This is a genomic window from Daejeonella rubra, assembly GCF_900103545.1.
GTDB classification, from domain to species: Bacteria; Bacteroidota; Bacteroidia; order Sphingobacteriales; family Sphingobacteriaceae; genus Daejeonella; species Daejeonella rubra.
The window spans coordinates 173015-230685 of the sequence record NZ_FNHH01000004.1 but is presented as its reverse complement, the minus strand read 5'-3'; the positions used below and the strand labels follow the sequence as shown (position 1 = coordinate 230685).

The following is a 57671-nucleotide window of genomic DNA, read 5'->3' as shown; positions in this document are numbered from 1 at the left end:
AATTAAGAGGTGAAAAATTTAATAAATACCATTCATGGATAATAGATCCCTGATTAAAATAAAATAAATGAATAAAGTAATCGTGTCAAATAAGCGTTTGGTAGGAAAACCTGCTTTGGAAAATTTCAAATTTATAGAAGAATAATAACCTGCAGCCTCAGAGGGGTAGGTCTTATTAAAAATATTTTGTGTTTCCGTTGATCCCTATTTGAGAGGAAGAATGAGCATCGGGAGAGAAGTGGGTTTAAGTGAACATAAAATACTTGAGCGTGCTGAAGTAAAGAAAATTGTTAAAATGAGTTATTAATCTTAAAAAAATTTTATGAAAGTATTAATTGTATTGACATCACACAGTGATTTAGGGGATACCGGACATAAAACCGGGTTCTGGATAGAAGAATTTGCAGCACCTTACTACCTGTTGGCTGATAATGGAGTAGAGCTCACCATCTCTTCTCCCAAAGGTGGTCAGCCACCCATTGACCCTAAAAGTGATAGTCCCGAAAATCAGACCCCTGCCACTAAACGCTTTCATGCCGATGATGCACTGAAAGTAAAGCTTGCTAATTCTTTAAAGTTAAGTGAAGTAAATCAAGGTGATTATGATGCTGTTTTCTATCCGGGTGGTCATGGCCCTCTTTGGGATCTGGCGAAAGATAAAAATTCCATTTTATTAATTGAGAGCTTTCACGAACACAATAAACCGATTGCTTTTGTATGTCATGCTCCCGCTGCCTTAGTCCATGTAAAAACAGCGAATGGTGAACCATTAGTTAAAGGAAAACAAGTGACTGGCTTTTCAAATACTGAAGAAGAGGCGGTTCAACTGACTAAAGTTGTCCCTTTCCTTTTAGAAGATGAACTGAAAAACCTGGGAGCAACTTATAGTAAAGGAGCCGATTGGAGTTCTCATGTGATGAAAGACGGACTTCTGATTACCGGACAAAATCCAGGTTCATCCGAAGAAACGGCTAAAGTATTACTTGAAACATTAAAGGCAGGTAAATAATAGCTCGCCCAAAGCTGTAAAGATTAATCAATTGCGGCAGTTTAGTTGGTTTATTTCAATTTAAAACAAGAAAAAATACAATGGGAAATCATGTTCTGAAAATAGCATCAATAAACAAGGTAACCCACGATGTGTTACGAATTGTTACCAATAAACCTGAGAGGTTTCATTATTTACCCGGACAGGCCACCAACATAGCTATTAATAAACGTGGTTGGCTAAAAGAAGAAAGACCATTTACCTTTACGAGTTTACCAACAAGCAATTTCTTAGAGTTTACAATTAAAACCTATCCCGGGCATGAAGGTGTTACCAACCAGTTGTTAAACTTAAAGCCGAATGAAGAGATTATATTACATGATGTTTTTGGATCCATTACCTATAAAGGCGAAGGTGTTTTTATAGCGGGTGGAGCTGGTATTACTCCATTTATTTCCATTTTCAGAAATCTGAAAGCAAAAAATGAAATAGGTAATAACAAATTATTGTTTGCGAATAAAACAAAAGCTGATATTATTCTTGAAGATGAATTCAAAGAGTTGCTGGGTGATGCATTTGTCAATATATTATCTGATGAGCAAATTGAAGGCTACCATTATGGAAGAATTACAGAAGAATTTCTGAAAGCAAATGTGACCGATTTTAATCAGCAGTTCTATCTATGCGGTCCGCCACCAATGATAAAAGATGTTGAAAAGCAATTAATCAATTTAGGAGTTGACAAAAAACTAATTACGAAAGAAGAAGTTTAAAAAATAAGACTATGAAAACAGAAACTAAGGGACACAATTTAACTATCCCTGTAAATAATTTTTATTTGTCTTATGATGATGTTGGAGAAGGAAGTATTCCGATTATCTTCTTGCACGGTTATCCTTTTGACAAAACAATGTGGCAGGCTCAGCTTGATTTTTTAAAACCCTACTATCGTTTAATCCCTTGTGATATTAGAGGATTTGGAAAATCAAAAGACGAGGATTCACTCCTGAGCATTGATTTGTTTGGAGAAGATCTAATAGCATTTTTGGACAAGTTAAACATTGATAAAGCGATTATTTGTGGATTATCAATGGGTGGTTACATAGCACTAAATGTACTGAAAAGATTCCCTGACCGCTTTTCGGCATTAATTTTATGTGATACACAATGTATTGCGGATACTGCCGAAGTAAAGGCAAAACGCTATAAGATTATTGATGAAATAGCAGTTGATGGAGTAACTAATTTCAATGAAGGATTTATAAAAAGTGTTTTCCATAAAGATTCATTAAGCTATAAAAAGGATTTGGTTGAAAAGTTGCGTAGCGTTGTATTTTCTAATTCTCAGCATATTATCACAATGGGCTTAACCGCTCTGGCAGAACGTTCAGAAACTTGCTCTGCTTTGAATGAGATAACTATCCCAACATTGATTATTTGCGGTAATGAAGATAAGGTAACACCGCTTGCTCAATCTGAATTTTTAAATACAACTATTAAAGGGTCAGTACTTCATGTTATTGATGATGCGGGGCATGTTTCCAATCTTGAACAACCCGATGAATTCAATAAACATCTTCTTGCTTTCTTAACTTCTTTAAGTGTTGATGATGTTGAGAATTTGAATTAACCAATGGAGCATTAAATGATTATTCGTCTAAAAATTTTTCCTGGAGGAATTGTAAAAAAATATTATTAATCACGGTTTTAGGCCTGGCAAGGTTGCGGATTTTCAGCATTAAAGTTCAATAAAATTCCTAATGTTGAATTTAGTACATAATTTCATAGAAGTACAACAGTCGGCATACCTGCTAACCGGCAGGCAGGTTGCAAAACCGAAGTTAGGCGCAGTTTTTATTTTCGCCAAGTTGGTAAATGTCATAATACCTTTTCACGAGTCCATTTATAAATCTTTTCAAATAGTTCTCACTCAAAAAGGAATTCGACCAATTGTCGTATCGTTGACATTGCACACCCAGATAGAAAAAGTATAAGCTTACTCCAAGCATTGGAATGAGCCGTTTTTCTTCCGCGCTTATTAGCGATACCGATTCATACCCTTTAATAAAACTGTCGACTTTGGGTTGATAATCTTTTGACTCATATTTCTCTACATTGTGAAGTTGCATAATGTAGTAGGCAATATCTAAACAAAGCCAGCCATTTCCGCAGAAATCGAAATCGAAAATAGTTACTTTATTGTTGTTTGTGATGTTCAGATTGTCAAACCAAATGTCAAGATGAACAATTCCCTTCCGAATTTGGGAAGTGTTTGCATTTTTAAACTCCTTTAACAAAAATGTTTGAGCCGATCTCATAAAGTTCATTTCTTCAGTGTCACTGTTCAAAAAGGCTGATACTTTCTTTAATGAGTTAATAAGAATTACTTCGGGTGAGTAGTCTGTTCGATTTAATTTTTGATTATTGGTTATCTTATGTATTTGAGCCATAAGTTGTCCAATTTGAAAATGTGTTTCTTCTGAAATTATATGTAGTTTTTCACCACTTGCAAACGTGAAAAGCACTGCAAATCTGTCACCTTCAGGGGCCTTTAATGTTTGTATGTAACTGTTTTCTTTGTCGGATAAGGGATAGGAAATTGAAATGCCATTTTGTTTCAGTAGTGTCAGCAACTTGATTTCTTCTTCAATTTCTACTCTTGAACGCCAGTTTAAACTATAAACCCTGAATACAAATTTGTCTAAGTTGTCGCTTACCAAATACGTGTCGTTGATCCCCGCTTTTATTAATTGGCATTTGGTGTCTTTGCTCAAAGAATATTTTTCCTGTAAAAACAGCCCTATATGTGCAGCTGAAAGGTTAGAATTTGTTACTGGAAAATGTGTCATTCTTCTGTTTTGTTGTCTGTAGTAAAATTGTGCCGAATATTTACCTTTGGTCGGTGTTTTCACCGATCAGGCTTTCTTAGCTTAAAGATTTCCTCTCAATAGCTGTTTTAAATTTCAATCGTTTTTACGGTACGGTGAAACACCGGCAAGAGGAAAATTTTTCTTAATTCCATATTTCATTCATCTCTGTCAGTATAATTGGTTTACCGTCAGTTACAACAATAGTATGTTCGTGTTGTGCCATAAAACCGCCCTTATTTCCAACCATTGTCCAGCCATCTTTTAAAGTTTCAGCATATGTTGAAGTCGTGGAAATAAATGTTTCAATAGCAACGACAGAGTTTTTCTTAAACCTTGTCATATTAAATCTATCTCTGAAATTAGCTATTTCACCTGGTTCTTCGTGAAGACTTCTTCCTATTCCGTGACCTGTCAAATTTTTGATGACTTTGTAACCTCTTTTCTTAGCTTCAGTCTCAATTAAAAATCCAATGTCAGAAATGCGAACCCCACCTTTTATATTATGAATGGCTTTATGTAAAATTTGTTTTGAAGCTTCAATAAGTTTTTGGTGTTGATTTACATCCCTCCCCAGAACAAATGAACCTCCATTGTCCGACCAAAAGCCATCTAATTCTGCAGAAACGTCAATATTTATTAAATCACCTTCAGTAAGTGTTTTTTTGTCTGATGGTATGCCATGACAAAATTCATTATTTATACTTATGCAAGTCCATCCGGGAAAACCATAAGTCAAATATGGTGCTGATTTTGCTCCTAAGTCATTAAGAATTTGTCCGCCATAGTTGTCTAATTCCTTTGTAGTCATACCCGGTTTGGCAAATTTTCTCATTTCTTTCAAAGTACAGGCAACTGCTTCGCTTGCCTTTTGCATTCCGATTAATTCTGACTCATTTGTTATTGACATAGTGCTTTTTGATTTAGAATTTGTTGTGACGTTTTATTGTATGATTGTTAACTTTTTGGAGCTACCCGAAGGGCTGGACTTTTATCACAACTTAATTTGAAAAACTATTGTTTGATTAACCACATCCCGATATTTATCGGGACTGCCTTTGGAGCACGAAAACCTGCCTTTTGGGTAGCTGCTGTTATTGCCGGCGGTTCTGGTCCATCGTACTTGCAAAAGTAAAAGTTCGGTAAGAGATCTACTAGGTTAAAAGAAACCTTTTGTACTGCTTTAGACTCTCGATTTCATTCTCAAATTTAAAAACTATTTTTGAATTTCATTATTCTGCTCCATACTCCTGATTTATATTCCGAGGCCATATTGTCTTCAGTAATTAACCAATAATTTTGTTTCAGAAGAGAATCCCGAAGTACAGGCAGTTCGGCATTAATTAATTTATTTCTTATGACTCTTGTTGAATCATTTTTTTCAAATGCAGGCACTGAGTTTCTGAAAAAGTAAGGATAATTTTTTTCACGCTCCGCTTTGGTCATGTCAAAAGGTGCATCACTTGCTGCTACAAAATTTGCAACTGATGTCACATATTTAAATGCATTGGCGGCGGTATACATCACATCCTTCGATCCTGTAGTGTTCCAATACATGACTCCTTTTTCATTCAGATGATTTTTGGCCATTCTAAGAAATTCAATAGACAATAGATTGGTGCTATGTTCACGCCAATGGAACGTAGTATTCATGACAATAAAATCAAATTTCTCGTTTTGATTACGTCTCATCCACCGTCTTCCATCGTCAATAATTATTTTTACTTTGGGGTTGGATAATAGGGGTGATATTTCACCGTATTTTTTTATCAGATTAATATAAGCCGGCTGAATTTCAACTATGGTAAGACTATCAATGAGTTTGTAATTTGCGAGTACCTGCGCCCATGATCCTGTTGAGAGGCCAATCATTAAAACTTTGGATGGCTTTCGATGCATGGACCCGATCATGTAACATCTGGTAATACCGTTTACGTTGTTTTCAGGATCTGTATTTACATCGCCATCATATGCACCACCGCCAAGAAAAACGTCGGCACCTTTAGGCCTCGGTAATACAGTAATAATACCCTGCCTGCTGTGCTCCTGATATCGAAAGCTTGTCCAATCCGCAAACGAACTAAGAAAATGAAATCGCTCCATCATCGTCGATAGAACCGTCAAATATCCAATGGGGATAAGGAGTATCAAAGTGACTACGAAGATGGAATCCTTTAGTCTTTTCTTAATTCCATCAACGTTTCCGTTAATTATAATTAGAGCCAGGAGCAGAGCTGCGCCGCTCATGATACAAATTGTAATTGCGGGACTTAGATTATCCATCAATACATACCCTGTAAAAAGAGGCCCTGCAGTAGAACCTATGATGTTTCCTGCATAGATCCACGATGTTTCCTGACCTACTGATTCTTCCTTATCGCTCACTGCCAGTTTACACAAGACCGGGAAAATAGCACCAAGATAATAGGAAACCACGACTACCTGAATGAAAAGCAATCCTACAAATGCGTCATGCACTTTAACCCACAACAATATAGCTATTAAGCCAAAAAAATTAATGGTAGCACCCAGGGTCAATAGCTCAGGCAATAAGTTCGCGCTCGAGCTTACCTGATCTTTCGACTTCCTGTATCCGTAACGCGATCCCAGGGCAATGCCTGTCAATACCAGACCAAGTACAGCACCAAAAATTCCGGCATGTCCTTTTGTTATGTATGAGATAATTTCTATCCACATGATTTCCATGCTAACACTAATAAAACTCGTGAGCCCGGCAATTAATATAGCTAAACGCAACCTCATCCGATTCTCTTTTTAAGGTAAACAATGGAAATAGCTGCTACAGCAAAGTTGATGCAAGCCGCAAAAATTAAAACCTGTGTAAGTGTTAAGAAAACAAATAAAAGTCCGATGGTTAGGAAGCAAGCGACGGCTGAACCCATTGTGTTGATGTAATACAATTTACTCACACTTTCTTCCACCGATCGGTTTGACTTAAAAATATAAGCAACCAGTACAGGAAAAGTTGCTCCCATTGCCATAGTTGGAATACATAAGAGCATAAATATAATAAACGGTAAAGCCGCATCATGGTAGTTTAGAAAGGCCTTGCTGACAGTTGAAATAAGAAACTTGCTGCAGATTCCAAATACTCCAATGGCAATTTCAATCGTTACAAAAAGTTGGATCAGGCTGGTATTATATTTACGGGATAAATGGCCGCCAAGAAGAGATCCTAAGCCTAAACCAAACATAAATACAGAAACAATGATGGTGATGGCTTCTATGTTTGTACCGAAACTTGCATATAGCATGCGTTGCCATACAATCTGGTAAATAATAGCTGCGAATCCCGAAAAAAAGAACAACCGGATAATGGGCCTGGAAATAATGGAAGCGTTTGCCAATGAATTAATCTTTGTAAGAATAGTTAATTTTATATTTTTTAAATATATATACTTTTTATATTGTTCCCGAATTCAGATTTGCATCCTGAGTTCAACTTTGATTATGAGGATACATCGAGCCAATTGAAGCATCCTTTTACTTCCTGATCTGCTTGGTTTTCATGGAAGTATTCCAGATCTAAATTCAAATTTTTATGTGAAATTAAATAAACTTTTATTTAAAAATATATTGTTTGTACATTGCATACTAAAATCTAATTATTTACATTTTTTAACACTTTTGTTCGTGAAAAAAACTCAAATTATTTTAGCTGCCCTGGTGGTTTTCGCCGCTGCCGCATTCACAGTTTCCGATAATAGTAAATTAGTGAAAATCAATCACAAAGGAGCTGTTATTGAAGTTGCTCCACAAGCTGTTCCAGCTCACTTATCTCATGGAGATACGGTGTTTGGTAACAACGGGTCATCTGCTGGATCACAGGCGTTTTAATCAGATCGTCTAAGTTCAGCGAAGCTTAAACTTTCTAATGAGCATTTTTTTACCTGCACGAAAAACATCATCTTATTTAAAAGCCCTTGAAATTAATTTTCAAGGGTTTTTTTTTAACTAATTTGAGCATTCTTCATTCAAATTTATTGAGGTAAAAATTGGGGGGGTCATAGATAGACCCGCTGAAAAAAGTTCTTTTGATTTTTTCCTGCTTTGTAAAAAATCCTTCACCATACTTTTGTGTAATCTGGTTTATGTTGTACCCAAGCAAAAACAATGTTCCCGGGAAAATTGAAAAATGCGAAAGCCTGTTTTTATTATTCTCAGCAAATTCAAACAATTCAGGATGATCCTTGCCTGCAAAAACAAGAAAAGGAACCGTCGCACGAACTGGCAGTGGATTTAGTGGCCCCGTATCCTGCACAGGTCTGCCCTTCTCCAGTAATGACACCCCATGGTCTGAAGTATAGATGATGATGGCATCTTTATCTAATGTTGCAGGATAGAGCTTCCTGAAAAAATCATCTACACTCCAGCTAATACAATTGCAATAGGTGTTTTTAAGCGTGGCTGGATCGGTCCATGCTTCGCCGCCCCTGTAACTGGGTTTGAACACCTCTCTTGATTTGGGATAAAAATTATTATACGCAAAATGACAACCGGCTTTGTTAATATAGGTGAACGTATTCTCCTTACTGTCTAATACCTTTTTTATATACTTTATAATGGTTGAATCTACTTCAGGCCATTTTATATCAGGATGATTTTTTTGGATACGTATGTAATGATCGATGTTTTCAAAATCATAGTGGGTCATCCCGTTCGTAGGAATTTCTTCTTTGTTTTGCCCGTCAATAAAATAGGTTGTGTACCCTGCCTGTTTACTGTATTGAAATATATTCGGATTGGTGCCGTAATTCAAATTACTATCTGGCAACTGATCCAGCCTTAACCCGCTTTGAAGGGTCATGTTACTTCCGTAACTAAACTGCGAAGAGGAAGACATGATTCCGTAATTGTAATAATTGCTTTTTATGCTTTCAAGAAATGGGGTAGTTGGTATTGGAGAATTGTTAATGCTCATCAAATCACCGCGAACACTCTCGTCAATAATCCAGATTATGTGTTTATATAAACCTTTATTTTCCGGTTTAATAAAGGGTGGTTTTCTTGGACCGAACCGGGGTATAGAAACGTACGCATCGGCAGCAACAATCGGCACATTAACAACACTCGGAAAAAGTGTATGCCATGAATCAGAAGTTAAATTTATTTTAGCCGCGTATGCAATAAAGAGGATAGGAATCAGGGCATACACATTATCAATTCTTGGCATAAACCGATAAGAAATAAAGGCCACCAGCGCTGTCATGATCAGCGCCAGGCCAATTCCCTGTAAATACTGATAAAAAAACGCGTTCATCGCTTCGCCTGCAAATTGTATTTCAGTGAACAATATGTTAGCTTCCACCATTGAGAAGGAATTGCCGTGGGCAATATCCATTGCGAACGTAATGGATAAGGTTATAAAAAAAAGCAAACAAAATACAATACGTATGAATTTGCTTTTTACTGTAAGAAAAATAAAACAACTCAGGAGCAAGCCAATGTAATTAGCATAAAATACCAGTTGGTATACAATTGGTCTGCCTTCCAGCCTTCGTGGAATATCGAAAAAATGCCTGTGGTCAGCATACATAAAAATGAACAGTAGAAAAAATACAAATAAAATTGCCTTTAATTTGTTGTTCATTTGAAATTGAGCCTGTTTTATAATACCATCCTAAAGTACTGGATATAAAATTAAAAACAATCTTGTAATCATAAATAAGGGGGTTAATACTTGGGCTGAAATTGTAAGTTTCCGTGAAAATGCAGCCTTCCCTTTTTACCCAATCCAAATTGAAAATTTCAGAAGCAATTAACCCGGAACGTTCAATTTTATATTGAAGCAAACTGAAATTGTCAGATAGGCCGCCTGTATAGCTATTTCAGGCTAATACAAATAGTACTGTCGGTATAAGTTAAAGTATAGTTTAAGTATAGTCAAGGTATAGTTAAGGTATATATAAGGTATATTTTTAACAGATATACTTAATCTATATTTAAATTATATATATTGTTTATTACTAATTACTTACAGTATATGGCTATACTAAAAAACGGTCTTGAGTTTTCCGGGGGACTAGGAAACCTTTCTGCTTACAAGCTGCCGGGAATGAACCAAACCATTATTCGGACTAAGGGTGGTGCCGATAAAAAGAAGATTCTGAATTCGCCTTCTTTTAAGCTTACCCGTGATAATTATACCGAGTTCAGTGCTTGTGCAAAAATGGGTGGAATTATTCGCAGGTCTATGCTGGCTTAAGCTCCTTTAGCGGATTATAATTATACACCTATGCTGAACTCTCTGGCAAAAACCATTCAGCTTTTGGATACTGAAAGTCCGCGTGGTGAGCGCAATGTCTTTTTAACCCATCATAAACATTTGCTGACAGGCTTCAGTCTGAACAGGAATACGATTTTTGAAAGTGTGGTCAGGCATCCGCTGCAATTCAGTCTCGACCGCGATCATAAACAGGCCCTTATTCAGTTTCCTGAATTAATGCCAGGCGTAAATTTAATGTTATCCAAACAGTATCCACTGTTTCGTTTCATTGTCAATCTGGGCTGCGTCACTGACATGAGTTTTATAGGTAAGGGATACCATGCAGGCAATATAGTAAACAGCAGTGTGTACACCGACTGGTTTCATGCCAGCCAACTATTTCAGGCAATGGATGTTTCTGTGAAGTTAAAGGATACGATTGTACTTACTGATCAGATGACAATGATCTTATCTCTGGGGATACAGATGGGGATTCCGCTTACAGATACTGTTGTCAATCCGGTTAAATATGGAGGCTGTGCGAAGATTATTGCTGTGGCCTGATTTTTTAAGATACAGGCCATATAGCCTTCCCCTTTTTGTAAGCTTCCCCGAAATACACTTAATATTCATGTCTGTTTGTTCATGTCAGTAATGTCGTTCAGAGCATGGGGTATAACGGTTGGCAGTTACAAGAAGTTGGTGATTTCGAAGCACTAAATTGTCTGCTACCGCTGAATTTGATGCGAAACACGAAGTTTCATATAACCACTTCACTGCCAATTTCTTGTAGCTGCTGTTATAGGCTGTGTTTATTTCTTTGTCTTTTTAATCCCGATAGCTATCGGGATTGAAATTGCTATTTTTCACAAAGTTCCTTCAACTTGTCGAGTGCTTTTGGGTAGGTCTGGTTCATATAATCTAAAAAATCTTCTGTGGTGTCTAAGTCAACAGTAAGGGTTGTTGTCCCATTGTTTTCTTCGAAGGTATAGTTTTCATATCCGTTTGCCCATTTTTCTACTTCTGGTCCTTCTGTAATTTCCTTATCAGCTTTTAAAAGCCCATAATGTTGAATTGAAACAAATCGGTTGAGAATGTTTTCAGCTATCCTGGAAACCATTCCTCCCTTTTCTCCTTTCTCATCTACTCCAATAAATAGAATTTTATTTCCCTTGCCCCAACTTCCTTCATAGGTAGATGTAGGGTTAAATAAAGAAGTCCATTGTTCATAAGTTGATTTACTGTTAATGCCAAGCATAAAATCATATATCTTGGTTACAGGTGCATTGATGCTTACTTTGAATTGCAACTTTTTCATCAGAATATAATTTGTTTTTTAATGGTTATGAAGCTTGCATGAGCTTATTCATTCCGGTTTGTGAGCGGTAAGCTCATGCAGGTTTCATAATATTAATATTTGTTTAAATTTTCCCGATAGCTATCGGGATCGAATTGTTATTTTCGTCATACCTAGCAGTCGTTTAACATAGTTTATAACGTTTCGCGCATAGGCGCCGTTGCGGCGAGAGCGGAAACGAGTATTTTCCGCTAACATAAAAGTTTATTCGTGAAAATAGAGTTGAAGCTACTGAAAACAAGCAATGGTCGCTTATGCGCTGTTAGCAGTAGTTTTTATAATAATTTCCACTTTTCCTCAAAATTTTCCTTGCTAATTTCTATCGCAGCAAATTGTTTTCGGAAATCATCAAGCACTAAATTGTTATCAATCCAATATCCATAATTATACTTGAAAGGCATTTTGAGAATTACTCGGTTAGCCTGTGATCAGTGATTTGCAGGCTTTTAATGGTTTTTGCTAGTGTTTCCAGTAGCTCTACAGGAGATTCTTTGAACATTTATTAGCGTTTTTTGAGACGTTAGAGCCGGTTTTAATTGTCATTGTCGCTAATCGCGAGGCAGCTAATCCTCAGCAACGGTTATTTTTGCTAAAGTCACGTTTAAAAAGTATCTTATTATTTCGCGCAATATAGTCGCCCGATATAATCAAATATGGATGATTAGGCGAATATCCTGTGCTGCGGCTTCTTACAATTATTTTGTCGTTAACTTTCAGGCTATTTAACTGCTGAAAATCCTTAGGAATAAATTGCATCATGTATTCTTCGCCATTAATCCTGACTATAAGCCATTTTGGTCCTGATGATTTCGCGTTTGCGCGCTGAAAAGTAACAGAGGTTACCACGGCCTCCATATTGGTGAAAGCCTTTATGTACGTCTTTATTTTATCAGAACTGGCATGCACTTTTTTACCTTCAGGAGAAACCTCCCATTTTTTATACTTTATACCGTTAGGAGAAGCCTCCCATTTTTTCCTTTCATCCAGGGCGGCTTTCCTGTCAGCAATGGACAACGGCTTTGGGGATGGCTTAGTTTCATTTTTAATTTCATGATTAGCAAATACTAGTCCGCTCACCACAGCCAGCGGTAAGATCAGCATATAGATGGTTTTTTTCATATGTTTCATATCCTTTCAAATTGCTACTGCAAATCTAGTTTGATATTTTTCGGACTTAGTGATTTGGATTGTAAATAAAAATGTAAATTTTGTAAATAAATCGTGAATAGTATTTACTGAAACAATCCCTGTAATTTTACTAATGGGGGAATGGATACGTAAACTTGGCTTCAATATTGAAGAACATGTTATTGTTTCCGAAAAGAAAGGACAGCTAAATATTAATCTTGAAACAGAATAATTATTCTTAAAGAAACTGTCAACGCTTTAAAGGTGCTGGCAGTTTGCATAAAAACCAGGACGGTTTGCGCTATGAGGGATAAGCACCCAGAATTACTGCTAACGTTCTGGTACTACAGCGGGTTTGGGACTAAATTAAGTCCATTATTCGGATTTGCCAAATCATCCCAAATACAAAATCAACTTTCCATTAAGCCAATTGCCCAAATCAGTTGTAGTAGCTGTTATGTGAGGTTCCTTATAGTTTACTTTTTAAATCATAGCTGTCCGGTTAAATTAAATAATAGCAAGAAATCTTCATTTACGCTGTTAAATGTGGTGCATTATTTAAAATTCGAAAAGTAAGCCCCCTGTAACCTTGCCACCCTCTATCGCCGGGTGGGCTCGGCACTTTTGAAGGCCAAAAGTGCCCAAAAGCCTTCTTCAATCCCTAGGTGCCCTTTGCCACAAGTCCACCACACATCAAAAAACAAGGATCGCTGCTTTTGGGGGATACTAAAATATGAAAGCCGTCCGGGTATGATCCCAAAATCTAATGCTCGGAGGTACTATATGAATGAACTGCATCTGTTTTTTGATTTTTCCGGCACAGGGGATTGAATCGTCCTTCGGTTCCGTTTATCTGATATGAATGGTAGCTGAGGGCAGTGCGATGGGTAACAACCGTTCATAAATTACCGGTATTGCTGATTGCAGAGATCGGCCTCCTGGGATTTGGCAGTAAAGGCGTGCTTTATCCTTGCATTAACAATCATAAATCACTGCCTTTAAGTAATCCGGAGAAGTGTTGCAGATCCATTCATATCTTTCACTGTCATTGAAACGGCTTGGATTACACCGATAGGATAAAGGGTGGATTTACAACAAATACCGGGAAGCCGCGGCTCTTTTGCTTACTTTTCCAGCTGAAGGGAAAAGTAAGTGCCCTCTCCCGCGGCAAGAGCGGGATGATTTCAATTTTAATTGATCATTTACATTTTTATCCGGACACTAGTGTTTTTAAATCCATCATTCCATGAAGAATTCTTGCGATTTCTATTTCGTTCTTTGATATAATTGAGTAGAATATAATATGTTCACCTGATTTAAAACCTAATATTCCTTTCGTTACTATATCATAGTTTCTACCAAGTTCTGGATTATTTGCTAAATCATCGCATGATGCCATAAGTAAATCATAATACTTTTCAGCTTGCATTTCAGACCAAGTTTCGATTGTATAATCCCAAATTTCAGATAAGTCATCAACAGCTTTATTTGTTAAATAATATTTAGCCATTTGATTTTTTTCTTGCTTTTAAAACGTCAAGATGTTTTTTAGCATCAAAATTTACTGCACGTCCACTTTCAATTCCATCATTGATCGCTTTTCTTAAAGCTACAATTTTATTTTCCTCATCTTCTAAAAGACGAAGACCGGCTCTGACAACTTCACTTGCGTTATTGAATCTTCCATCATTTACACTGTGTTCGATAAAACTTTCGAAATGATTACCAAGCGATATAGAGGTATTTCGTCCCATATTTTTTTTAGCTAAGTTACCAAAAAATGGTAACTTCTTAAATTATTACGAATTTTTTTTGGAATCTCACATAACGGTTTGTAGACTTGCGATGGGCGGGCTTTTCAGCACAAATGTTGAAGCGGAGCACAAAACTTTCAGCTTCCACAAAACTGTCTGCGGAGCACGAAACCCCGCCTATTGCAAATGTGATGTTAGCGGCTGGTTTTTCAATACAACTCTTTATCAGTTTTAATAATATTTGCATTAACATTCACAGGTGTGCCACGTAGCAAGGTTTGTAATACTATACAACTTCTTTCTGTCGCTTTTATCAGCTTTTCTGCTAACTCCGTTGAAACGGAATTGAATACAGATATTTCGATTTCAAGACCCATGCTTTGAAATCCTACAGGCACTTCTTTATCCACCATTAGAGTGCCGCGAACATCTACATTTGCTGTGGCTATAACCTTTGTTTTAATCAGGGTAACCTGTAGCCGGTTAGCAATCATTCTAAGTGCAGTATCGAAACAAGATGCTAATGCAGCGCATAGTAAGTCACCTGAATTTGGGAAGTCGTGATGGCCTCCCACTGCTCTATGAACTCCTATTGGGAAATCTACTTTAAGTTCTTCATTAATCGCGACAGATGTATGAAGCGGGTCGTCTAGGTTCTTCCCCTCTATAATAGCCATATCAGTAATCCAGGCTGCTTCTGGATTTTCAATATAACTCGCAATTAGAGGTTGTTGAAGTTCTTTTATGATTGAGTTGCTTGTCATGATGGTGAAGAGTTTAATTAAAGGTGAAAATTATTAAGTCTTGACTTGATACTGTCAGCAGAGCAGATATCGTTTGTGTCCTGTCGAAACACAAAGTGGCTACAATTTAAATTTGTTTTTTCATGCTGTTTAGTTTTGTTGGTCCATTATTCGGTTTTTAATAATCTAGTTGGATGCATGTCGCATAAACTTGCCGCTAACGGTTTCGGGCTTGGCGAAGGTGGCGATTTTCACCATCCCGATAGCTATCGGGATGGATGCTGAGAACCAATGTTTGATTAACCACAAAACTGTCTACTAAGTACTGAACCGCCACTTTTGCCAAACCCGTGTTATACAACGTTTATTTTGGATTATACAGCTTTCCATTTTTAATTACCCAAAGTACATCATCTATATTGTTAATGTTTTTAGTCGGATCTGAATTTAAAAAAAATAAGTTCGCTTTTTTGCCAATTTCAATTGAGCCTTCTTGATTTAATATACCTGTTGCCATTGCCGAATATTTAGTTGCGGCTATTATGGCTTCTAATGGAGTAAAACCGCATTCATTAACCAATAACTTCATTTCGTGTTGAACAAATGTTTCTTGGTCAGAATCACTACCGGCACCAATTAGAACACCTGCTTTGTGCGCTTGCTGAATTATTCTTTTTCCAATTTCGTAAACCCAAACTCTTCGAGGGTCATTTTTCTGTATTTTTAATACGGAAATTGTTGCATCTAAAACCACGTTGTATTTGATCATTAATTTATATAATTCGGCAAAGTCTAATTTTTCAAATTCTTTATCCCAAAACTCCTTTTCATCTCCGTCAGGTTTATGGTTACTCCAGAACTTTATTAAATCTTCATTCTGATCATTTTCATATACCAACATATTCGCGTGTGAAATAGCAATCACACCGCTTGCTATTATTACAGAAGGTTTAGTTAATTGCAATGATGCATGAGACCAAACAGGAATATTTTGCCTTTTAGCTTCTTCCACAATTTTCACCACCTCATTATTGGATAAATTTGCATACATTTTTATACCTGATGCACCTGTGCCTATAGCTTGAGCTACTTCTAATGGCATGTTGGATATACTATCAATTGCTTTCATATAAGGCATCTTTCCGCTTACTCCTCCTTGAGCTGTAGCTATGGTTCTTGGATCAGAGAAGAATTTTTTCCCGGCCATTAATGAAGAATAATAAAGGTTTGGAGCCACAATATCACCAATTAAAGCATCTCTTGATAAACTTGATAATGTTCTTGCATCACCAGCCATATCTCTTACCGATGTAATGCCGGTTAACAACATCTCTCTGAGTACTTTTTCTGCATTATCCCTTCTTTCTTCAGTAGGATCTGTTGCAAAATGTACATGAGCGTCTATTAAGCCGGGAACTACAAATTTATTTCTTAAAACTATGGATTGAACACTGTCATTTGGTATGTAATCTTTTGAAGGTAAAATGTTTTGGATTTTACCGTTTTGGATTACAATGGTATAATCCCCTAGTATTCTTTTTGCGTTGACATCTACAATATTCAAATGGCATAAAGCATAATTATCAAAACTGAACTGTGCGAATGCGGATGACACTCCAATTATAAAAATTATAATACATGTTACTATTTTTCTTGATTTCATCTATTGTATTTTTAATGTTGTAAAACGTTTTGGGGCTTTGCGATGGTGGGTCAATCGAAGCACAAATCTTCAATTTTGTACTAAAGTTCAATCGAAGAACTGAACTTGAATTTTGCAGTTTCGCCCCACTATTGCAAAACCCTTGTTGGCGGTAGTAAGATTTCAGTAAGGCATATTTTGCTCGTACTGTTCTTTCATTAACCCTTCATAGTAATTCTCAATTTCGTCAGCGTAGTCAGTATATTTTGCAAAGACGTCAGCGGTGTGAACAAACAAGGTCATACTTTTTTCGAGTAGCTCTGAAACATCAATGATATTTATTCTTTCTCCTTTATTAAAAGAAGGGTTCTGCTCTTTGTCAACAGGATACCTAAAGGCGTCAGAGTTTTTGTCAAGCGCGTGAAAAGTGCTATTTAAATTTTCAACCTCCTTGCATAAGTCTTTAAAAGATTTTTTGTCCTCCTTTTCAACTTCAATACCATACTTTGATTTTAGGTTTTCAAATGTTTTTTCTACGTGCAATTCGAAAGCCCTAAAGAGATTTTCAAGGTCGTGCGTTCCGGCCTTAACATAGTCATCTTTACCAGAATATTTAGCAAAGTATCGGATGTTCGTTTTAAGTCCCAATTCCATACAATGTCTTGCAAGGAATAGTAACGGATAGGTTATGTAGTCAACGTGAGAATTAGTAGCTAAAACATCTTTTATCAATATGTCAAAACTTCTTTTATAACTTCCCAAATAACTTGGGAAACTCAAATAATAGTCAATAAATGCGTTGAACTGATGTTCTGTCTGTTTATTTCTTTCAATCTTGGTCATGTGTCAATTATTAAGGCTAACTTGTATTTATACCTAACAAAATCAGTCATACCTACCCAAATTGGGGAGATAGGTCTGATAAGTGTCATCTGTAATTTTTAAAGTTAAAGTAAAAAAATTAACTTATAGATCATCGAAAAGGCTTTTAATTTGTTGTATGTTTTTTGTGCTTACGTGCGTGTAAATTTCGGTGGTTTTACTGCTATTATGCCCCAATAGCTCCTGGATGTATCTCAAATTGGTCCCATTTTCTAATAAATGTGTCGCGTAGCTATGTCCAGGTCAATGAAGGCTAGAAATAATTAGATTTTCACCATATTATCCCGTTTCACCACCAGATAGATATCCCCATCCAACCTCAATACCCCATAATCATAACAGAAAAAATAGGTGTTCCCATTTTGAGTTTGATGCAGGTGGGTATGGTAATCAGGGTTGAAACCTTTTAGTAATAGATCGTCTTTTTTGATGCGGACTTTATCACCCTTACACATCCTGGAAAGTACGGCATGGTTCTTTCTCAGAATCGAGTTTACCGGTCGTATGCAGCATTGCTGCCCGGCTTTCATACGGTTATTGAAATTGCTGCGGCATTGATCATCGCAGAATTTTTTGTCGGTACGTCCTCTCAACGTATTGCCGCAGTCTAAACATGCTCTTTCCATATTCCTTTGGATCTATTAGAATGAATTTACAATAAGTCCTTTGATTCGGATATAAACGTATGTATCCGTTTATCCTGCGGTTAATTTCTATCCCTATGCTCAACTTCGAATTGTCATTACCGGGTGGTATGACCTAATTTTTTGTTCAATTAATTTTAAGAAGATGAGTAATCTGAGAAACAGTGTACGCCTGATGGGATTTTTAGGAAATGATCCGGAAGTAAAAACCATAGGCGAAAAAAAGAAAGTGGCCAATATCTCAATCGCCACAAATGATTCCTATAAGAACGATAAAGGGGAGAAGGTAGAGGAGACCCAATGGCATAATCTGGTGCTATGGGACCGGTTAGCTGGTCTGGCTGAGAATTATCTTCGCAAAGGATCAGAGATCAGTGTTGAAGGAAAACTGACCAGCCGTTCTTATACTGATAAAGAGGGTGTTAAGCGTTACGTGACAGAAATTCTGGTATCTGACCTTCAGATGCTGGGTAAGAAACCCTAATGTTCCTGGATGGCTGTTTTGAGGATGCGGTCAGCAGTTTATTAGCTATGCCAAAATAATGGTTTAATTAGTCCATTAATACAATGCATTGCTTATTAAGGTACGAATAGTGTCTTAAATATTTAAGACACTATTCGTATTTTTAATAAAAAGAAATAATATTAATCATTGCTGTCCGGTTAAATTAAGGAATAGCAAGAAATCTTCATTTACGCAATAAATGGGGTGCATTATTAAAAATTCGAAAAGCAAGCCCCCCTGTAACCTTGCCACCCTCTATCGCCGGGTGGGCTCGTTACTTTTGAAGGCCAAAAGTAACCAAAAGCCTTTTTCAATCCCTAGGCGCCCTTTGCCACAAGACCACCACACATCAAAAAACAGGGATCGCTGCTTTTGGGGGATACCAAAATATGAAAGCCGTCCGGATATGATCCCAAAATCTAATGCTCGGAAGTGTTATTTGAAAGAAACTGCATCTATTTTTTGATTTTTCCGACACTGGGGATTGAATCGTCCTTCGGAACCGTTTATCTGTTATGAATGGTAGCTGGGATAGTGCGATGGGTAACAACCGTTCATAAATTACCGGTATTGCTGACTGCAGAGATCGGCCTCCTGGGATTTGGCAGTAAAGGCGTACTTTATCCTTGCATTAACAATCATAAATCACTGCCTTCAAGTAATCCAGAGAAGTGTTGCAGATCCATTCATATATTTCACTTCCCTTAACACGGCTTGGATTACACCGATAGGATAAAGGGTGGATTTACAACAAATACCGGGAAGCCGCGGCTCTTTTGCTTACTTTTCCAGCTGAAGGGAAAAGGAAGTGCCCTCTCCCGCGGCAAGAGCGGGATAATTTCATTTTTAATTGATAATTCACATTTTTATCCGGACACTAGTGAACATTAATTTTTAATTAATTATGATCTATCAATTAATCGGTACTATTATGTTATCTGGCAGATAAATTAATTAAAATCCTTAAAGTCGTCACGTGTATAAACTCCCGGACGGGCATGATCGCCTTCAATAAAATTATAATTTACTTCTTTGATACCTTTCAGTTCGGTGAGTGAAAATGTAACCTCGGCTAAATAGGCCTTCGCACCTTCGGTACCTGATCCGCTTGTTAGGTATCTGGCATCTGCTATCTTCACAAATGCTATATCACCTTCTTGTTTAATCCACTCAAGCTTGATCTGGGGATATTTATAGTTTATAGCGTCAATAATATCAGCCGGACCAAGATTGGTCATATCAGCATCCGGATTTTTTTTGATCTCCATCATCTGGGTGCTGTCGTTTAATTCTACTATCCATGGAACAACAAGGGTTTTACCCAGATCTTCCAGAGCAGCGGACTTTGTGCTTGTATTTTCATCAGTTACTTTTGTTGAATCGGTACGACAAGCCCCGATCATGAAAATTGTAAATATGAGTACTAAATAAAGTTCTTTTTTCATGCTTTAATATTATGGTGTAGTATGTGCAACGGGAATTATTTTTCCATTAAAGAATTTATGTCCGTTTAAGGCAAAATCAGCAACATATTTACCCATTTCAAAGGCTAAAACCGGCGACTGATAATCGGGGAATGCTTTTTCCAGCATTTCTGTCTGGGCTGAACCCAATGCCAGACAGTTTACAGCAATCTGCCTTTCAGCAAATTCTATTGCAAGGCATTCCGTAAGGGTATGAAGTGCTGCTTTACTTGCCGAATAAGCTGCAAGTCCCGGGAATTTCACACTTCCCTGAAACCCGCCCATACTACCAATATTTAAAATATGACTCTTTGGAGGCATCAATGGAGCCAGGTGCTGGATCATTTTGATATGCCCTAAAAGATTGTTTTGTAGCATTTCTGCAAAATCAAGCTGTGTACTTTGCATAAATCCTTTGTTGATCAGAGATCCCGCATTATTGATCAGAACATCAACAGTTCCTAAACGGTCTTTTACATAGGGGATGAGCACATTCTCATAATCATCATGTGCGATATCAAATTTAGCGGCATAAAGGGTACAGTCAGGATTTAAGGCAAAGGCAATTTCCTGTAATTTATTTAGTTTTTCTTCTGATCTGGCCAGAGCCACGATCTTATTATGCTGATTTCCTATCAGCTCTATAACAGCCTCGAATCCAACTCCACTGCTTGCTCCGGTTATTATAATATTCATGATAAATTGTTTGTTAATTGTCCCTGCGCACTGCTTATAAGATAAAATCCATTATGGATCAGGTTGCTTAATTCAGGCTGATTGGAAGCTTTCAATTCCAGATCAATCCGGATCTCTCTGGCAAGTGCTGCATTTAAATTCTCTAACTCTAATATCTCTAAAATTTCCATCGCACAGAGCCAGTCTTCACGATAATTTTGTTTTAAGTTTTTCCATACATCCGCCAGCTCTCCGTACCCGGTATGTGTTTCCCTGCAACTTCGTACAGTATCAAACAAGCTATGATAGTATTTTGTTTTTGCATCATATACAGGGTGGCGGGTTTCAGATGTTGCTTTAAGTGCAATTTCTTCAAAAGCATCCTTATCTGCAGCACCGCAATATACGGAAACCACTTCTTCACCGACGGCCATATCGTAAACTCCCCATGAGGGATCAAAAAACAGCTCTCCCCGTTCGTTCTGTAAGCTGCAATCCAAAAAGCTGATGAGTATTATCTTAGCATTTCGTCTTTCGATCGATCTGACCGTTCCCTTCAGTATTAAGCCGCTGCAAAAGTTTAATTGTGCATTATTTCCTGGTATAATTCCCAGCTTTTCAAGCTCCTGATCACTGGCATTTTCAAGTGCTCTGTCCAGGTTTTTTAGTCGCCCTACCGGTGAAGAAAAACCATGAGCATGCTCTTGTTTACCATGTCCCGCTAATTGTTTGTTTTCGTACGATAATGCACTGGCTCCACTGGTTTTAATGAAATGAAGTTCATCTTTACTGCCCATGGCCATATCGCGGAAAATCCCACTGACCTGTAATCCGGAACTGTAGACCGCAGTACATATATTTCTGCATTCAATAGCTTTGAGTATGCTTTCTGATCCGCCGCGCCTGAAAGCCATTGTATCTGCAAACTCTTCCAGTACTTTGATAAGATTCTGAAAGTTGGGCGTTACAAATAGCTGAGGTTGAGTTTGCGTAATATCAAACGGGAAATTTATGGCATCAGCGGTATACCAGCGTTTTTTAACCTTTGGATCCATACAACTTTTACTCTCACCAATAGATGAAAGCAAGCCGGCACCATAAATTTTAGGATCCTCAAGTGTACCGATCAATCCATATTCTACGGTCCACCAATGCAGGCGGCTTAAAAGCGCCATTTCTGAAGGTTCACCGATGTTTTTCTGACAAAAGCTGATCCTTTTTTCGGCCTTTTTCAATTCTGCAGGATCAGGATCATGCATTTCTTTTAGAATTGATAGCTCGCGGATTGCTTCATACAGCTCAAAATCTTTGGACGAATACATGGCTTTTGCTCCTATTGATCCAAAATAACTCAGGTATTGATGATAGTCCTTATCGGCAATGATCGGTGCATGTCCGGCAGATTCATGAATGATATCCGGAGCCGGTGTATATTCAATGTGATGGAGTTGTCGTATGTCTGCCGCGATAACCAATACCCGGTAAGATTGATATTCCATAAATGCGGCAGGCGGAATAAATCCGTCGACCGTAACAGCGCCCCAGCCGATCTTTTTAAGAGCATCATTCATCACCTGCAGATCCGGGATCTTTTCAATTGACAAGCCGGCTGCTTCAAGTCCCGGGATATACGGGTAATAGGCAATATCCTTTAAATAACTATAATTCTGCCGCATTACATACCGCCAAACAGCATGATCAACGGGAGTATAGTGTTCATAATGTTGCTCAACAATAAATTGCTTGAGATGCTCAGGCAGTTTTTTAACCTGTGGATTATTAAAATCGTTAAATGCAGTCATTATTAATTGGTCTTGCAAGAATTGCTAATATAAAGTTAAGGATTTTTTCGGGTGCTGGTTTTTATGATGGTCTATATTTTGTCAAAAGCAAAGAGGTAATTTTGTATTTTTGACCCTGATATGAATAGAAAAAAGCGAATTCTGGTTACCGGTGTAGCTGGGTTTATTGGAAGTAACCTGACTAACAGTTTGTTACAAAGGGGCAATGTTCAGGTTATTGGCCTGGATAATTTCGATGATTTTTATAGCCGGGAGCAGAAAGAAAAGAATATGTCATCTTTCATTTCCAATGAAGATTTCAGCTTTGTTGAAGGAGATATCAGGAATATGGCAGATCTTTCAGCACTTTCTGAGATTGATGTGATCGTTCACCTTGCCGCTAAAGCAGGGGTAAGGCCAAGTATTCAAAATCCTATTCTCTACCAGGATGTCAATGTATCCGGTACCCAGAACCTTCTGGAATTCGCCCGACAAAGAAATATCAAACAGTTTGTTTTCGCATCATCCAGCAGTGTTTATGGGATCAATGAAAATGTGCCATGGCATGAGGAAGAAAAACTGATGCCGATAAGTCCCTATGCTTCAACTAAACTTTCCTGTGAAATGTTGGGGCATGTTTACAGTCATTTATATGGGATCCGTTTTTTAGCACTTCGTTTTTTTACGGTTTACGGACCTGCGCAGCGCCCTGATCTGGCTATTCATAAATTTTTCAATTCTATTTCCAAAGGGCAGGCAATCCCTGTATTTGGTGATGGATCAACCAGCCGAGACTATACTTTTGTGGAAGATACCATTCAGGGTATTGAGGCGGCTATTGATTATGATCAGTCTGATTTTGAGATCATTAACCTCGGTAATCATCAGACAGTTACCCTAAGTGAGTTGATTCATTCGATTGAAAAGATCTGCGGTAAACAAGCCATTATCGACCGTCAGCCTGAGCAGCCGGGAGATGTGCCCCAAACCTATGCAGATATCAGCAAAGCACAGAAATTATTGAACTACCACCCTAAAACTGAACTTGAAACAGGCTTGCTCAGATTTTACGAGTGGTATAATAATCAAAGAAATAACTCTAAATAATTCTTCTGTTAAAGAAAATTATTTTCTTGCAAGTTTAGGGTATGGTGTATTATATCCTTTAACAGAATACCATAAAATAAGGTTTAAAGTATCTTCATTAGCCTGATCAAGCTCACTTAACTCCATTTCCATCGATTTCTTTGCCCAAAATTTCTTCTTTCCTGATAAGGCTGACAGTTTAGGATTCATTTCATCCAGTGGAATCTGGTTTGGCAAAGCTTTATATGGACTGAAGTTAGGTTTACTAGTGAAGCAATCGGTCATGGGATTTGCGATCATATCGAACTGGCTCATTGGTGATAGACCCAGAATCAGTTCTATGGTACGCAGAATACTGTTTTGGTTGTAATGGGTACTTATAACTTCTCCTCTTTTGGTGTAAGGACTAATACAAAGTGCTACTGTACGGCGTCCATCTACATGATCCAGACCAGCCTGAGGATCATCCTCAATGACGAAAATAGCGGTTTCCTTCCAGAATTTACTATTACTGACCGCTTCTACGATTTGACCTAACGCCAGATCATTGTCTGCAACCTGAGCTCTGGGAGTTGGATAACCTTCTCTCGTTCCTGTTGTATGGTCATTAGGCAAAAGCATGATCATAAAATTGGGTAAGGAGTTCGTTTTTTCATACTCCCTGAATTCTTTGAGAAACTCACCGGCACGGTATACATCTGGTATGGAGCTTGGAAAACCAACGAAGGTAGGGCACAAGTAGGGCTCCAGGGTATGCAATTTACTGGTTGCCTTGATCTTTACATTCCTGGTCCCGTTCTTATAGTCATTATATATCTGAGTCCAGCTGGCATTGGCGGGCTCAACTTTTGCCGATACGAATTCCCCATAATTTCGAAAAGTTAGTCCGGCATCTAAAACTTTATCCCATATAAAACCGGAAGAAGCGAATGCTAAGGCATCATCACCCTCGTAAGGATAACTGCGTACAAAGCCGCCAAAGCTTTTTTCAATATAATCTGTAACGTATCCTTCATTGGTCCACTGATGCCCGTCAGCGCTCAATACCCCATTACAATAAGTATTATCCAGAAGTACAAAATTCTCTGCCAGGGCATGATGGTTAGGAGTAACCTTTCTTCCAAAATGAGTTAATGAACTATCTCCTTTACCTTGGGGAAGATCTCCGAATAGCTGATCGTAAGTTCGGTTTTCTTTAATGATGTACAATACATGTTTGAATACTGACTTTTCTCCGGGACGGGTTGGTACTGGAACAATCCGTTCATTTACACGCTCAAGCCTCAAAGACTGAGTGATCTTTGGCAAACGCATGGTTGTAGCTGCCCTGATCGTATATTCCCTTAAGTTTTCAGAGTTGGGAACTGAAATAAATGAAACTGAACCTGAATGATCATGCGAGTTAATGCCATTTTCACGCAGCCCGGTTTGAGGGCTGCCATCTCCCTTGGTATTGGCAACAAACAGTTTATTTCCATCACTGGATAATATAACTGCTCCCGGATACCATCCGGTGGGGATAAGTCCCTTAACCTTGCCGCTGGTAATGTCTATTACTGCGATGTGATTATTTCCTCCATTAGCTACAAATAGTGTTTTTCCATCAGGACTTACCGTAACCGAGTTTGGTGCGCTTCCAAAGGGTAGCTCAGCCATTGGTTTTGAACTCAAATCTTTTAAAACAGCATTTGTTCTGGTATCGATCACAGATATCAGATCGCTATTTGCATTAGCCAGATAGATCTGCGTCTTATCCGGAGAGAAGATCATCCCGCTGGGATGCAAATGAACATCGATCTCTTTGATAACTTTATTACTTTTCAGATCAATGACAGATACTGTCCCTGATGATGCAATACCTGTTTTAGGGTCGACTACAACATTTGAACCACCTGAAGGACCCGTTTTATCACCCGAGAGCGGCTGGCGGCCACCCCAATTTGAAACATAGGCTTTGCTGTTGTGTACCAGTACGGTGTATGGTGCGATTCCAACCGGGATCTGAAATTCAAGCTGTTTGGTCTTAAGGTTAACGATACCAAGGGTATTATTGCGGCTTAAGGCTACATAAGCATAGCCGCTCTGATCATCTATTGTCAAGCCGCCCGGATAGGAACCAGCTTTATCACTTGTATTCGGACCAGGAAGTAAAATGGCATCATCCCAATTATAAGCTCCATTTGTTGATTTTGCTGAACGCAAATATCCTTTGCTATCTGTAGTCCAGACTTTTTGATCGTCAGAACTCCAGGTAATACCGGTAAAGCTATGGCCTCCTGTCGGTAATTTCAGTGTTTGTATTACATTGTGCTTATCAGCGCTCATAAATACAATGGATGTATTGTTTTTGACAGCTAAAATGGTTCCTGAATTATTCAGGGCTAAATCTACCGGTCTGCCGGGAAAGCTTATAGTCTCTCCTGCAGGATCGATTATTTGGGAAGTAGCAACAATCCGGGTATTATCCTCCTGTGCACCAACTACTGAATTACTTTTAAACTTGTCTTTTGACTTTTCAAATAAAGTATTCAGATTCCATTCCTTATTGTTTATGCCGCAGCCGGATAAGGAGATCAGAGAAAGGAAAGCAATTGAATAGGCATAATTCTGCCTGTTTGATTGGATCATGGTTAATGATCTGTTAGGTTTTGACATAAATTCAAAAATCGATGTGATTACAGACTTCATTGCTTTTGTTTTTAATAAATAAGATATATCCCAAATAATATCGCGCTATTCAATGTGATGTAAGTTCTGAATTGGAAAAGAGTCCAACAATCAATTAAAATTAAACATTCAATGTTAAGTATGTTTTAATTTTTTATAATCAAGCCTGATATTTTTTTGAATGGAATTTATGGCTACGATGTACCCACAAATAATTTCCTGGTATTTGGCAGATGCAAAATGAGCTTTGGCTTATGAGTCAGCTACATTCAAGTTACCCCCTCTTCTCATTTCTCCCATCTCATATCTCCCATCTCACTTCTCAGATCTCACTTCTCAATCTCAATATCCTGCTTCAGCTCAATTTTATTGACACCGATCTCTCTGGGATGAAAAACAAAGTAAATGCCGCTGAATGACAAAAGGGCTGATATACAGTAGAATAGAAGGCTGATGATCACAGCCAGATGCTGATCCATTTCGAAATATTGCGCTCCGTAAACAAAAACAAGCTCCCTTGCGCCTAAACCGCCAACAGTGAATGGGAATATCGCAACCAGAGATGATACCAGGAACATGAACAGGTAAGGAGAGAATTTGCCATCAAAGTTTAGGGCAAATAACAACAGTATTACCGAAACAACCTGCATCGATTGAACCAGTAATGCTTTGGTATGCGTTATAATAAAATTATGACTGTAATCTTTAAAAAATTTCCTCATTACCGCATAATAGGCTACAGTACCAAGTGTTACCACTAAAACCGGAATCCAGTTAGGAATTCCTAGATGTGGTATAAAGATAACAAGTGCCGAAATGATCAGTCCCAAGGCCCATAATCCACTCAGACGGTCAAAAAAGATGGCCTGGAATAATCTGCGTCCTTTTATCTCGAACTTTTTGCGCAGTAAAAATATCTTATAGCCATCGCCTCCTATACCTCCTGGTAAAAATAGATTATAGAACATTCCAAGCAGGTAGATCTTGAAATTAAAGACCTCCGATATCTTCAATCCCATGCCTTTGAAAAAGGTATTCAATCGGGAAGATGAAATGATCTGTGAAATCACAAAAGCTATAAAGGCGAAAAACAGAAACAGGGGATTAGACTTACTAAACGCATCTTTAAGATCATTAAACTCGACCTTTTTTGAAACCAGATATAAGGATAATCCTGTAATTGAAATTTTTAACAGGAGTTTAACGATGTTCCAGATCTTCTTTTTTTCCATTAAAAATTCTTCTTACCTGGTATGTTTTTCTGTTAGTTCCTTCAAAATAGGTGCGGACATTTATTTCTGCTAAAATTCCAAAAGTGATCAATTGTATGCCTCCCAAAAGGAAAATAAGGCCTAAGATCAGGATCGGCTTACCCCAGATATCTTGTCCCATTAATTTAAGGATAAGTAAATAGGTATTGATCAATATACCTAATCCGAGTGAAATGAAACCCATGGTTCCAAACAGATGCATTGGTTTCTGGATATATTTCCTGAAAAAAACCATGGTGATCAGATCGGCCATTACTTTGAATGTCCGGTTTAGTCCATATTTAGAGCTTCCATGAATCCGTGCATGGTGTTTTACATCAACCTGGGTGATACTGGCTCCCTGAAGTTTTGCAAGTACCGGGATAAAGCGATGCAACTCGCCATAAATGCCAAGATCTTCTGCGATCTCACGTTTAAAAACTTTTAGGGTACAACCGTAATCCTTGATGTAAACGCCTGTCATTCTTCTGATTATGGCATTGGCTATTTTTGAAGGAATCTTTCTCAAGAACATTCCATCCTGGCGATTTGCCCGGTTTCCGGCTACCACATCCCAGTCTTCATCTTTCATCTTTTGCAGCATGAAAGGGATATCGGATGGGTCGTTTTGAAGATCACCGTCGATCAGTGCAATATAGGTGCCTGTGGCATGGTCAATACCTGCAGTCATAGCAGTACTTTGTCCGTAATTTTTTCGTAGTTCTACCAGCGTAATGCGGTCGTTAGCCTGTTCGCGAATTTGTTTCTGGGTACCATCATCAGAACCATCATCCACAAAGATCACTTCATAATCAATATCTTTCAGAGCATCATGTATGGCTCCGATAAGCGGGATAATATTGTCTCGTTCATTCAGAACGGTTATCACAACAGAAAGTTCTCTCATTTGATATGGAACAGTTTGAGGTTTTGATACGTTTTAACCAATATCGCATCCGGGTTTTTTAAATCCCTGTCAAAGGTAAAATAATAACCTGGCTTAGCATCGTCCTCGGTAAATTTCACCTGTTTCATCCGTGTTTTTTGCAGATAAAATATCATTTTATCATGAAAAGGAATATCGGCCTCTGAGGGATGATATTGATAAAAATAAAGTGGTTCTTCCCGTGTAATAGTACCCATTTCTACGGCAGCTGAGCGGAAATAGTTATCATCCATGTTTTCTAGCCTATGCGGAAGTATAAACCAGCTGAATGCCAATCTGACAAGCAGCAGAAGTGTAATAAAGGCTATTAGTTTACTTGATTTGAGTTTCCAGATCAGAAAAGTGATCACAAGGCTGACAAACAGCAGAAAAATAATCTTGATATTCAGATAGCTAACAATGCTCTGCAGATCAAAAAAGAGTGCGGCGGGTATACATATACTAACTCCTATAGCAAGAATAAGCAGGATTTGGTTGAATATTTTATTCATGACCGGAAGCCGGTCACGGTAAGTATAGTAGGCATGGCTCCACAGAATGAAAAGGAGGGGATACAGCATCATCAGGTACCTCGGCCTTGTTATTGGAGATAGCCAGTACACCCAGATATTTGCTAAGAAAACAACAGAAATAAAGGTCAGGAAAGGATTCTGTTTAATTCCGGATATGAAATCCTTATGGATGCAAAATAAAAGTAGCAGACTTGCCGGGAATAGGTGTCCAGCATGTTCAAACGGGAACTGGATGATGTGAATTAAACTTTGGTACAGTCCAAATTCTGTAGCAGTTCTTTTACTGCTCTGATCCCAGATGGTGCTGAAATAGCCCTCAAGATTGGGGTTAAACTGATAATAATTATAAAAATAGGCGCTAATGATCAGTAAACAGACCAATCCGCTGACAATATGCTGCCAGCTGAATAATTTTTTTAAATTTTTAGTGTATGCCAGTACAGCGATCAGTGTAAAGCCCTGAAATACGATGGATGGAAGTCCTTTTGACAGGAAAGTAATTGCTGTAATCACATAGGAAATCAGGAATAGCAGGAACCAGTTTTTTCGCTGAAGGAAGTAAAAGATCAGCATAAAGGAGCTGAAAGTAAGCCAGGAATAGAAAATATCAATATGCCCTAGCATTGAGTCATAGATCAGCATACGGCCATTGACCAGAAAGAGGAGCCCGCTAAGTGCTGCAATTCGTTTGTCTTTCAGAAAATAATTGACTGACAGATATATGCTTATCGCATATAAAAACATGGGGATGATTGCTGGCAGGCGTGTGGTAAATTCTGAATAGTTACCGCTTAACAGATAAAAACCTGCCAGGATCCAGTTGTAAAGAGGTGGCTTGTTATAATAATATTCTGCCCCAATGGTAGGGACTGAAAAGTTCTTGCTGATGATCATTTCAAGGGCCACATTTGCTCGTGTAGGTTCATCAGCAAACAGTGGCAGAAGTCCTAGATTGATTAAAAAAGGAGGGATTGATAAAATGATCAGCACAAAGAATACCTGGCCCGGGTTCTTGATCAGGAAGTTTTCCAGTTTTTGAATCATTAAGGGCAAAGATATAAAAGCAAAAGAGAGATTTGAATTATCAAACCTCTCTTTTCAATAGTAATTTGAAATGCTAAATACTAGCCTGTACCGTACCTGCCGATGAAATGAAATTTGAAATGGCAAGATCCTGGTCTAAATAATTTGATGTATAGTCAGCCGCAGGTCCATTAATAAATAAGCAGGTTTGCCCTTTAATCGTGTTGATTATTGTTTTCGTTAACTCTACAGGAAGAGCTGGACAACCATGGCTTCTGCCTAAGCGGCCTGTTTGATTAACAAACGACTGGCTTACATATTCGGCACCATGAATAACTACTGCACGATCTCTGGCATTGGTATTGAAACCCTTATCCATGCCTTCAAGCTTCATAGAAAGTCCGTGTTTGCCAAAATAGGTTTCACTGGTAACATAAAATCCAAGGCTGCTCTGATGTGAATTGGGCTTATTTGAGAAATTTGTTGCCAGATCAAGTCCGCTTCCCTGCCCATGGGCCACAAGGGTATTGAACAAGAGTTTGTTTTCCTTTAGATCAACGATCCAAAGTCGTTTCTGACTGCTTTTTTTGCTGAAATCGATTATTGTAATAATGGCTTTTTCTGCTGATAGTAATTGTGTTTTTTTGAGGTTATAATAACCGATCAGCGCTTTTTTAAAGACTGTTTCATCCAATCCGTTTTCGGCAAGCTTTGCCTGAACATAGACTGAAGACATGTACTGAGTGAAAAGTTCTGCATTTACTGTGGCGTTGTTAGCTGCTGGGATAACATTGACTTCTTTAGGTGTGTCAAAAAATTCTAACTGAGAATTGTTTGTTGAAACCCAGCCAATTGCAGGGATAGTTGTGGCTAATAGTAGGACTGTGATTGACCAGATAGATAGTTTCTTCATAAATACTTATTAGATGTATGTGCCTAATTAACGAGTTACCAGGTAAATTATTGCTTTAAATAATTCGTTTTAAAAGCGATAAACTGCTTTTTTTATTTTTACAAAGATACATACTTCTAAAATAGCATGTGTCACAACAAAGTCGAAAGCTTATACCTGACAATGAGGTATTTAGGATTAAATCAAAACCTGAATAGATTATATTATTTAGTAAAAAGACCTGCTGATGCATCTCAGCAGGTCTTTCTTAGTTAAAATCGTAATGAACCCTTCCGTCTCAAGTTAACATTGTCCTCCTGGTGAAAATCATTGTCCTCCTGGTGAAAGTCAGCAACTTTCCAACGAAAACTGATTAAGTCATCCTGACGAAGGTCAGGACGAAAGTCAATGTCATCCTGACGAAAGTCAGGATCAGGACAATAAATTCTTCCAGCTCACCAGTTTACCCAATATCGTATCAAGATCGGCAGCATTCACACGTTCCTGCTCCATACTATCTCTATGTCTGATTGTGACGGTATTATCCTCAAGTGTCTGATGATCAGCGGTTATACAAACAGGTGTTCCTATTGCATCCTGTCTGCGGTATCTTTTTCCGATAGAATCTTTTTCATCATACTGTAAATTGAAATCCAGTTTGAGAAGATCCATGATCTCACGTGCCTTTTCAGGTAATCCATCTTTTTTGGTCAGAGGGAATACCGCAGCCTTAACAGGAGCCAGGCATGGATGCAGGTGTAATACGGTTCTTGAATCTTGCTTTTCTTCGGTGCTCAGATCTTGTTCTTCGTATGCATTACAAAGAGTCAGAAGAAACATTCTGTCTAAACCTATTGAAGTTTCAATGACATATGGGACATAATTCTTGTTTTCAACCGTATCGAAATACTGAAGTTTTTTACCTGAGAATTTCTCATGCTGACTCAGATCAAAATCTGTACGGCTATGAATTCCTTCAACCTCTTTAAATCCAAATGGGAATTCAAATTCTATATCTACAGCGGCATTTGCATAATGTGCCAGCTTTACATGGTCGTGAAAACGATATTTCTCTGCAGGAGTACCTACCGCAAGATGCCATTTAAGTCTTGATTCCTTCCAATGTGCATACCATTCCATTTCTGTACCGGGCTTGACAAAGAATTGCATCTCCATCTGTTCAAACTCGCGCATACGCATGATAAACTGCCTGGCTATAACCTCGTTACGGAAGGCTTTACCTATCTGTGCTATTCCAAATGGGATACGCATTCTTCCTGATTTCTGAACATTCAGGAAGTTAACAAATATACCCTGTGCAGTTTCCGGACGGAGATACACCTCATCAGATCCTTCGGCCATTGCACCCATTTGTGTAGAGAACATCAGGTTGAACTGCCTGACGTCTGTCCAGTTTCTTGTTCCTGAAACCGGACATGCAATTTCATGCAGTTCGATCAGCTCTTTCAATTTAGGTAGATCATCAGCAGCTAATGCAGCATCCATATCGGTCTGTAATTGATCAGCCTTTTCTGATTTGCCATCCTTAATATATCGCGCTATCTTATCTTCGATCAGGTTGTCTGCACGGTAACGTTTTTTGGAATCCTTGTTGTCGATCATCGGATCAGCAAATCCGTCGACATGGCCGCTTGCTTTCCAGATCTTTGGATGCATAAATATGGCTGAATCGATACCTACAATGTTCTCGTTCAGCTGCACCATACTTTTCCACCAGTAGGTCTTGATATTATTCTTTAATTCAGATCCAAGCTGCCCGTAATCATATACTGCACTTAAACCATCATATATTTCACTTGAAGGGAATACAAAACCATATTCCTTGGTGTGAGAAACTACATTCTTAAAAAGTTCGTCGTTGTTTTTGCTCATAACATTGCAAAGATAGTATTGGAAATTAATTTTTCCCTGTTTAGTTATAAAGTAATAAGTGGTAAGTTGTAAGTAATAAGTTATAAATTATAGGTAGTAAGTCATAAGTGGTAAGTTTTGATAGATCTTTATTCAAATTTGAATGGAGTTCTGTCTGATTATAAATCATTTCCTCATTCTCTAATTTCCTCATTTTCTAATTTTCTAATTTCCTCATTCTAATTGTTCTAAATATTAACTTTGAGCCATGAGTATCGTGGTAGAGAACCTCAGTAAAACTTACGGAGAGCAAAAAGCAATAAACGGGATTTCATTTCAGGCTCTTCCTGGCAGCGTTCTTGGTTTTCTAGGTCCCAATGGCGCCGGAAAATCTACTACTATGAAGATTTTGACCTGCTTTATTCCTCAAACATCAGGAACTGCCCGTGTTTGTGGCTTTGATGTGAGTACGGATTCAATGGAAGTCCGCCGTCATATCGGTTACCTTCCTGAACATAACCCGCTTTATCTGGAAATGTATGTTAGGGAAGCTCTCGGTTTTATCGGTGCTATTCACAAAATTGATCAACCTGAAAAACGGATCAATGAGGTGATCGAACTTTGCGGTCTGGGGGATGAACAGAACAAGAAGCTTGGAGCCTTATCAAAAGGGTATCGCCAGAGGGCAGGACTTGCGCAGGCGATCTTTGCTGATCCAAAGGTTCTGATACTGGATGAACCTACCTCCGGACTTGATCCGAATCAGGTAATTGCCATCAGAACCCTGATCAGGGATTTGGCAAAAACAAAAACAGTCATACTTTCAACACACATCATGCAGGAGGTAGAGGCAATCTGTGAACAGGTGATCATCATAAACAAGGGTAAGATTGTCGCTGACGATACATTAAGTGATCTCAGATTGAAGCACAATAACAAAAGTCTTGAGAACATCTTTATAGAACTAACCGGTTCACATGTTCATTAAGCTGAATTTATTTAGTTAAAATTGTCTCCTGAATTAAAAATCAAAATAAGGTAAGTGATCAGTATCCTTTATAAAGAAATAAGTGGCTTTTTTACCTCCCTGGTAGCCTACATGACTATGGCTGCTTTTCTGCTGGTCACAGGTCTATTCCTTTGGGTTTTCCCGGATTCCAGTATTCTGGATTACGGTTATGCCGGTTTGGATAGCTTTTTTAACATCGCTCCCTATCTGTTTATTTTCCTTATTCCTGCAATAACTATGCGCTCTCTGGCTGAGGAGAAGAAGGATGGAACATTTGAATTGCTTGCTACCCGACCGCTCAGCGACTGGGATATTGTTTTAGGTAAATTCCTTGCTTCTTTAGCAATTGTTATACTTACGCTTCTTCCAACACTGATCTATTATTTCAGCGTTTATCAGTTAGGAATAACCAGGGGAAATATAGATACAGGTGCTGTAATTGGCTCTTATATTGGTTTGATTTTGCTGGGTTCAGCATTTACTTCAATCGGCCTGTTTACTTCATCATTAGGCAAAAATCAGATCATCGCATTTACAGTTGCCGTGTTCCTTTGTTTCTTTACATTTAGTGGGTTCGACTCGATCAGCTCAATCATCTCTTTGCAGGGAATTGCCGGCTTTTTAACCGGATTGGGTATTAATCAGCATTATCAATCAATTAGCAGAGGTGTTCTTGATACCCGTGATCTGATCTATTTTCTGAGTTTCACTGCGCTCTTTTTAATGTTAACCAAAACAATACTGGGAGGCATAAAATGGTAAATCGCAGGAAGAATGATTTGACCAGACTGGCTATTTTTCTTGCAGGTATCATCCTGCTTAATTTTGTGGCATCCATATTTTTTACCCGCTTTGACTTTACAGCAGAGAAGCGATACACACTTTCGCCGATCACGAAAAGTATTCTGGCTGATCTGCAGGATCAGGTGCAGATAACGGTTTACCTTGAAGGAGATTTTCCGGCAGGGTTTAAGCGATTGAGAAACTCTACCGATGACCTTTTGCGGGATTTTGATTCTTATGCAGGCGGCAAGCTGGAGTTTGATTTTGTGAATCCGCTTACAGGAGATCAAAAATCGCAGGAAGAAGCCTATCAGCGACTGATCGATTTGGGTATTGAACCTACTAATCTGAGCGTGAAAACTGAAGATGGCATGTCGCAGAAATTAATTTTTCCTGCAGCTCTTATCACTTATAAAGGACTTCAGATTCCCGTTAAACTTTTACAGAACAGGGCAGGTATCAGTCCTGAAGAAGTATTGAATAATTCAATTCAGAATCTGGAATATGCCTTTGCCAGTGCTATAAAAAAAGTGACCACCGGTGGATCTGTTCGGATTGGTTTTACTGAAGGACATGGAGAGCTGAATGACCTGCAGCTCAGTGATGCTATTAAATCTTTGGGTGATTCTTACGAGGTAGGGCGGGTTAACCTGGGAACTATTCCATTTGAAGGGCTTGACCGGTTAAAGGTTCTGATCATTGCAAAGCCTGAAAAGCCCTTTTCTGAAGCAGATAAGTATAAGATCGATTATTTTGTGATGAATGGAGGAAGCCTGATCTGGTCTATTGATCAGGTAAATGCGGAGCTCGATAGTTTGCGCGGTGCCGGGGAGCAGCTGGCATTTCCTAAAAAGCTGGATCTTGATGATATACTTTTTAAATATGGCGTTCGCCTTAACTATGATCTCATTGCTGATATGAATGCAGCCCAAATTCCATTGAATGTTGGGGATGTTGGCGGACAGTCGCAAATTCAGCTTTTGCCATGGTTATTTTATCCTGTTTTTGTTCCTGTTTCCACACATCCTCTGGTTAAAAACCTCGATGGGATCAGATCCGAGTTCCCGGGAACAATAGACCTGATCGCAGTAAAAAATGTTCGTTCGGAGGTGATCTTATCTTCTTCGCCCTATAGCCATAAGCTGGAAGTTCCTACTATGCTATCTCTGCAAATGGTTGAACAGGAACCAGATCCGAAATTGTTTCAGGGTACGCCAATGCCTGCAGGAGTGCTATTGGAGGGAAATTTCCCTTCAAACTTTAGGAACAGACCAGTCCCACAGGGGATTGCCGAAAAGGTTACTATTCCTGAAATAAGTAAGACAGGCAAAATGATCGTTCTTGCAGATGGGGATATTTTCAAGAATCAGATAAATACAACTGACGGGTCTCCTTATCCTTTGGGGTTTGATCGTTATTCCCAACAGCAATATGCCAATAAAAGTTTACTGCTGAATGCTGTGGATTACCTTAGCGATGATTCAGGAATTATAGGTCTTCGTAATAAGGAGATAAAGTTAAGATTGCTTGATCGGGCAAAAATCAGGCAGGAAAAAACATTTTGGCAGCTGATAAATATAGCTTTGCCAATAATATTGTTGATAGTATGTGGTATTTTTCAACATTACTACCGTATTAGAAAGTATACACGTTAAATTGTATATTTTTGATCTTTAAAAATCCGCAGATCTTAAATTAATAAGGGTGGATATTGGCTGATTAGGAACTACCAAAAAGCTTTACTATTATTGTTTTTCAGATATTTGAATATGAGATTTATAGTTTCAACTTCTACATTATTAAAGCAGCTTCAGGCTGTTAACGGTGCTTCGAGTAGCAGCACGGTATTGCCAATTCTTGAAAACTTCTTGTTTGAGATCAAGGCTGGAGTGCTCACTGTTTCTGCTACTGATCTGCAGACCAGTATGACAACCTCTCTGGCTGTTGAATCAAAGGAAGATGGAAAGGTGGCCATTCCATCTAAAATTCTTCTCGAAACATTGAAAACATTGCCTGATCAGCCGATCTCTTTTTCTGTAGATGATAAAACATTTGCTATTGAGATAAATGCGGGTGATGGAAAATATAAACTTAGCGGAGAAAATGGAGAAGATTTCCCAAAGATCCCTGTAGTAGAAAACCCTTCATCTGTTGCAATGCCGGCTTCAGTTTTGGCAGAAGCAATTAATAAAACCTTGTTTGCAGTGAGTGGCGATGAATTGCGTCCTGCTATGACAGGTGTTTATTGCCAGTTAAGTCCGCAGCACATAACATTTGTTGCAACTGATGCGCATAAGCTTGTAAGATATCGTCGTTTGGATACGAAGTCTGATGCTCCGGCAACATTCATTTTGCCGAAAAAGGCCTTGACCTTATTGAAAGCATCACTTCCATCTGATGACGTGAGTGTAGCGGTTGAATATAATAATACAAGTGCTTTCTTCAGGTTCGGTAATATCAATTTGATCTGTAGATTGATTGATGAGCGCTATCCGGATTATGAAGCTGTAATTCCAACTAATAATCCTAATAAACTGATCATCGACAGGGCATTATTCCTGAATTGCCTGCGACGTGTAGTGATATTTGCTAATAAGACCACCCATCAGGTGCGTTTGAAAATTACCGGTAGCGAATTGAATATATCTTCTGAAGATATTGATTTTGCAAATGAAGCGCATGAACGCCTTTCATGTCAATATGAAGGTGAAGATATGGAAATTGGATTCAACGCTAAGTTCCTGATCGAGATGTTAAATAACCTCAGCGGAGAGGAAGTCCTGCTAGAAATGAGCAGCCCTAACCGTGCCGGATTATTAATGCCGCAAACTCATGATGATGCGGAAGATGTTCTGATGCTGGTTATGCCTGTGATGTTAAATACATATGCATAAACCTGAATCTTTATAAATTAATTTGAGATAGCCTGGCAAATCGCCGGGCTATTTTGTTGAATGACTATCCCAAAGAATTCATTTTGTTTTTAATGCTACTGCAATTCAAATTGGCATATTCGATTTGAACGATTGCTCAAGAGGTAAATGGAAAGCATATCTATATTCAGGGATAATTAATCATAAAAAAGCAATTTAAATAGAAATATCAGGGCTTTTGGTCTGAGTTTTATATTTTTGCGTTATAATTAGCGCAAGACTTGGAACTTATACAGCAACTTCTCGATTTTATCCTTCATATAGATAAGCATTTAATAGAAATTGTGCAGGAATATCAAACCTGGACCTACCTGATACTCTTTTTGATAATTTTCGCTGAAACCGGGTTTGTTGTTACTCCATTTTTACCGGGTGATTCGCTTCTGTTTGCAGCAGGGGCTATAATTGCCAATCCTGACAGTGGCTTGAATATCTTTATAATGTGTATTTTACTGATTGTTGCAGCTGTTTTGGGCGATCTGGTTAACTATCATATTGGAAATTTTATTGGTCCTCATGCCTTCAGCGGTAAGTATAAATTACTGAAAAAGGAATACCTGGATAAAACACAGACATTTTACGAAAAACATGGTGGTAAGACCATTATTTATGCCCGTTTCGTACCTATTATCAGAACTTTTGCCCCTTTTGTAGCTGGTATTGGTACAATGAGCTACCTGAAATTTGCAACCTATAATGTAACCGGTGGAGTATTATGGGTTACTTCATTTTTATTTATTGGTTACTTTTTTGGTGGCCTGCCTGTCATCAAGGATAATTTTACATATGTCATCTTTGGCATAATTATTCTCTCTATTCTTCCACCGGTTATTGAGGTGATTCGGGAGAAACGCAAAGTCAAGCCCTGAATCTGGTAAATTCTTAAAGCCAATTCTACCATTCATTATTTAAGATCTATCATTTATTATCTTTTTTTTCATTTTTTTAATAAATAAGCTTTGGAAGTTTTAAGCAATATCATCGATTCTATCCTTCATATAGATAAATACCTGGTTAAGATTGTTAGTGATTACAGAACCTGGACCTATCTGATCATTTTCATGATTATTTTTGCAGAGACAGGATTTGTTGTCACCCCATTTCTTCCAGGAGATTCTTTGCTCTTCGCCGTTGGTGCTTTGATTGCAAAAGGAGATACTGGTTTGAATATTTACATCATGGGCTTATTATTGATCGCAGCAGCCATTACCGGAAATACCGTTAATTATATTCTGGGGAATTTCCTGGGTCCGAAGGTCTTTAAGCCTGGCAACAGAATTCTCAAGATTGAATATTATAATAAAACCAAGGAATATTTCAATAAAAAGGGTGGTAACATGCTGATTTTTAGCCGATTTATGCCTATTTTCAGAACCCTTGCACCTTTCGTGGCAGGAGTTGGTAAAATGAATTTTGCTCATTTTACCTATTATAATATTGTTGGTGGTGTTTTGTGGATCATAGGTTTTCTGGGTATAGGTTTCATATTTGGAAATATCCCGATCATCAAGGATAATTTCACTTACGTGATGCTTGTCATCATAGTTCTAACCATATTACCCGCTATTTTTGCAGCTATAAAAGCAAAAAGTACAATGGGAGAGGAGGCTTAGTTTTCTTTTCTCCCAATTATTTCCCCTTTCTTAAATAGTTCTGATTCTTTTTGCAGATTCTCTTTTTCTTCTGCACTTAACTCATTGGGCGTAAAACCTTTTAAACTTGGCTGACCGGCATCAACCCAGGCTGAATACCAATAACTTCCGGTCATTAGTATGGATGCCCTCATTTGTTTTTCAACCATATTGTTCAAGGCCTTATGATAGGCTGTTGAGAATTGCTCTGAATACTGTCGTTCAACCCGGCCATTACGTTCGCTGAAGCTAAATTTACGGTCTGAAGCGATTTGTTTGGTCAGCCGTGCCTCTATCAGCAAAACAGAATCCAGATGGCTGTGAGAGCTTCTTACAATATTCCATGCTGATTTAAGCGGGTTGTCAATGTATTGGGCACGACCTACAATAAAATCATATTGAGTAGCAAACAGTTCTGGCAATCTGCTTTCCCAAAATCCATGGATGCCGGTTTGTCCGCTTAGTTGTCCGTTGTAATTTTCTGTGGTATGAAGCGGTACATGTGCATCTGAAATATAATGACCAAGGTCAGCTGATACTCTAAGGATCCGAATCGAATCGCCTTGCTGAAAGGCTTTTACCAATGAATAGTATGTTCTTTCTATTTGCCAGGGAACGATCCCGTTCTCCTGAAGGACCGAAGCGCTGAATTTCGCTTCTGCATCTTTCCATTTTTCAGGGATGCTGTCAAAGGGTTTAGCTCCATATCGGTCAGCATCAATAAAATGACGCGGTGCTTCTGCTGTATCGGCATAGCGGCGTTTGTCGGCATCTACAGCATGCTCTGTTATAAAGGCGATATTGTTTTTGTAAAATCCGATCATCTCACCCGGTAAGATGAATACAGCTAGCCTATTGATCCTTTGATGGGCGAAAAACCCCCAGGAGGAACAGAGAAGACCTAGGATCAGGATCATTAAAAGGAACAGACTTTTTCTCATATAATAATATCACCCTTTCAGGGTTTGGGTATAATAATATCACCCCTTCAGGGTTCTTTTACTTAGATTATATTCATGTCAGTTCTTCAGGTTATAATCGTATCAGCTCTTCAGGTTATAATCATATCAGCCCTTCAGGCTTTTATAAATTCTATCATTCTATAATCAACCCCAAAGGGGTGTCATTATTATAGCAATGTTAACAATGGGATTAAACCCCGAAGGGGTGATATTATATTAGCAAATTTCATAATGGGATTTAACCCTGAAGGGGTGACATTATTCTATTCTATCCAGTCAAATAAATATTCAGGTTTATGCTCAATGCCAAATTCATTGAGCAGGCTTATATATTCATTTTTGAATGATTTTTTCCGGTGGTGCCGTTCCTGATTTAAAATGTAATTATAGACGTTATCGATATGGGAAGGAGAATAAGAGAATGCACCAAAACCTTCCTGCCATTCGAATTTTCCAGGGATGAATCCTTTTTCATTGATGAATTTTGATGAATTATTTTTAATGTCCCTTAGCAGATCTGATATTGCCATGCGTGGCTTCAATCCAAAAAAGCAATGGATGTGATCGGGCATGCCATTGACAATGATCGATTTTTGTCCCTTTTCAGTAATGATACCTGAGATGTATTTGTGTAGTTCTGATTTCCAGCTATTGGAAATTAGATTTTTTCTCCACTTTACCGCAAAAACCGCCTGGATATAAATTTTTGAATATGTTCCCGCCATCTGATTGTGATTTATTAGTTAATATTGATCGTAATTAGTTTTATGTATTCTGTTTTTACGTCATTTTTTATTCAATTTACCCGACCGTTATCATTAATCTCATTAAATTTATTTAACGGTCTGATTCTTGATTAAACGGTTAAATAGCAGAATTAAGAATTGTTTTCTACTAGAATTGTAAGCATTCTCAAGAGAAAGAGCCATAAATAAGAAACTCGGACAGGATACAAAACAGCATTTGCTCTTTTTTTAAATTATGCTTTGAATATTAAAATAATCGGCATATATTTGCAGTCCTTAAAAGAAGGACGGAATAATAAGCTTAAGAAATGGCAAATCATAAATCATCGATAAAAAGAATTAGATCAAACGCAGCTAAGCGTTTACGTAATCGCTATCAGGCGAAAACCACAAGATCCGCAATCAAAAGATTACGTATTACAACAGATAAAACAGAAGCTACACCGCTTTTAAGCAAAGTGATCTCTATGCTTGATCGTTTGGCAAAAAAGAATATCATACACAAGAACAAAGCATCTAACAATAAGTCTAAACTGACAAAATTTGTTAACGCATTGAAATAATCTGAAAAGACCGTTTACTAAAAAAGGGGTTCCGTTTAATCGGAACCCCTTTTTTATTGCTATCTATTTTTCGAAGTTTAATTTATGGGATCGTATGAACATAAAATAACCATCAAAGCATGGGCGGAGGAGGACCGCCCCAGAGAAAAATTGTCGCATCAGGGGAGGAGAAGCCTTAGTGATGCTGAATTGATAGCCATATTGATTGGATCAGGCAATAGAAACGAGAGCGCAGTAGAGTTAAGTAAGCGCATTTTATTCGGATGTGAAAATGATCTGAATCAGCTTGCCCGGCTTAGTATTTCAGAGTTGTCAAAATTTAAAGGTATCGGTGAGGCAAAAGCCATCAGTATCATTGCAGCACTGGAATTAGGGAGGCGAAGAAAAGAAACGATCAGTGCAGACCGGGTGCAGGTGAGTACCAGTATCGATGTTTATGAAGCTATTGTGTCCCGGTTTAAGGATTTGAACCACGAAGAATTCTGGATCATTGTACTTAATCGTGCAAATAAGATCACATCAAGTCATCTGGTAAGTAAGGGCGGGCAGGCAGGAACAATAGCCGATCCAAAGATCATCTTCAATACGGCCCTCGAAAATCATGCTGCATCATTGATTCTGGCGCACAATCACCCTTCTGGTAACCTGAAGCCAAGTCAGGCCGACCTTGAATTAACCCGAAAATTAAGATCGGCAGGAAAGTTTTTGGATATTCCTGTGCTGGATCATCTGATTATAACGGATCATGGATTTCTGAGTTTTGCAGATGAAGGAATTTTGGATTAATGGATGTAGAGTTATTGCTTCCGGTTTTGTACATTAATTACATAATTTGCATTACTTTAACCCTGAACAGTTCTAATTTCCTGTCTCAAATCTCATATCTCTTTCTATCTTTGTCGTTTATCATTTTTAGAACATGAAGATCTCTTATAAGTGGCTGCAGCAATTCATTAATACGAATAAAACTCCTGAAGAATTATCCTTAATCCTGACCAATATCGGACTGGAAGTTGAGAGCCTTGAAAAGGTTCAGGCAATTCCCGGCGGACTGGAAGGTCTGGTTATTGGCTATGTCAAGGAATGCGCTCAGCATCCCAATGCAGATCGCCTGAAGGTAACCAAAGTTGATGTTGGACTGGGAGAGGACCTGCAGATAGTTTGCGGTGCTAATAATGTGGCTGCAGGACAGAAAGTAGTTGTCGCTACAGTAAATACTACGATATATCCAACAACAGGAGAACCTTTCAAAATTTCTAAATCAAAGATCAGAGGAGAAGTTTCAGAAGGAATGATCTGTGCTGAAGATGAGATAGGTTTAGGCCATGATCATGCCGGAATAATAGAATTAGATGCAGATGCAACGATAGGTTCTCCGGCAAGTACCTACTTTAAACTGGAAGATGATTATGTTTTTGAGATCGGTTTGACACCAAACCGTGCCGATGCAGCTTCTCATTTGGGAGTTGCCCGTGATTTGGCTGCTTATCTGAAATTGCAGATAACTATGCCCGATATTTCTGCTTTTAAAGTTCAGAATCAGGAACTAAATATTCCTGTTGTGTTGGAAGACGTGGATGCTTGTCGCAGATACTCTTCACTCAGCATAAGTGGTATATCTATAAGTGAGTCGCCTGAATGGCTGAAAGATAAACTAAATGTTATAGGTATCAGACCTATTAATAATGTAGTTGACGTGACTAATTTCGTGCTTCATGAACTTGGTCAGCCCTTACATGCATTCGATGCAGATGCTATTTCAGGACAGAAAGTGATCGTTAAAAAATGTGAGGAAGGCACGATTTTCCATACGCTGGATGATGCAGAACGCAAATTATCTTCTGATGATCTGATGATCTGTAATGCTAATGAGCCGATGTGTATAGCGGGTGTTTTTGGTGGGATTTCATCTGGTGTTAAGCAATCAACAAGTAAAATATTTTTAGAGAGTGCCTGGTTTGATGCGGTATCAGTACGTAAGACTTCCAAGCGCCATGGATTAAAAACAGATGCTTCATTCAGATTTGAGCGTGGTACTGATCCCGAAATGACTGTTATTGCATTGAAGCGCGCAGCATTACTTATTCAGGAGCTTGCCGGTGGCCATATTTCATCTGATATATCTGATATTTACCCATCACCGGCTAAACCATTTGATGTGAACATCACATTTAGTAATATAACTCGTTTGATCGGAAAGGAAATTTCAGCAGAAGAGATACATTCTACTCTAAGCGGACTGGGTATAAAAATAGTATCGCAAGATCAGGAGGGCATGAAGCTTGAAGTTCCTGCTTATAAAGTTGATGTTACCCGGGAAGTTGATATCATTGAAGAGGTTTTGAGAATCCATGGATATGATAATATTGAGATTCCCACTCAGATACGTGCATCCCTGAATCATACCCACAAGCCGGATAAAGAAGTACTTCAAAATCAGACTGCAGATCTGCTTACAGGAAACGGCTTTTTTGAGATTCTGAGTAATTCATTAACAAAGATCAGCTATTCATCACAGCCTGATTTAGCGGTTAAGATCCTTAATCCCCTGAGTAGTGATCTGGATGTAATGCGCCAGAATCTGTTATTCTCAGGATTGGAGGCCATTTCATACAATCAGAACCGCCGGAATCCAGACCTTAAGTTATATGAGTTTGGTAAGGTCTATAGCCTTGAAAATGAAAACTACAAGGAAAATCAGCGCCTTTCTGTATTTATTACCGGTGCCAGACATGCTGAGAACTGGAATTCAAAATCAAGTGATGCAGGTTTTTATAATTTAAAGTCTGCCGTTGATCTGATCATTACCAGGCTAAATATTAAGGGTTTAAGCTCTGTTGAAACAATAAATCCGGATCTTTCTTCAGGCATCAGTTACCGCAAAGGTGAAAAAGTTCTGGTTGATTTTGGTACTGTTTCAAAAGGATCATTGAAGAAACTGGATATTAGCTCAGATGTATTTTATGCCGATTTTGATTGGGATCTGATCATCAGGTCAGTAAGAAATAACAAGATCAGCTATACCGAGGTTTCAAAGTTTCCATCCGTTAGACGGGATCTGTCGATGTTGCTCAATAAAGATGTCACATTCGAACAACTTAAACAGATAGCCCAAAAAACTGATAAGAGTCTTTTGAAGGAAGTAAATGTGTTTGATGTTTACGTAGGGGATAAGCTTCCGGAAGGTAAAAAATCTTATGCTCTTAGTTTTCTGATTCAGGATGAGGAAAAAACCCTGACAGATAAACAAATTGAGGCCCTCATGCAAAAATTAATTCTTAATTTCGAGAAGCAGGCGGGAGCGGAGATAAGAAAGTAAGGATTGAGTTATGAGTTATAAGTATTAAGTTGTAAGTAATAGGTTATAAGTTATAGGTTATAAGTTTAAGTAAGGAGTTAGTTTGAATGTTTCCTAGTCCAGAACTTAAATTCAAATAATGTCCTAATAAATTATAATTAAGCTTAATCTGAGTTTTTGAATTATCATCGAGAGCTTAAAACTTAACATATAAAACTTACTACTTAATACTTACTACTTAATACTTACTACTTAATACTTACAACTTACTACTTAATACTTACAACTCTAATGACAGTCGCAGATCAGCTTAGTAAGGTAATTGATAAAACAGGCAGGTTAATAGAGCTTTGTGCAGCTTTGCAGGAAGAAAACGACTTATTGAAGCAGGAAAATATTTCATTAAAACAGGCTGTTGATAGCCGGAATTTAATGAAGTCAGAACTGGAAGAAAAGCTTAGAGTTTTGACATTAGCCCGTTCATTGGAGGGTATTCCATCTGCTGATTTAGGTCTTAATGAAAAAACTCTTGACATAAAGCAAAAAATTACCGAATTTGTACGCGAAATAGATAAGTGTATTGTGTTGCTTAAAAAGTAATACTTAGTGAAATAAGCTCAAATGGGAGAAATCTCCATAAAAATAAATATTGCTGATAGGGTTTACCCATTAAAGGTAAACATGGAAGAAGAGGAAGTGATTAGACGGGCAGCTAAAATAATTAATGATCGCATAAAGGAATATCAGGACAATTATGCGGTTCGGGATAAACAGGATCTGTTATCCATGTGTGTTTTGCATTACGCTACAGCTACATTAAAAGCTGAAAGAAAAGTAATGCATGAAGATACGGATGTAACAGAAAAGGTTTATCAATTGGATCAGCTGTTGACAGATTTTTTTTCGAAGTAATATCGTTCTTTATATTTAAGAGCATTAAAGATTTAACCGCAGTTAAATTTTTGAGTTTCACTATTTAAAGCTTAACACTTCAGTATTAGAAGAGTTAAAAGATTCGTCATTTGCTTAGGCACCTGATCATGATCAATACTCTAATCCTAATGAATGAAGCTTTTACAGTACATGAGGCTTAAAATTTAGTTGCGGTTTTTTTTATTAAAAATAATTATGGACATATTACAGATAGTACTTTACATTTTAGTGGGACTTGCTGCAGGGGTAGTACTTGGACGATTTTTACTTCGCAAACTATTCCGTAACCAGGAAATAGGCGCCCAGAATAAGGCTAAAAAGATTCTAAAAGATGCAGAAACCAATGCTGAGATCCTTAGAAAAGATAAGCTTCTTGAAGCAAGAGAGAAATTTTTGCAGATGAAAGCTGATCATGAGCAGGAAATTAATACTAAAAACAATACCATCAATCAGCGCGAGAATTCAATTAAGCAAAAAGAACAGTCAATTACCCAGAAACTGGAGAACCTGACTAAAAAAGAAGAAGAATTAACTACTGTTAAATCTAACCTTGAAAAACAGATCGAACTGACAAAAAAGAAGCAGGAAGATGTGGATGTTTTAAAGAGTCAGCATATTCAGCAAATGGAAGCAATTGCCGGTTTGTCTGCTGAAGATGCTAAAAATCAGTTGATAGACTCTTTACGTGAAGAAGCCCGTACTCAGGCAATGATTCAGATCAAGGATATTGTAGATGAAGCTAAATTAACTGCAAGCAAGGAAGCTAAGAAAGTTGTAATTCAGACAATTCAGCGTACTGCTACTGAAAGTGCAATAGAAAATACAGTTTCTATATTCAATATTGAAAACGACGAGATCAAAGGAAGAGTAATTGGCCGTGAAGGACGTAATATTCGTGCTCTTGAAGCAGCTACCGGAATTGAGATCATTGTTGATGACACTCCTGAGGCGATCATTCTTTCAGGATTTGATCCTGTAAGACGTGAGATAGCCCGTTTGGCTTTACACCGTCTGGTAACAGATGGCCGTATACATCCTGCCAGAATTGAGGAGGTAGTAGCAAAAACTAAAAAACAGATCGAAGATGAGATCGTTGAGATCGGTGAGCGTACAGTAATTGATCTTGGAATCCACGGACTTCATCCTGAACTGATCAGAATGGTTGGAAGAATGCGTTATCGTTCTTCTTACGGACAGAACTTGTTACAACACTCCCGTGAGGTAGCAAATTTCTGTGCGACTATGGCTGCAGAACTTGGGTTGAATGTTAAAATGGCTAAGCGCGCCGGACTATTGCATGATATAGGTAAAGTGCCTGATGATAATCCTGAATTACCACACGCAATTTTAGGTATGCAGCTTGCAGAAAAATATAAGGAACATCCCGAAGTTTGTAATGCTATTGGTGCTCACCATGATGAAGTTGAGATGACTTCTATGATATCTCCTATTATTCAGGCTTGCGATGCAATTTCAGGCGCAAGGCCGGGTGCAAGAAGGGAAGTGGTTGAAAGTTACATCAGAAGGTTAAAAGAGCTTGAATCGCTTGCTTTATCGTATCCTGGTGTTGAAAAAACTTTTGCAATCCAGGCAGGCAGAGAGTTACGTGTGGTTGTAGAAAGTGAAAGGATCACTGACGCCGCTGCAGAGATCCTTGCTGCTGATATCTCTAACCGTATTCAAACTGAAATGACCTATCCGGGCCAGATCAAAGTTACAGTGATCCGTGAAACAAGGTCTGTTGCTTACGCTAAATAGTTTTATTTGTAAGTAATAAGTTGTAAGTAATATTTGTAAGTAAAACTTTAATCCGTAAATAATTGAATTTAGATTTTGAGCGATATTTATACTTATAACTTATTACTTACAACCTATAACTCCTTTTAGATATGCAAAAACAAGCACAATCCCGGCCGGTAGATGTGTACTTTGATAAATATTCAGAGAGCCATCAGAATCATACCAATGAAATTATCCACTGGATTTGTGTTCCAGCCATCGTGTTTAGTTTGTTTGGTTTGATCTGGGCCATTCCCTTTCCATATCTTGAGTTTCTGGGAAAATATAATGGTTATGTTAATTGGGCCTCTTTTTTAATTGCCTTTGCCATTTATTACTATTATAAATTATCACCTGTCTTGTCCTATTTTATGCTTTTGTTGATCATGTTCTTTTCAGCAGGAATTGTTTCTCTTGAGAAAATGCATAATACTGAAGGCTGGCCGCAGATGTGGCAGGTTTGTCTTGGTATTTTTGTTATTGCCTGGATAGGACAGTTTATCGGGCATAAGATCGAAGGGAAAAAACCGTCCTTCTTTGATGATGTCAAATTTCTATTAATAGGGCCTATCTGGTTACTTCATTTTATATTGAAGAAGGCAGGAATTCGATACTAAATATCCTAAACTAATATCAAAAACTGAAATATTGCCAGGTAAATTAAACCGGGCAGTATTATGCTATAGTTCCTTTTTTAATTTTTAAGATTTTCATTCACAAAATTCAGGCAGTATTCTTTGATTAGTCCCCTGACTTCGATGAACTTATTCATGATTTCTTCCTCAGTCCCGGTAGCTTTCGCCGGATCCGGGAAATTAGAATGAAATCTGGTTGCGTTACCGGGAAAGTATGGGCAGTTCTCTTTGGCATGATCGCAAACCGTGATTATCATATCGAAATCAATATCCCTATATTCATCCAAATTATTCGATGTATGCTTCGAGATATCTATCCCATCCTGCATCATTACCTGAATCGCTTTGGCGTTAACACCATGTGTTTCAATGCCTGCGCTGTAAATTTTTGCCCTGTTTCCTGAAAAATGTCTTAAATATCCCTCCGCGATCTGACTCCTGCAGCTATTTCCGGTACATAGTACCAATATTTTTTTCTTATTAATCCGAATTGTTTTAGCAGCAGCCTCCTCCTGGTTTACAAGAAACCTGATTAGAATTTACTTTGAGTTTATCTTCCGGAATACCGCAATTGTCCTTTGCCAGACAGTTGGTTTTTTTAGATAATAATATAAAGTTCTTTCCATTAAAGCCCAGGTTGTATTTTCCAATGGTTTCAGTCTGATATTCTACCTCAATCTCCAGATCTTCCATCCCTAAGACCTTTTCTGATAAGGCAATGATACCCAATAATTTTTGAGGCTTTAATCGGTGATCGAAGTCATTGGCATCCCATAATTGAAAATTAGCCACATTTTCCTTCCGCACCGTGCCTCCGCAATCAATAAAGTTTTTAGTAACTATACCAACTTCTGTAACGTGAAAATGTTCAGGTACAGATTCGCCATTTTCAAGTTCAAAATTGATATACTCTGCATTGCTTAGATGTTCTTTAATTTCTGATAGTTTCATTTTATTTATGTTTTTTATTTTTCAATATTAATTATCGTAATATTACGATAAAGTAGTTTAAAAAAAAGCTTGTTTTTTTTGTTCACAATTAATTTAGGATGATTCTCTTTGATTTTAAATAATGTATCGCAATATTACGATTAATAATTCTAACCATCAAATTTTTCAAAAAAAAAGAGTTTTATACACTCCTGTGCGAATTAGACGGTTTGTTAATAATTACTTAACACGATTAACATAAACTTAATGCATTGGTAATTTACCCATAATGTTAATGCAACCATGAGTTAACACTGTGGTAATACCTTTGTAGAAATTAAAACGTAACAAAGTGAAATACAACAGTCTTCTACGGAACTTAAGCTTTTTATTCCTGTTAATTTTAGGTACTCAGGCCGGGTATAGCCAGGTTAATGGTAAAATTTCTGGTAAAGTAAGTGATTCTAAATCAGGTGAGACATTAATAGGACTTACCGTTAAAATTACCGGAGCAACATTAGGTGCATCGACTGATATTGAGGGAAGGTATACTTTAGGTAACCTTAATCCCGGGAAATACAATTTGACATTTTCCTATATCGGTTATCAAAGTAAAAACATAACTGATATCGAGGTTCTTGCAGGTAAAACTACTAATCTTGATGTGATCATGGAGGAAGCTACTTCACTTGCCTTAGCAGAAGTGGTAATTACGGCTACAGTAAGGCAGGAAAGTATAAATGGTTTATATGCCCAGCAAAAAAATAGTGTTAGAATTTCTGATGGAATTTCTGCTGAATCAATTCGTAAATCACCAGATAAAAATACAAGTGAAGTTTTGAAGCGCGTAAGTGGGACAACAATTCAGGATAATAAATTTGTTGTAGTCAGAGGATTAGCTGATCGTTACAATTCGGCTTCATTAGATAATGGTGTTTTGCCTAGTACAGAGCCGAATAGAAAGGCATTCTCATTTGATATCGTGCCTTCTAACCTGATTGATAATATTATCATTAATAAAACAGCCACTCCTGACCTTGCTGGCGACTTTGCAGGCGGTTCGGTTCAAATTATAACCAAGAATATTCCTGATGAAAATTTTATTTCACTCGGTATGGGATATGGGTACAATTCACAATCCACTTTTAAGGATTTTCAAAGTGGCCACCGGAATACTTCTGACTATTTTGGATTTGATAACGGTTTAAGATCGATACCTAATAACTTTCCTTCAACTCGTAAAATTGTCAATAATGGCGTAGGGCCTAACAAAAATATTGCCTCTATAAAAGCTTTACCTCAGGATTTTGGTATTAGCAGTGGAAATGCATTTTTAAATCAAAATTATCAATTTACCCTTGGAAGAGTTAAAGATTTTGAAAAGACCAATAACCGCCTGGGTGCAATTCTATCTTTAACCTACCGAAATTCTCAAAATACGAATTTGGGAATTACCCGTCAATATCACGTGTTTGACTATAATGATGATCAATATAAGTTTTCTACAAATGTGGGAGCATTGGCAAACTTTGCTTATACCTATAAGAACAGCAGGATTACCTTAAAGAATCTTTACAATCGCACCCTTGATGATCAATATACCTATCGTACCGGTAACAATAAAACAACCGGCGATATCAGGTTCTATGCATTTGATATGATGCAGAAGTCTTTATTCAAAACTGCTCTTGAAGGTGAGCATAAAGTAGGAGACAATAATTCAAAATTCAAATGGACTCTTGGTTTTGGAAATGTGGTAAACGATCAACCGGATCAGCGTAAGGTAAACTATCTGCGTAACGTGGCAGACAGAAATGTTCCAAACTCATTTTATGCAGGAGTAACTAATATTGGAAAAGAAAATACCAGACTGTATTCCTATTTAAATGAGAATATTTATTCAGCAGAAGCCGGATATAGCCTTCCTTTAAAATTTCTTAAAAAGAGTGCCACATTTAAAGCTGGAATTGCTTCAAACTATCGGAACCGAAACTTTGATGTTCGTTTCTTAGGTTTAAGACTGGTTTCTGATTTAAATAATCCTCAGATCGATAATCAGATCAGAACCCGTCCTATCGAAACTTTATTTGGAGATGATCTTGTAAGCCAGGGTAAATATAAATTGGATGAGATTAACAATGATGGTGATTCTTATGTTGCTAACTCATTAGTGAATGCAGCTTATGCGATGATGGACAATAAAATTGGAGAGAAATCCAGAATTGTTTATGGATTGCGTGTAGAGCAATATGATTTAAAACTGAGTACCCTAACAACAAATAACCTGGTTTCTCAAAACTTTACGGATTTACTTCCTTCAGTAAATTATACCTACAGTATTACTGATAAAAGTAATTTCAGAGCTTCTTATTTCAGAACTCTTGCCCGTCCGGAGTTTAGAGAATTAGCACCATTCGCTTATTATGATTATGAGAGAGGTGCAAATGTTCAAGGAAACGCTTTGCTTAAACGTGCTCAAATTGACAATGCTGATTTAAGATATGAATTCTTCCCTTCGGCAGGTCAAATATTCTCGGTTTCAACATTTTATAAGAAGTTCAAAAATGCTATTGAAGCCAGTATTGCTGATGCAAATTCAACACCTGATATCTCTTATTTTAACTCAAAGAGTGCAAACGTTTATGGTATTGAGTTAGAATATAGGAAAAACTTGTCTTTTTTGGGTAGTGAGACCTTTAAAAACACCAATTTTTATACCAACCTTTCTCTGATCAAATCAAAGGTTAAGAATCCTGCCATCGATAATCTGATCGAAACAGAGCGACCATTGGTTGGTCAGTCTCCTTACGTGATCAATGCTGGATTACAACATAGCACATTGAATAATCTTGTGAATTTTAATCTATTGTATAATCGCATTGGTCGTAGAATTGCAAATGCTGGTGGACAACAGTTTCCAAGTGTTTATGAAGCTCCCCGCAATGTTTTTGATTTCCAGCTGGGATATAAAATACTTAAGGCAAAAGGAGAATTGAAGTTTAATGCAAATGATATACTCAATAATGACAACGTGCTGTATTTCGATAAGGATATGAATAAAAAATATTCAAGCACATCTTCAGATGAAACTATCAGCAGATTTAAAACTGGAAGTAATTATTCACTGTCATTTAATTATTCCTTTTAATTAACATAATCTTAATACCATTTAACATTTTGATTACTTCGATTTTATACTAAGGTTATTCACTTGAGATAACTTTAAAACAAAATCAACAAAGAAAATATAACATGAAAAAACAAGCAATTTTATTAGCCTTAGCTGTTGCAATTTTTACAACAGCTTGTAAAAAAAGCTCAGTTGATGATACTGATGATACGATTATTGTAGCACCTGTAAGTTCAACTGTGGAGGTTAAGACAGATATTACTGCAAGTACAACCTGGACAGCAGATAAAATTTATTTATTAAAGGGGATTATTAATGTTACTAGTGGAGCAACACTAACAATCCAGCCAGGAACTTTAATAAAAGGAGACAAAGCTACAAAAGGAACAATTGTAGTAAATAGGGGAGGAAAAATTCAAGCTGTTGGTGCAATAGATAAACCAATTGTTTTTACTTCTAATCAAGCTGTTGGTGCACGTGCGGCAGGTGATTGGGGCGGAATTGTAATATTAGGTAATGCTCCGAACAACCAGGGAACGAATCAGGGGATAGAGGGTATTCCAACAGATGCTTCAGGTAAGGCATCATATGGCGGTACTGATCCTGCAGATAATTCAGGAACATTAAAATATGTTCGAATTGAGTTTGCTGGTGTTCCTTTATCTCCGGATAATGAAATTAACGGTTTAACTTTAGGTTCTGTTGGTTCAGGTACAACACTTGATTATATTCAGGTAACCCGTTCTGGAGATGATGCCTTTGAATTTTTCGGAGGTACAGTTAATGCTAAACATATCTTAGCAATAGGTACTTTAGATGATGATTTCGATACAGATTTTGGGTATTCTGGTAAAGTTCAGTTTGCATTAGCTCAGCGTTATTTGACACTTGCCGATGTTTCAGGATCGAATGGTTTTGAGTCTGATAATGATGGTTCAGGCTCTGTTAAAACTCCTTTAACGAGTGCAATATTTAGCAATGTTACTGTGATTGGTCCCCTTTCTGCAGCTAATATGTCCGGCTTTAATGCCAACTATCAGCATGCTGTTCAGATCAGGAGAAATTCATCGATCAGTATTTTAAACTCTATATTTACAGGTTATACTGAAGGTATTTATATTGATGACTCAAAAGTTGCAGTTGCAAAAGCAACTTCGGCTAATTACCTTTCTGGAAGCCTTACCTTTCAAAATAATCTTGTTTTTGGTACAAATTCAAAGAGCAATGAAGTGAAAGGTGAAAATAAGGCAGATTTTGAAACAACATTGCGCGCTGCTAATACATTTACAGCTGCTTCATATGGTGATGTACTAATAACTTCTCCATATAAATACCCGGCAGATATTATTGCTTCTTCATCTGGTAAACAAGGGCTACCTAACTTTACTGCTAAAACAGGATCAGCTGCAGAAACAGGAGCGTTATTTACCAATTCTAAAGTTACTGATGCATTCTTTGATAAAGTTACTTATCGTGGTGCTTTCGGTTCAACCGACTGGACTACAGGATGGGCTAACTATGATCCTCAGGTACTTCCATACGATGCTCCTGGAAAGGTAAATTAATAATTTGTTTGGGTTTAATTAAACCAGCAATATAAGCGTCATAAAAGATTTATTCCATAGATTACCTTTAACAAAAATACCCGCAATTGCGGGTATTTTTGTTTGATGAAACTTTGATTTTGTTAAACTTGTTTTTCCTATTTAGCCGCTGGGCTATACTGGTAAACTACTTCATAATCAACCTTCTGAAGATTTTCTGCTATTTGTCCTATTCTGAGATCCTGTTCCTGTGGTGTAGGCTCACAAACTGAATATTTTGCGCCATTATAGATGATCGATTTTCCAAACGGTTTGTCAAATTGCACCGCCATACTGATATGAGTAGGGTAGAGCAATGCGATCATAGGCAGGTTATATATTTCCTTAACCAGATAGAAAAACAGGGCTGCTCGGTCATCACAATCGCTGTATTTTGAAAATAAGGTCTGCTCAGGGGATAAACGCTTTTCTTTTCCAAAATTATTTTCATCATTCTGATATAAAAAAGCGTAGCGTGTAAACCTCATCAGATAATCAATGCCTTTTTTCTGCCCCATGCCGGAAACATTCTTTTTCAAAAGAGGAATTAATGAACGGTAAGTCTCGTGGCTGAGTGGAATATTGAAATATGACTCAAAATCTACACCCGGATAATTGGCAAATATGTTTTCTACTTCCGGATTCAATTTGACCTGAAAATGATAGGATCTTTGGCGATACTGAAACGCAACCTCTTTTTCTCTGTAAGATTCAGGTTTGAAATCGGGCATTCTGGTTACTTTGTACGAAAATGACTGCACAGCCTCATCCACTTTAATATTAACAGGAAATATTTTGTCCTTTTCGAAATCTACCTTGCCGTAGTCATGGTAGTTTAAACACATATACTTATTGCCTTCTATATTGAAAAAGGGAATGTCATTGATGTTTTCATCATTCTTAACATAAAAGATCAATCGATTATTCCCGATAGATATTCTGGCATCATAGCCTGATTTGCTTAGAAAAAACCATTTGTATAAGGTATATCGATGGTAATTCTCTGCCTTGGGACTGATCTGCTGGGCTGTTTTACGTATTAATTGATAATATATCCAGTCGTTTAACTGATGTTTTTCTTTATAGGCTAACAGAGATGAAAGCAGCGACTGATGATCGCTTTGGTTTAGTTTTTTGTAGAAATTTGAAATTGATTCAGTAGAAAGCTCTTCAGAAAAAGAAATTTTAGATGATTCATTTAATTCAAAATTGAATGTGCCATTATAAAATTCAATACTGAAATTATCAGCAAAAGCATTGCCTGATGATAAACAAAAAGTTAAAATCAATGATAATTTTAGGCTGAAAATGACAATTCCGGATCTCAATTTTTAATTACTTAACATTAAGTTAACATTAAAACAATGTTAAGGTAACATTATTTAATCAAGATCAGATGTTATTTCCTAATTTTTTGAGTATTTCCTGGGGAATCGTTTCAATATCAAGTATCAGAAATCCATCCAGACAGTCTGAGAATTTAGGATCAATGTTAAAACTGATGATCTTTGCATTTAATGCCAGATATTGCCTTAATAAGACTGGTATCCTCATGTTAGAGGTTTCAATATCTGATATTAGGGAATCAAGATCCTTCAATGTTTCACCGGCTTCACTTAGCAGGTCTTTATCAATTTTTGAAAAATCAACTTTGAAATTTTTTCTGGGTTTAACATATTGGGCAAGTTCATGATCGAAATTGTTCTTCCGGATAAATTCTACAATTAGTGATTTAGATAGTTTTGAAAAGCTATTGCTGATACTCACAGGCCCGATCAGGTAGCGGTAGTCTGAATTATTTGAAATGAATTGCAATATTCCTTTCCATAGTAAGAATAGTGGAAGTGGCTTTTGCTGATATTCTTTTCTTACCCAGGAACGTCCAAGCTCCAGGCTTTTCATGAGTACCGGATAAAATTGTTTTTGGATCTTAAATAATTCATTCAGGTAAAAACCTCTTTTCCCCATGCTGTAAAAGATCTCATCTCCCTTTCCAATACGATAAGCACCAACGATCATTCTTGATTCCTTATCCCAAATGAATAAATGATAATAATAGATATCATATTCATCCAGGTCAGTCTGTTTATTGGTCCCTTCACCAATCTCACGAAAAGTGATCTCTCTCAGCCTGCCAATCTCCTTTAATATATTCTGAATAGCTGTTGCAGGGCAAATGTAAACTTCATAGTTTCTCTCTGAACAAACTTTGTTGCCGGCTACATTAGCAATTTCCTTATCCAGATCTTCAACTGAAATTGCTGCGGCAATTTCCTGAGGTTTTTTCCTGATCTTAAAAAGATTACGCGGATTGAATATTTTTTTTTCATTATCTAGTCCGGCTCCTAATGCATAGGTTTTTGCTCTCAGATAATCTAATAGCTTGTTCTGATTATGATAAAATGGAAGTTCAGAAGGTTTGATCGGTTTGCCAATTCTTAGTCTGATCTTATGGCCTTGTTTATTGAAAAGTTCGGATGGTAGTTTTGCCGTTCTTAAGGAGGGATGAATCATGCCCAACAGGTTGAATAACAAGCCATTATTGCCATGGAAATAAATCGGGACTACCGGTACGTCCGCTCTTTCGATTAGTTTACCAACTACCGGATGCCAGGGCCTGTCTGTTATCTGCTGGATCTTTGTTTTGTAAGTTGAAACCTCGCCGGCAGGGAATATGCCAATCGGAATGCCGGACTTAAGTTGTATGATAGTACTTTTAATTCCGCTGATACTTGAAGAATTCTCTACGTTTTCGAATGGATTAACCGCAATAAGAAAATCAGAAAGATTCGGGATCTTTTTAAGAAGGAAATTGGCCATTAGTTTTGAATCCGGCCGTACAATACACATGATCTTTAAGAGTATTAAACCTTCAATTCCCCCATATGGATGATTGGCAATAGCAATAAATGCTCCTTCTTTTGGGAAATTTTTTAGCTCAGATTCATCGAAGTCAATTGTTATCCCTATAATTTGTAATATCTTGTCTATAAATGCTATACCCTGTAAATGTTCAGCTTTTTTAAATACCTCATTCACCTCATTTATTTTCATGATTTCCATCAGCAATGAAGCCAGTCCGGGCATATAAAATTTGTCAATTTTGCTGGCTTTTTTAAATTCTGCTTTGGTAATAATCTTCATGATTTATGCTTAATCAATTGTTCGCTTAATCCTTATCCAAAATTCGACAATTTACTATTATCTTTATATTAAATCTGTCTCTGATAAGATTCCCCCAGTGCCGTCGTTTTTCTCCCCGGTATTCCAAAGAACAGCTGCTTTTTATTGTTGCATTTTAATTTTTGACAATGCGGGGTTTCATTAGTTCGGTCCGATCATTTTTTAGTTTTTCTAAAAAGGAGTTGAATGGCATATTCCTCCTTAGCCTGCTGATACTTATCATCCTGGCCATTCCCTGGTTGTATCGTTGTTTTAGTAAGGAGCAGGTTTATGATCTTGAAAAATTTAAACAGGAGGCAGCTAATTTTAAAGGCTCGGAGATAAGAGTTTTCTTTACAGAAGATAAAAAAGAAGCCAGAAAAGTAACATACTTTGAATTTGATCCAAATAGCATTGGAGACAAAGAGTGGCAAAGATTGGGTCTTTCCACTAAGCAGATCAGGGTTATCCGTAATTATGTATCTAAGGGAGGTAAGTTCTATAAGAAAGAAGACCTGAAAAGAATCTATTCAATTCCAGAAGCTCAGTATTCTTTACTCGAACCGTATATCCGTATTGCAGCAACATATTCTCAAAATAAATATGTAAAGGAAATTAAGTTTGCAAAGCCAGTTACTTCCAATGATCGTGTTCCGGTATCCCTTATTGAACTTAATTCAGCGGACTCATT

52 protein-coding genes and 1 pseudogene (1 of these 53 cut by a window edge) are annotated in these 57671 nt (G+C 37.6%); 24 read left to right on the top strand and 29 right to left on the bottom strand.

Annotated elements, in window-relative coordinates:
• Positions 1-322 precede the first annotated feature (322 nt).
• The 3 genes from BLR27_RS04825 (at position 323) to BLR27_RS04815 (ending at position 2618) form a co-directional block, all read left to right on the top strand.
• Positions 323-1009 carry a type 1 glutamine amidotransferase domain-containing protein gene (locus BLR27_RS04825; RefSeq protein ID WP_090701069.1) on the top strand — a complete coding sequence of 229 codons (687 nt, stop codon included), beginning with the start codon at positions 323-325 and terminating at the stop codon, positions 1007-1009.
• Between the two features lie 80 nt (positions 1010-1089).
• Positions 1090-1761, top strand: a complete 672-nt coding sequence (locus tag BLR27_RS04820) for a ferredoxin reductase domain-containing protein (protein ID WP_090701066.1) — start codon at positions 1090-1092, stop codon at positions 1759-1761.
• A gap of 11 nt (positions 1762-1772) precedes the next feature.
• On the top strand, positions 1773-2618 hold the full coding sequence (locus BLR27_RS04815; RefSeq protein WP_090701063.1) for an alpha/beta fold hydrolase: 846 nt from the start codon (positions 1773-1775) through the stop codon (positions 2616-2618).
• Between the two features lie 211 nt (positions 2619-2829).
• Here BLR27_RS04815 and BLR27_RS04810 read toward each other — a convergent pair whose 3' ends face one another.
• From BLR27_RS04810 to BLR27_RS04795, 4 genes are all read right to left on the bottom strand, one after another.
• Positions 2830-3837 carry a phosphotransferase gene (locus BLR27_RS04810; protein ID WP_090701060.1) on the bottom strand — a complete coding sequence of 336 codons (1008 nt, stop codon included), beginning with the start codon at positions 3835-3837 and terminating at the stop codon, positions 2830-2832.
• 163 nt (positions 3838-4000) lie between these two features.
• Entirely contained in the window at positions 4001-4765 is a 765-nt protein-coding gene (gene map, locus BLR27_RS04805) for a type I methionyl aminopeptidase (RefSeq protein WP_090701056.1), read from the bottom strand.
• 299 nt (positions 4766-5064) lie between these two features.
• Positions 5065-6618, bottom strand: coding sequence for a spermine/spermidine synthase domain-containing protein (locus tag BLR27_RS04800; protein WP_090701052.1), 1554 nt, complete (start codon positions 6616-6618; stop codon positions 5065-5067).
• Positions 6615-7223, bottom strand: coding sequence for a spermidine synthase family protein (locus tag BLR27_RS04795; protein WP_143007698.1), 609 nt, complete (start codon positions 7221-7223; stop codon positions 6615-6617). The genes BLR27_RS04800 and BLR27_RS04795 overlap by 4 nt, the downstream gene beginning before the upstream one ends.
• Positions 7224-7509: 286 nt before the next feature.
• Here BLR27_RS04795 and BLR27_RS04790 point away from each other — a divergent pair, with 286 nt between their 5' ends.
• Positions 7510-7713 carry a hypothetical protein gene (locus tag BLR27_RS04790; RefSeq protein ID WP_143007697.1) on the top strand — a complete coding sequence of 68 codons (204 nt, stop codon included), beginning with the start codon at positions 7510-7512 and terminating at the stop codon, positions 7711-7713.
• A 133-nt stretch (positions 7714-7846) separates the two neighbouring features.
• Here BLR27_RS04790 and BLR27_RS04785 read toward each other — a convergent pair whose 3' ends face one another.
• A complete protein-coding gene (locus BLR27_RS04785) occupies positions 7847-9466 on the bottom strand; it encodes a sulfatase-like hydrolase/transferase (RefSeq protein ID WP_090701041.1) in 1620 nt (539 codons plus the stop codon).
• Positions 9467-9859: 393 nt separating this feature from the next.
• Here BLR27_RS04785 and BLR27_RS04780 point away from each other — a divergent pair, with 393 nt between their 5' ends.
• Positions 9860-10081: a hypothetical protein gene (locus BLR27_RS04780; RefSeq protein WP_090701038.1), complete on the top strand. Its 222-nt coding sequence runs from the start codon at positions 9860-9862 to the stop codon at positions 10079-10081.
• A gap of 30 nt (positions 10082-10111) precedes the next feature.
• Positions 10112-10645: a hypothetical protein gene (locus tag BLR27_RS04775; protein ID WP_090701034.1), complete on the top strand. Its 534-nt coding sequence runs from the start codon at positions 10112-10114 to the stop codon at positions 10643-10645.
• 295 nt (positions 10646-10940) lie between these two features.
• Here BLR27_RS04775 and BLR27_RS04770 read toward each other — a convergent pair whose 3' ends face one another.
• From BLR27_RS04770 to BLR27_RS04725, 9 genes and pseudogenes are all read right to left on the bottom strand, one after another.
• Entirely contained in the window at positions 10941-11399 is a 459-nt protein-coding gene (locus BLR27_RS04770; RefSeq protein ID WP_090701030.1) for a tungsten formylmethanofuran dehydrogenase, read from the bottom strand.
• 609 nt (positions 11400-12008) lie between these two features.
• Positions 12009-12557 (bottom strand): hypothetical protein, encoded by a 549-nt coding sequence (locus tag BLR27_RS04765; RefSeq protein ID WP_090701112.1) that lies wholly within the window; start codon positions 12555-12557, stop codon positions 12009-12011.
• Positions 12558-13776: 1219 nt separating this feature from the next.
• On the bottom strand, positions 13777-14076 hold the full coding sequence (locus BLR27_RS04760; RefSeq protein ID WP_090701028.1) for a type II toxin-antitoxin system RelE/ParE family toxin: 300 nt from the start codon (positions 14074-14076) through the stop codon (positions 13777-13779).
• On the bottom strand, positions 14069-14320 hold the full coding sequence (locus BLR27_RS04755) for a type II toxin-antitoxin system ParD family antitoxin (protein WP_090701024.1): 252 nt from the start codon (positions 14318-14320) through the stop codon (positions 14069-14071). The genes BLR27_RS04760 and BLR27_RS04755 overlap by 8 nt, the downstream gene beginning before the upstream one ends.
• 209 nt (positions 14321-14529) lie before the next feature.
• The gene (locus BLR27_RS04745; protein WP_090701018.1) at positions 14530-15084 is read right to left on the bottom strand and encodes an OsmC family protein; all 555 of its coding nucleotides are present in this window, start codon (positions 15082-15084) and stop codon (positions 14530-14532) included.
• Between the two features lie 343 nt (positions 15085-15427).
• Positions 15428-16726, bottom strand: coding sequence for an amidohydrolase family protein (locus tag BLR27_RS04740; RefSeq protein ID WP_090701015.1), 1299 nt, complete (start codon positions 16724-16726; stop codon positions 15428-15430).
• 162 nt (positions 16727-16888) lie between these two features.
• The gene (locus BLR27_RS04735) at positions 16889-17548 is read right to left on the bottom strand and encodes a hypothetical protein (RefSeq protein ID WP_221406294.1); all 660 of its coding nucleotides are present in this window, start codon (positions 17546-17548) and stop codon (positions 16889-16891) included.
• Positions 17549-17671: 123 nt separating this feature from the next.
• Positions 17672-17812, bottom strand: a pseudogene (locus BLR27_RS04730) (tyrosine-type recombinase/integrase); the annotation flags it as partial.
• Positions 17813-17850: 38 nt separating this feature from the next.
• On the bottom strand, positions 17851-18213 hold the full coding sequence (locus tag BLR27_RS04725; protein WP_090701009.1) for a hypothetical protein: 363 nt from the start codon (positions 18211-18213) through the stop codon (positions 17851-17853).
• Positions 18214-18376: 163 nt separating this feature from the next.
• Between BLR27_RS04725 and BLR27_RS04720 the strand changes: the two genes are divergently transcribed.
• Complete coding sequence (locus BLR27_RS04720) at positions 18377-18715, top strand: single-stranded DNA-binding protein (protein ID WP_090701006.1); 339 nt, start codon at positions 18377-18379, stop codon at positions 18713-18715.
• Between the two features lie 971 nt (positions 18716-19686).
• Here the strand turns inward: BLR27_RS04720 and BLR27_RS04715 are convergent.
• From BLR27_RS04715 to BLR27_RS04705, 3 genes are read right to left on the bottom strand one after another with little or no spacing between them, the layout of a single operon-like run.
• The gene (locus tag BLR27_RS04715) at positions 19687-20181 is read right to left on the bottom strand and encodes a hypothetical protein (RefSeq protein WP_090701002.1); all 495 of its coding nucleotides are present in this window, start codon (positions 20179-20181) and stop codon (positions 19687-19689) included.
• A gap of 9 nt (positions 20182-20190) precedes the next feature.
• Positions 20191-20895, bottom strand: a complete 705-nt coding sequence (locus tag BLR27_RS04710) for an SDR family oxidoreductase (RefSeq protein ID WP_176767609.1) — start codon at positions 20893-20895, stop codon at positions 20191-20193.
• Positions 20892-22676 (bottom strand): aromatic amino acid hydroxylase, encoded by a 1785-nt coding sequence (locus BLR27_RS04705; protein WP_090700995.1) that lies wholly within the window; start codon positions 22674-22676, stop codon positions 20892-20894. The genes BLR27_RS04710 and BLR27_RS04705 overlap by 4 nt, the downstream gene beginning before the upstream one ends.
• Positions 22677-22796: 120 nt before the next feature.
• Here BLR27_RS04705 and BLR27_RS04700 point away from each other — a divergent pair, with 120 nt between their 5' ends.
• Positions 22797-23762 carry a GDP-mannose 4,6-dehydratase gene (locus tag BLR27_RS04700; protein WP_090700991.1) on the top strand — a complete coding sequence of 322 codons (966 nt, stop codon included), beginning with the start codon at positions 22797-22799 and terminating at the stop codon, positions 23760-23762.
• Positions 23763-23780: 18 nt separating this feature from the next.
• Here the strand turns inward: BLR27_RS04700 and BLR27_RS04695 are convergent, their stop codons facing one another.
• The 6 genes from BLR27_RS04695 to BLR27_RS04670 all read right to left on the bottom strand — a co-directional run bounded on the left by BLR27_RS04695 (position 23781) and on the right by BLR27_RS04670 (position 32924).
• Positions 23781-26429 carry a bifunctional YncE family protein/alkaline phosphatase family protein gene (locus BLR27_RS04695; RefSeq protein WP_090700988.1) on the bottom strand — a complete coding sequence of 883 codons (2649 nt, stop codon included), beginning with the start codon at positions 26427-26429 and terminating at the stop codon, positions 23781-23783.
• Positions 26430-26737: 308 nt separating this feature from the next.
• Positions 26738-27640: a lysylphosphatidylglycerol synthase transmembrane domain-containing protein gene (locus BLR27_RS04690; protein WP_090700984.1), complete on the bottom strand. Its 903-nt coding sequence runs from the start codon at positions 27638-27640 to the stop codon at positions 26738-26740.
• Complete coding sequence (locus BLR27_RS04685) at positions 27609-28565, bottom strand: glycosyltransferase family 2 protein (protein WP_090700980.1); 957 nt, start codon at positions 28563-28565, stop codon at positions 27609-27611. The genes BLR27_RS04690 and BLR27_RS04685 overlap by 32 nt, the downstream gene beginning before the upstream one ends.
• Positions 28562-30160 carry an ArnT family glycosyltransferase gene (locus BLR27_RS04680; RefSeq protein ID WP_090700976.1) on the bottom strand — a complete coding sequence of 533 codons (1599 nt, stop codon included), beginning with the start codon at positions 30158-30160 and terminating at the stop codon, positions 28562-28564. The genes BLR27_RS04685 and BLR27_RS04680 overlap by 4 nt, the downstream gene beginning before the upstream one ends.
• A gap of 73 nt (positions 30161-30233) precedes the next feature.
• Entirely contained in the window at positions 30234-31052 is an 819-nt protein-coding gene (locus BLR27_RS04675; protein ID WP_090700971.1) for a murein L,D-transpeptidase catalytic domain family protein, read from the bottom strand.
• A 411-nt stretch (positions 31053-31463) separates the two neighbouring features.
• On the bottom strand, positions 31464-32924 hold the full coding sequence (locus BLR27_RS04670) for a glycine--tRNA ligase (RefSeq protein ID WP_090700968.1): 1461 nt from the start codon (positions 32922-32924) through the stop codon (positions 31464-31466).
• Positions 32925-33171: 247 nt separating this feature from the next.
• Between BLR27_RS04670 and BLR27_RS04665 the strand changes: the two genes are divergently transcribed.
• From BLR27_RS04665 to BLR27_RS04640, 6 genes are all read left to right on the top strand, one after another.
• Entirely contained in the window at positions 33172-33891 is a 720-nt protein-coding gene (locus BLR27_RS04665; protein WP_090700964.1) for an ATP-binding cassette domain-containing protein, read from the top strand.
• Between the two features lie 54 nt (positions 33892-33945).
• Positions 33946-34674, top strand: coding sequence for a gliding motility-associated ABC transporter permease subunit GldF (gene gldF, locus BLR27_RS04660; protein ID WP_090700960.1), 729 nt, complete (start codon positions 33946-33948; stop codon positions 34672-34674).
• Complete coding sequence (gene gldG / locus BLR27_RS04655) at positions 34668-36350, top strand: gliding motility-associated ABC transporter substrate-binding protein GldG (protein WP_090700956.1); 1683 nt, start codon at positions 34668-34670, stop codon at positions 36348-36350. Before gldF ends, gldG begins: the two co-directional genes overlap by 7 nt.
• A gap of 114 nt (positions 36351-36464) precedes the next feature.
• Complete coding sequence (gene dnaN / locus BLR27_RS04650) at positions 36465-37589, top strand: DNA polymerase III subunit beta (RefSeq protein ID WP_090700951.1); 1125 nt, start codon at positions 36465-36467, stop codon at positions 37587-37589.
• Between the two features lie 260 nt (positions 37590-37849).
• Complete coding sequence (locus tag BLR27_RS04645; RefSeq protein WP_090700948.1) at positions 37850-38497, top strand: DedA family protein; 648 nt, start codon at positions 37850-37852, stop codon at positions 38495-38497.
• A 90-nt stretch (positions 38498-38587) separates the two neighbouring features.
• Positions 38588-39241 carry a VTT domain-containing protein gene (locus tag BLR27_RS04640; protein ID WP_090700945.1) on the top strand — a complete coding sequence of 218 codons (654 nt, stop codon included), beginning with the start codon at positions 38588-38590 and terminating at the stop codon, positions 39239-39241.
• Here BLR27_RS04640 and BLR27_RS04635 read toward each other — a convergent pair.
• Positions 39238-40200 carry a zinc dependent phospholipase C family protein gene (locus BLR27_RS04635; protein ID WP_090700941.1) on the bottom strand — a complete coding sequence of 321 codons (963 nt, stop codon included), beginning with the start codon at positions 40198-40200 and terminating at the stop codon, positions 39238-39240. The genes BLR27_RS04640 and BLR27_RS04635 overlap by 4 nt on opposite strands.
• A gap of 284 nt (positions 40201-40484) precedes the next feature.
• Positions 40485-40946 (bottom strand): IS200/IS605 family transposase, encoded by a 462-nt coding sequence (tnpA, locus tag BLR27_RS04630; RefSeq protein ID WP_090700938.1) that lies wholly within the window; start codon positions 40944-40946, stop codon positions 40485-40487.
• A 329-nt stretch (positions 40947-41275) separates the two neighbouring features.
• Here tnpA and rpsT point away from each other — a divergent pair, with 329 nt between their 5' ends.
• The 7 genes from rpsT (at position 41276) to BLR27_RS04595 (ending at position 48157) form a co-directional block, all read left to right on the top strand.
• A complete protein-coding gene (rpsT, locus tag BLR27_RS04625) occupies positions 41276-41530 on the top strand; it encodes a 30S ribosomal protein S20 (protein WP_090700934.1) in 255 nt (84 codons plus the stop codon).
• 84 nt (positions 41531-41614) lie between these two features.
• A complete protein-coding gene (gene radC, locus BLR27_RS04620) occupies positions 41615-42316 on the top strand; it encodes a RadC family protein (protein WP_090700929.1) in 702 nt (233 codons plus the stop codon).
• Positions 42317-42449: 133 nt separating this feature from the next.
• A complete protein-coding gene (pheT, locus tag BLR27_RS04615; RefSeq protein ID WP_090700926.1) occupies positions 42450-44849 on the top strand; it encodes a phenylalanine--tRNA ligase subunit beta in 2400 nt (799 codons plus the stop codon).
• Between the two features lie 270 nt (positions 44850-45119).
• Complete coding sequence (locus tag BLR27_RS04610; RefSeq protein WP_090700923.1) at positions 45120-45428, top strand: hypothetical protein; 309 nt, start codon at positions 45120-45122, stop codon at positions 45426-45428.
• A gap of 21 nt (positions 45429-45449) precedes the next feature.
• Positions 45450-45740: a cell division protein ZapA gene (locus tag BLR27_RS04605; RefSeq protein ID WP_090700919.1), complete on the top strand. Its 291-nt coding sequence runs from the start codon at positions 45450-45452 to the stop codon at positions 45738-45740.
• A 216-nt stretch (positions 45741-45956) separates the two neighbouring features.
• Positions 45957-47519 (top strand): ribonuclease Y, encoded by a 1563-nt coding sequence (gene rny, locus BLR27_RS04600; protein WP_090700916.1) that lies wholly within the window; start codon positions 45957-45959, stop codon positions 47517-47519.
• A 131-nt stretch (positions 47520-47650) separates the two neighbouring features.
• Positions 47651-48157 (top strand): Mpo1 family 2-hydroxy fatty acid dioxygenase, encoded by a 507-nt coding sequence (locus BLR27_RS04595; protein ID WP_090700912.1) that lies wholly within the window; start codon positions 47651-47653, stop codon positions 48155-48157.
• Between the two features lie 77 nt (positions 48158-48234).
• On the opposite strand, the gene BLR27_RS04590 is transcribed toward BLR27_RS04595, so the two are convergent.
• A complete protein-coding gene (locus BLR27_RS04590; RefSeq protein WP_407641180.1) occupies positions 48235-48642 on the bottom strand; it encodes an arsenate reductase ArsC in 408 nt (135 codons plus the stop codon).
• A gap of 28 nt (positions 48643-48670) precedes the next feature.
• Positions 48671-49126 carry a DUF6428 family protein gene (locus BLR27_RS04585; RefSeq protein ID WP_090700905.1) on the bottom strand — a complete coding sequence of 152 codons (456 nt, stop codon included), beginning with the start codon at positions 49124-49126 and terminating at the stop codon, positions 48671-48673.
• A gap of 331 nt (positions 49127-49457) precedes the next feature.
• Between BLR27_RS04585 and BLR27_RS04580 the strand changes: the two genes are divergently transcribed.
• Both BLR27_RS04580 and BLR27_RS04575 read left to right on the top strand, forming a co-directional pair.
• The gene (locus BLR27_RS04580; RefSeq protein ID WP_245704432.1) at positions 49458-52253 is read left to right on the top strand and encodes a TonB-dependent receptor; all 2796 of its coding nucleotides are present in this window, start codon (positions 49458-49460) and stop codon (positions 52251-52253) included.
• Positions 52254-52357: 104 nt separating this feature from the next.
• A complete protein-coding gene (locus tag BLR27_RS04575) occupies positions 52358-53800 on the top strand; it encodes a hypothetical protein (protein ID WP_090700903.1) in 1443 nt (480 codons plus the stop codon).
• A gap of 137 nt (positions 53801-53937) precedes the next feature.
• Here BLR27_RS04575 and BLR27_RS04570 read toward each other — a convergent pair whose 3' ends face one another.
• Positions 53938-55107, bottom strand: coding sequence for a hypothetical protein (locus BLR27_RS04570; RefSeq protein ID WP_090701103.1), 1170 nt, complete (start codon positions 55105-55107; stop codon positions 53938-53940).
• A 103-nt stretch (positions 55108-55210) separates the two neighbouring features.
• On the bottom strand, positions 55211-56962 hold the full coding sequence (locus BLR27_RS04565; RefSeq protein WP_090700900.1) for a lysophospholipid acyltransferase family protein: 1752 nt from the start codon (positions 56960-56962) through the stop codon (positions 55211-55213).
• Positions 56963-57129: 167 nt separating this feature from the next.
• Between BLR27_RS04565 and BLR27_RS04560 the strand changes: the two genes are divergently transcribed.
• Positions 57130-57671: the 5' portion of a helix-hairpin-helix domain-containing protein gene (locus BLR27_RS04560; protein WP_090700895.1), read on the top strand. The gene runs 364 nt beyond the window's last position; 542 of the gene's 906 nt are visible here — the first part of the coding sequence; it begins with the start codon at positions 57130-57132; the stop codon falls past the right edge of the window.

Excerpts from the sequence above, each read along its gene's own strand:
- BLR27_RS04825 (WP_090701069.1), top strand. The coding sequence starts at position 323 with ATGAAAGTATTAATTGTATTGACATCACACAGTGATTTAGGGGATACC.
- BLR27_RS04820 (WP_090701066.1), top strand. The coding sequence starts at position 1,090 with ATGGGAAATCATGTTCTGAAAATAGCATCAATAAACAAGGTAACCCAC.
- BLR27_RS04815 (WP_090701063.1), top strand. The coding sequence starts at position 1,773 with ATGAAAACAGAAACTAAGGGACACAATTTAACTATCCCTGTAAATAAT.
- BLR27_RS04810 (WP_090701060.1), bottom strand. The coding sequence starts at position 3,837 with ATGACACATTTTCCAGTAACAAATTCTAACCTTTCAGCTGCACATATA.
- map (WP_090701056.1), bottom strand. The coding sequence starts at position 4,765 with ATGTCAATAACAAATGAGTCAGAATTAATCGGAATGCAAAAGGCAAGC.
- BLR27_RS04800 (WP_090701052.1), bottom strand. The coding sequence starts at position 6,618 with ATGAGGTTGCGTTTAGCTATATTAATTGCCGGGCTCACGAGTTTTATT.
- BLR27_RS04785 (WP_090701041.1), bottom strand. The coding sequence starts at position 9,466 with ATGAACAACAAATTAAAGGCAATTTTATTTGTATTTTTTCTACTGTTC.
- BLR27_RS04780 (WP_090701038.1), top strand. The coding sequence starts at position 9,860 with ATGGCTATACTAAAAAACGGTCTTGAGTTTTCCGGGGGACTAGGAAAC.
- BLR27_RS04775 (WP_090701034.1), top strand. The coding sequence starts at position 10,112 with ATGCTGAACTCTCTGGCAAAAACCATTCAGCTTTTGGATACTGAAAGT.
- BLR27_RS04770 (WP_090701030.1), bottom strand. The coding sequence starts at position 11,399 with ATGAAAAAGTTGCAATTCAAAGTAAGCATCAATGCACCTGTAACCAAG.
- BLR27_RS04765 (WP_090701112.1), bottom strand. The coding sequence starts at position 12,557 with ATGAAAAAAACCATCTATATGCTGATCTTACCGCTGGCTGTGGTGAGC.
- BLR27_RS04760 (WP_090701028.1), bottom strand. The coding sequence starts at position 14,076 with ATGGCTAAATATTATTTAACAAATAAAGCTGTTGATGACTTATCTGAA.
- BLR27_RS04755 (WP_090701024.1), bottom strand. The coding sequence starts at position 14,320 with ATGGGACGAAATACCTCTATATCGCTTGGTAATCATTTCGAAAGTTTT.
- BLR27_RS04745 (WP_090701018.1), bottom strand. The coding sequence starts at position 15,084 with ATGACAAGCAACTCAATCATAAAAGAACTTCAACAACCTCTAATTGCG.
- BLR27_RS04740 (WP_090701015.1), bottom strand. The coding sequence starts at position 16,726 with ATGAAATCAAGAAAAATAGTAACATGTATTATAATTTTTATAATTGGA.
- BLR27_RS04735 (WP_221406294.1), bottom strand. The coding sequence starts at position 17,548 with ATGACCAAGATTGAAAGAAATAAACAGACAGAACATCAGTTCAACGCA.
- BLR27_RS04725 (WP_090701009.1), bottom strand. The coding sequence starts at position 18,213 with ATGGAAAGAGCATGTTTAGACTGCGGCAATACGTTGAGAGGACGTACC.
- BLR27_RS04720 (WP_090701006.1), top strand. The coding sequence starts at position 18,377 with ATGAGTAATCTGAGAAACAGTGTACGCCTGATGGGATTTTTAGGAAAT.
- BLR27_RS04715 (WP_090701002.1), bottom strand. The coding sequence starts at position 20,181 with ATGAAAAAAGAACTTTATTTAGTACTCATATTTACAATTTTCATGATC.
- BLR27_RS04710 (WP_176767609.1), bottom strand. The coding sequence starts at position 20,895 with ATGAATATTATAATAACCGGAGCAAGCAGTGGAGTTGGATTCGAGGCT.
- BLR27_RS04705 (WP_090700995.1), bottom strand. The coding sequence starts at position 22,676 with ATGACTGCATTTAACGATTTTAATAATCCACAGGTTAAAAAACTGCCT.
- BLR27_RS04700 (WP_090700991.1), top strand. The coding sequence starts at position 22,797 with ATGAATAGAAAAAAGCGAATTCTGGTTACCGGTGTAGCTGGGTTTATT.
- BLR27_RS04695 (WP_090700988.1), bottom strand. The coding sequence starts at position 26,429 with ATGAAGTCTGTAATCACATCGATTTTTGAATTTATGTCAAAACCTAAC.
- BLR27_RS04690 (WP_090700984.1), bottom strand. The coding sequence starts at position 27,640 with ATGGAAAAAAAGAAGATCTGGAACATCGTTAAACTCCTGTTAAAAATT.
- BLR27_RS04685 (WP_090700980.1), bottom strand. The coding sequence starts at position 28,565 with ATGAGAGAACTTTCTGTTGTGATAACCGTTCTGAATGAACGAGACAAT.
- BLR27_RS04680 (WP_090700976.1), bottom strand. The coding sequence starts at position 30,160 with ATGATTCAAAAACTGGAAAACTTCCTGATCAAGAACCCGGGCCAGGTA.
- BLR27_RS04675 (WP_090700971.1), bottom strand. The coding sequence starts at position 31,052 with ATGAAGAAACTATCTATCTGGTCAATCACAGTCCTACTATTAGCCACA.
- BLR27_RS04670 (WP_090700968.1), bottom strand. The coding sequence starts at position 32,924 with ATGAGCAAAAACAACGACGAACTTTTTAAGAATGTAGTTTCTCACACC.
- BLR27_RS04665 (WP_090700964.1), top strand. The coding sequence starts at position 33,172 with ATGAGTATCGTGGTAGAGAACCTCAGTAAAACTTACGGAGAGCAAAAA.
- gldG (WP_090700956.1), top strand. The coding sequence starts at position 34,668 with ATGGTAAATCGCAGGAAGAATGATTTGACCAGACTGGCTATTTTTCTT.
- dnaN (WP_090700951.1), top strand. The coding sequence starts at position 36,465 with ATGAGATTTATAGTTTCAACTTCTACATTATTAAAGCAGCTTCAGGCT.
- BLR27_RS04635 (WP_090700941.1), bottom strand. The coding sequence starts at position 40,200 with ATGAGAAAAAGTCTGTTCCTTTTAATGATCCTGATCCTAGGTCTTCTC.
- tnpA (WP_090700938.1), bottom strand. The coding sequence starts at position 40,946 with ATGGCGGGAACATATTCAAAAATTTATATCCAGGCGGTTTTTGCGGTA.
- rpsT (WP_090700934.1), top strand. The coding sequence starts at position 41,276 with ATGGCAAATCATAAATCATCGATAAAAAGAATTAGATCAAACGCAGCT.
- radC (WP_090700929.1), top strand. The coding sequence starts at position 41,615 with ATGGGATCGTATGAACATAAAATAACCATCAAAGCATGGGCGGAGGAG.
- pheT (WP_090700926.1), top strand. The coding sequence starts at position 42,450 with ATGAAGATCTCTTATAAGTGGCTGCAGCAATTCATTAATACGAATAAA.
- BLR27_RS04610 (WP_090700923.1), top strand. The coding sequence starts at position 45,120 with ATGACAGTCGCAGATCAGCTTAGTAAGGTAATTGATAAAACAGGCAGG.
- BLR27_RS04605 (WP_090700919.1), top strand. The coding sequence starts at position 45,450 with ATGGGAGAAATCTCCATAAAAATAAATATTGCTGATAGGGTTTACCCA.
- rny (WP_090700916.1), top strand. The coding sequence starts at position 45,957 with ATGGACATATTACAGATAGTACTTTACATTTTAGTGGGACTTGCTGCA.
- BLR27_RS04595 (WP_090700912.1), top strand. The coding sequence starts at position 47,651 with ATGCAAAAACAAGCACAATCCCGGCCGGTAGATGTGTACTTTGATAAA.
- BLR27_RS04585 (WP_090700905.1), bottom strand. The coding sequence starts at position 49,126 with ATGAAACTATCAGAAATTAAAGAACATCTAAGCAATGCAGAGTATATC.
- BLR27_RS04575 (WP_090700903.1), top strand. The coding sequence starts at position 52,358 with ATGAAAAAACAAGCAATTTTATTAGCCTTAGCTGTTGCAATTTTTACA.
- BLR27_RS04565 (WP_090700900.1), bottom strand. The coding sequence starts at position 56,962 with ATGAAGATTATTACCAAAGCAGAATTTAAAAAAGCCAGCAAAATTGAC.